Source organism: Microbacterium binotii, assembly GCF_021398715.1.
Taxonomy (GTDB): domain Bacteria; phylum Actinomycetota; class Actinomycetes; order Actinomycetales; family Microbacteriaceae; genus Microbacterium; species Microbacterium binotii_A.
On record NZ_CP090347.1, the window covers coordinates 3,228,477 to 3,281,944 of the forward strand.

Here is a 53,468-nt window from a genome sequence, read left to right on the forward strand (position 1 = left end):
ATGCTTCGTACTCGGCGAGCCAGCGCTTCTGCTCGTCGACGAGCGGATGCGGCTCGCTGTAGACGTGGTCGAACATCATGTCGGTGCCGATGGAGCCGAGGGCCACCGTGCGGGCGCGGACGTCTTCGGCGTAGTCGGCGGCGGCCGCATCCACGTCGGCGAAGAACGCGTCCGACGCACCGCGCGAGCGCAGGTACGCCGCCATCCGGGCGATCGGGTCGCGCTCGGCCCAGGACTGCTCCTCGGCGGAGGTGCGGTACTTGGTCGGGTCGTCGCTGGTCGTGTGCGCGCCCATCCGGTACGTCATCGCCTCGATCGCGCGGGGTCCGCCGCCGGCACGCGCCTCGTCGAGGGCCTGACGCGTGACGGCGAAGCTCGCCAGCACGTCGTTGCCGTCGACCTGGACGCTCGGCATGCCGTAGCCCTCGCCGCGTCGGTAGAGCGGCGCCGAGGCCTGGGTCGCGACGGGGACCGAGATGGCCCACTGGTTGTTCTGGAGGAAGAAGACCTGAGGAGCGCGATAGCTCGCCGCGAAGACCATCGCCTCGTGCACGTCTCCCTGGCTGGACGCGCCGTCGCCGTAGTAGACGATGACGGCCTCGTCCCGATCGAGGTCGCCGGTGCCGGTCTTGCCGTCGAAGACGAGGCTCATGCCGAAGCCCGCGGCGTGCAGCGTCTGCGAGCCGAGCACGAGCGTGTAGATGTGCGTGTTGCCGTTCTTCGGGTCGTACGGGTTCCACCCGCCGTGCGTGAGGCCGCGCATGAGCCGCACGATGTCGATCGGGTCGACGCCGCGGATGGTGCACACGACGTGCTCGCGGTACGAGGGGAAGAGGTGGTCCTGCGCTCTCGCGGCGTGGGCGGACCCGACCTGCGCCGCCTCCTGCCCCCAGCTCGGCGGCCAGAGGGCGAGCTGGCCCTGACGCTGCAGGTTGGTCGCCTGCCGGTCGAAGGCGCGCACGACCACCATGTCGCGGTAGAAGGTCTCGAGCTGGGCGTCGTCGATCGCGGCCACGGCGGCGAGGTAGGGCTCGGCGGCGGGGGTCGGCGCGAACGAACCGTCCGCCGCCAGCACCCGCACCATCCGCGCGTCGTCGTCGGCCGGAGAGAACGTGTCGGGCGAGGTCACGGGCTCTACGCTATCTGCTGGCGGGATGGCCCTCTGGGAGGTCACGTACAACGGATGCGGCAATTCGTAGGATCTGCTCGACAGACTCCTCTTCGCCGATCGAGATCCGCACGCCGTCTCCCGCGAAGGGGCGGACCACCAGGCCGCCCTCGTCGAAGGCCGTCGCGGCGTCGGTCGTGGCCTCTCCCGTGGCGAGCCAGACGAAGTTGCCCTGCGCGTCGGGGACCCGCCATCCTGCGTCGCGGAGTCCCGCGACGACCCGGTCGCGGCGTTCGGCGATCACCCGTACGCGCTCGAGCAGCTCGGCGTCGGCGTCGATGCTCGCGAGGGCAGCCTCTTCAGCGGTGGCGGTGACCGAGAGGGGGATGGCGACGGCGCGCGCCGCATCCAGCACGCGGCGGTGACCGATCGCGTATCCGATGCGGAGCCCCGCAAGCCCGTAGGCCTTCGAGAAGGTGCGCAGCGCCACGACGTTCGGTCGGGTGACGCCCGTGCGGCGCAGCCCGTCGACCGCATCCGGCGCGGTCACGAACTCGGCGTACGCCTCGTCGAGGATGACGAGCACGTCGGCGGGGACCGCCGCGACGAAGGTGTCGAACTCGTCCTGCGTCACGACCGGGCCGGTGGGGTTGTTGGGGCTGCACACGATGACGGCGCGGGTGCGCGGGGTGATCGCCGCGGCCATCGCGACCAGGTCGTGACGACCCTCGGCCGTCAGCGGCACCTCGACGCGGTCGGCGCCGGCGACGGTGACGAAGCTCGGGTAGGCCTCGAAGGACCGCCACGCGTAGACGACCTCGTCGCCGGGGCCCGCGACCGCGAGGATCAGCTGCGAGAGCAGCGATGCACTTCCGGCGCCGATGTGCACCTCGTCGGCGTCGACGCCGTAGCGCTCGGCCAGACGCACGCGGAGCCTCGCCGCGGTCGCGTCCGGGTAGCGGTTCACCGTCTCGGCGGCGCGGAGGGCGGCCAGCACTCGCGGCAGCGGCGCGAAGGGGTTCTCGTTGCTCGAGAGCTTGAACGCGTCGGCACCGGCCGGCTTGCCCTGTCGGTAGACCGGCAGGGCCGCGATCTCGGGGCGCACACGAACGGGAATCGGCTCTGTCACACCGAGAGTCTAGGAGCGCGGATGCGGGGCGCGTGCCACACTTCCGGCATGGGCTTTCTCATCCGCGTCGTGGTGAACGCGTTCTCGATCTGGGTCGTGACCCTCATCCCGGTCCTCGGCGTCAGCGTCATCGCGTTCCCGCCGGGCGGAACGCTCGAGATCGTGCTGTCACTGCTGATCGTGGCGCTCGTCTTCGCGCTCGTGAACACGATCGTCGGATCGGTGGTGAAGGTGATCGCCTTCCCGCTCTACGTGCTCACGCTCGGCCTGTTCTCGCTCATCGTGAACGGGTTCCTGCTGTGGCTGACCAGCTGGATCACCGAGTTCTGGGACTGGGGCCTGCGGGTCGAGAGCTTCTGGTGGGGCGTCGTCGCGGCCCTCGTGATCGCCGTCATCAACGGCATCTTCGGCGTCATCCTGCGCCCGAAGCGACGGGACTGACCGCACCGGCGCGGCGCCGCGGTACGGCGTCGACCTGACGCGCCCCGAACTCCTGCGTCGAGATGAGACGTGCGCCCTCGAGCTCGGCCATGCGCTCGTGCACCACGGCGACGCGCGGATCGGCCGAGGCGTCGACGAGTCCGGCCGTCTCGGCGTAGGCGCTGAGGTGGTGCGCGGGCAGGCCGAGATCCTGCGGACCCGGCGCAGGATCCACGACGCGCGTGGCGACGAAACTCCCCTCCGCCCCCACACGCGTGGCGAATCCTCCGCCGGCGAGCATCGCCACCGGGTCGTCGCCGTGTCGCAGGTCGACGGCCATCGCCTCGGGGCCGGGGTCGGCGGCGGTCGGGGAGCCCGCCGTCCCGACGACGCGCACGTCGTAGTCGCCGGTCGCCGCGACCTGGCCCACCAGCATCCCGCCCTGCGAGTGGCCGTAGAGATAGAGCGTGTCGCCGGGGCGCACACCCGCCTCGGCGAGCATCGCCGTCAGCGCCAGGTAGGCGTCGGACTGCTCGCCGCCGTACCCCTGGACGTTGGAGAGCATGTCCCACACCTCGTCGCCGCCGAGCCCGCTCGTGCCGGCGACGTACACGGCGTACGCGGTTCCGGATGCGGTCGCGTACTTCTCGATGCGCACCCGCGCCTCGCCGCCCTGCGGGATCCGGCCGAGCGCCGGCGCGAGGGCTGCGGGGGCCGCGGCCGAGAGGTCCGCGGGTGGCAGCGGCACGATCTCCGGCACGGGCCGCCCCGTGGGCGCCAGGTGCGTGCCGAACGGGATCCGGCCGCGGACCGCGGTGAGGCGCGCGATGGCCGCCCCCGTGGCCAGACCCGCCCCCGCGAGGAAGGGCATCAGCAGGGTGAACCACGCCCAGCCGTCGCCGAGGCCGGCATCCGCTCGCAGCAGCTCCGTCGCCCCGGGGTAGGCCCGCTCGATCGCGGCGATTCCCTCTCGAGCGCGCGCGACGGCATCCGCGTCTCCTGCGGCGGATGCGAGAGCGGCCTCGGCGCGCATCTCGGCGAGCTCGTACACGGCCGCGCACATCAGCAGGCGGTCCTGCTGCTCCCGCGCGCGATCGGCCAGCGCGCCCACCTCGCGCATGCGGGCGTCCTGGGTGAGCCCCAGCACCGGCAGCATGTGCGCGCTGATCCGCGCATCGGCGCGGGCGATGTCGGCGACGGCTTCGTCCAGACGTGCCGCCGCCCCCACGAGCACCGCGGCCGCATCCCGCAACCGCGCCGTGTCGACGGCGACCGCCCCACCGGAGGAGATGCCCACCTCGCCGGTCACGACGACCACCATCCGAAGAGGTTGCCGCCACCCGTGACCAAGGCCTGACTGCGGATCTCCGCGATCACGTCGTCGAGGGCGAGGAGGCGGCGTCGCTCGTCGGCGAGCGCGGTCGTCCAGGCGTCGTGCGCCAGCTGGAAGGCGCGCATCGCCGGTGACGCCCAGGCCGTCGCCCGGGCGAGGCCCGTGGCGTCGCGGATGACCGTCTCGATGAGCTCGACGGCTGCGAGCACGTCGCGCCGTGCCGCGTCGAAGGAGAAGACGACATCGTCGAGGGTGTCTGTCATCCCCCGATGCTCGCTCCGCATCACAGTGGCGCGGTGCGGCCGCATCCGATCCGAGGATCGCTCGCCGCGAGATCGTGGCTGTGCAGGAGAGGTCGTCAGGACCACAATGGACCCATGCCCGCGTCCTCGCCGTTCCGCGTGGTCTTCGTGTGCACCGGGAACATCTGCCGATCCCCGATGGCCGAGATCGTCTTCCGCTGGTTCGCCGAGTCGGTCGGTCTCGGCGATCGCGTGGTCTCCACGAGCGCCGGCACCGGCGACTGGCACGTCGGCGAGCCCGCCGATCCGCGCACGGTCGAGGCCCTGGAGCGTCACGGGTACGACGGCCGGCATCACCGCGCCCGACAGTTCGACTTCGCGGACTACGAGCGCAACGACCTGGTCATCGCCCTCGACAGATCGCATGAACGCAACCTGCGCGCGTGGGCCCGTTCGGAGAACGATTCCGACAAGGTCGTGCTGCTGCGCGCGTTCGACCCGCAGACCGACGACAACCTGGACGTCCCCGACCCGTACTACGCCGGTCCCGAGGCGTTCGACGAGGTGCTCGCTATGATCGAGAGCGCGTGCCGGGCGCTCTTCCGGCAACTCGAACCCGCCATCCGCTCCGCGGGATGACCCGCGCGGCCCACCGCCCTCGACGGAGTACCGTGTCGAACTTCCCCGCCCAGCCGCTCAGCCCCCTCGACGGTCGTTACCAGGCCGCCGTCTCCGCCCTCGGCGACTTCCTGTCGGAAGCGGGGCTCAACCGCGCCCGCGTCGAGGTCGAGGTGGAGTGGCTCATCACCCTCACCGACCGCGGCCTGTTCGGGCAGTCCCCGCTCTCGGACGCCGAGAAGGACTCCCTCCGCGCCCTCTACCGCGACTTCGGTCAGGCCGAGATCGACTGGCTCGCCGAGCGCGAGGCCGTCACGCGTCACGACGTGAAGGCCGTCGAGTACCTCGTGCGCGATCGTCTGTCCTCGCTCGGACTCGACCGGATCGCCGAGCTCACGCACTTCGCCCTCACCAGCGAGGACGTCAACTCGACCTCGTACGCCCTCACCGTCCAGCGCGCGGTGACGCAGGTGTGGCTGCCGAAACTGCGGCAGGTCATCGAGCGGCTGCGGGCGGTCTCCGTCGAACTGGCGGATGCGGCGATGCTCGCCCGCACCCACGGCCAGCCCGCGACCCCCACCACGATGGGCAAGGAGATCGCCGTCTTCGCGTGGCGCCTGGAGCGGGTGCTCGCACAGCTCGAGTCCTCGGAGTACCTGGCGAAGTTCTCCGGCGCGACGGGAACCTGGTCGGCCCACCTCGCGGCGGATCCGGATGCGGACTGGGTCGAGATCTCCCGCGGGTTCATCGAAGGGCTGGGTCTCGGGTTCAACGAGCTCACCACGCAGATCGAGTCGCACGACTGGCAGGTCGAGCTCTACGACCGCGCGCGGCACGCGGGCGGCATCCTGCACAACCTCGCGACGGATGTCTGGACCTACATCTCCCTCGGCTACTTCGCCCAGATCCCCGTGGCGGGCGCGACCGGTTCGTCGACCATGCCGCACAAGATCAACCCCATCCGCTTCGAGAACGCGGAGGCGAACCTCGAGATCGCGGGAGGCCTGTTCCAGACCCTGGCCGCGACCCTGGTCACGAGCCGCCTGCAGCGCGACCTCACCGACTCCACCACGCAGCGCAACATCGGTGTCGCGTTCGGCCACTCGCTGCTCGCGCTCGACAACCTGCTGCGCGGGCTCGGCGAGATCTCGCTCTCGCGCGAGGTGCTGCTGGCCGACCTCGACACCAACTGGGAGGTTCTCGCCGAGGCGATCCAGACCGTCATCCGCGCCGAGGTCGTCGCGGGTCGCTCGCAGATCACCGACCCGTACGCGCTCTTGAAGGAGCTCACCCGCGGTCACCGCGTCGGCGGCGCCGATCTCGCCGAGTTCGTGCGCGGCCTCGACATCGGCGACGCGGCGAAGGAGCGACTGCTCGCGCTGACGCCCGCGACCTACACGGGCCTCGCCGCCTCCCTCGTCACCGGCGCCTGACCCTCGGGCGGGCTCCCGGCATCCGGGGGGCGGGGCCCATCTCCCACGCGAGACTGCGTTTGCAGCACGAGATCACTGTGTTCACCCGTGATCTCGTCCAGGAGATGCAGTCTCGGGGGACGGTGGGGACACGCGCGAAGGGGCGGGCCCACTCGGGCACCGCACCGCGGGCGCTAGGCGCGGGGCGGGGTGTCGCCGTCGGCGGAGTCGGATGCGGGGCCGTCGCCGGATGCGTCCTCGGACTCCTCCTTGGGCAGCAGCACCGCGCGATCGACCGTACGGTTCACCTGAGCCGGGTCGACCGCGAGCATGAGCAGGGCGATGATCACGAGCGTCGCGATGAAGGTGATCCCGGCGACGATGCCGCCGACCATGAGGGCGTGGCCCGACTGTCCGGCGACGCGGTTCTGGAAGAAGCCCATCGAGATGAGCGTGACGATTCCGGCGAAGAGAGCGGCCGCGAGAGCGAGCCCGATCAGCTGAGCGGGCTTCATGATGTCGCGACGGGTGGGCTTGTCTGTCATGCCGCCTCCTCGGGCGCGGGGGCGGACTCGCGGCGCGGGGAGAAGCCCGCGATCCCCAGGTAGACCGCGACGATCGCCGCGTAGCCGCCGAAGAGTCCGACGGCGATCGTGATGCCGGTGAGTGTGAAGGAGCCGGCCTCTTCGATGCTGTACTGCAATGCGTAGGCGGGCTGCACGGCGAGGGTGCCGAGCGCGAGCAGCACGCCCACGATGCCGACCGTCAATGCATCGCGTGCCTCGGAGCGGGCGACACTGCCGCGCTCTGCGGCGCGCAGGGCCCGCAGGCCCGCGATGCCCTCGATGAGGCCGGTCACGAGCGCCCACGAGATGACGATCACGAAGAAGGCCAGCGTCGTGCGCAGGGTCGGGATGCCGGAGACACCGCCCGCGATGAGGGTGAGAGCACCCAGCACGATCGGCAGCCGGCGCTGACCGGGGCCGTACACGAGCCACGCCGAGAGCAGCCAGACGATCGCCGACGCCATCGCGAAACCGCTGAACACCGACAGACCCACGGCGGCGGAGTGATCAGGCGAGAACGTGATCATGACGGCCGCCACGGCCGCGAAGAGGGCTCGAACCAGCTGGAGGTGGCGCGGCTCGAAGGCGCGCGCGGAAGAACTGCTGGTCATGGCTCGACTCGTGAAGGTGGGTACGGCGGCGGAACGGATACCTCCAGTCTAGGTCGTGCTGATGAGGAGCCTGCCGTGAACGGACGGCGGCGGCCGCTCGCGCGACACAATGAGGTGTGCCGATTCTCAACAAGGACATGACGCTGTGCATCTCGCTCGCCGGGCGACCCTCGAACATCGGGACGCGCTTCCACAACTACCTCTACGACGAGCTCGGACTGAACTTCGTCTACAAGGCGTTCACGACCGATGACATCGCTGGGGCGATCACGGGGGTCCGGGCGCTGGGGATCCGGGGGTGCTCCGTGTCGATGCCCTTCAAGGAGGCCGTGATTCCGCTGCTCGACGAGATCGAGCCGTCCGCGGCCGCGATCGACTCGGTGAACACGATCGTCAACGACGGCGGACGGCTGTCGGGCTCGAACACCGACTACGAGGCGGTCGCGCAGCTGCTCGCCGAGCATGCCGTCGACCCCGCCGCATCCGTGCTCGTGCGCGGGTCGGGCGGAATGGCGAAGGCCGTCGTCGCGGCGTTCCACGGTGCGGGCTTCCGTGATCTCACCGTCGTCGCCCGCAACGCCGAGGCGGGCCGGGCGCTCGCGGAGCGCTACGGCTTCCGTGCGGTCGCGGAGGATCCGGCGCCGGGGCACGCGGTCATCGTGAACGTGACGCCGCTCGGCATGAACGGGGCGGATGCGGACGCGCTCGCCTTCAGCACGGACCACATCGACGCCGCGGAGCGCGTGTTCGACGTGGTCGCCTTCCCGTCCGAGACCCCCCTCATCCGCTCCGCGCGCGAACGGGGCGTCGCCGTCATCACGGGCGCCGAGGTCATCGCGCTTCAAGCGGCACGGCAGTTCGCGCGCTACACGGGCGTGACCCCCACGCCCGAGCAGGTCGCGCGCGCGTCGGAGTTCTCCCGCGCCTGAGCAAGGCAGACGGCCACCCGTTGCCGATTGGACCCGGAGGCGAGAAGCCCTGCGCGGGCAGACTCGGGGGATGACCAGATCGGCCGCATCCGGACTGCTCTGGGGCGCGCTCGGTGTGCTGGCCTTCTCGTTCACGGTCATCTTCACGCGGATCGCCGTCACCTCGCTGTCGCCGCTGTTCGTGGGGGCGGGGCGTGCGGTCGTGGCCGCTGCCCTCGCCGCCGTCGCCCTGGCCGCGACCCGATCGCATCTGCCGCGCGGCGGACAGTGGATGCGGCTCGTCGTGGTGGCCGGCGGGGTGGTCGCGGGCTTCCCGCTGCTCACCTCCTACGCGCTCACGGTGGCGCCGGCCAGCCACGGGGCCGTCGTGATCGCGCTGCTGCCCGCGGCGACCGCGGTCGCCGCGGTGCTGCGCGCCGGCGAGCGCCCCGGACGCACGTTCTGGGTGCTCACCGCCGCGGGCGCCGTCGCGGCGACGGTGTTCGCCGCCATCGGCGGCGGATGGGGCGGCTTCCACTGGTCGGACCTGCTGCTGCTCGGGGCCGTCGCCGCCGCCGCGATCGGATACGCGGAGGGGGCGCTGCTGGCGCGCGAGCTCGGCTCGTGGCAGACGATCTCGTGGGCGCTCGTCGTGGCCGCCCCCGTGATGGCCGCGTTGACGGCGGTCTCGGCGGTCTCGGATCCGCCGACGGCGACGCCGGGCCAGTGGGCCGCGTTCGGCTACCTCGCGGTGGTGAGCATGTTCCTCGGCTTCTTCGCCTGGTACCGCGGGCTCGCGATCGGCCCCATCACTCGGGTCAGCCAGCTGCAACTGGTTCAGCCGGTGCTCTCGATCGTGTGGGCTGCACTGATCCTCGGCGAACCACTGACCTGGGCGACCGTGCTGGGGGGCGCTGCGGTCATTCTGTGCGCATCTGGCGCCGTCCGCAGCCGCGCGCGCTGAGCCGCTGGCATGATCGCCTCGTGGAGGTTCCCGACCTGACGACGATCGCGCAGCTCCGGCGAGCGCGCGACCGCATGGACCGCGACTACGCGAAGCCACTCGACGTGGAAGCGCTGGCGCACAGCATCCCGATGTCGGCCGGTCACTTCAGCCGACAGTTCCGCCGCCTGTTCGGCGAGTCTCCGTACCAGTACCTGATGACGCGGCGGATCGAGAGGTCGATGACACTGCTGCGCCGCGGCGATCTGAGTGTGACCGAGATCTGCTTCGCGGTCGGCTTCTCGTCGCTGGGCACGTTCAGCACGCGCTTCACCGAACTCGTCGGCGTTCCGCCGAGCGTGTACCGCACGCAGGACCCGCCGTTTCGCGAGGGGATGCTGCCGTGCATCGCGAAGCACCTCACGCGTCCGGTCAGGAATCGAGAAGCGTGACGGATGCTCGTCGCCCTAGCGTGAGCGACATGGACATCACGATTCACTCCAGCTTCCTTCCGCACACCGATCCTGAGGCATCGCTCGCCTTCTACCGCGACGTGCTCGAGTTCGAGGTGCGCCTCGACGTCGGATACGAGCAGATGCGCTGGATCACGGTCGGACCCGCCGGCCAGCCCTCCACCGCCATCGTGCTGCACCCGGCGAGCGTCGGGCGCGATCTCTCGGACGAGGAGCAGGAGTTCCTGCTCGCGCTCATCGCCAAGGGCAGCTATTTCGGCGTGAACCTCGCCACCGACGATCTCGACGCCGTCTTCGCACGCGTGGAGGCCTCGGGGGCCGATATCGTGCAGGAACCCATCGAGCAGGACTACGGGCTGCGGGACGCGGCGTTCCGCGATCCCGCGGGCAACCTCATCCGCATCCAGCAGAACAAGGAGCAGCAGGCATGAGCACAGGATTCTCCGCGCAGGAGCGCGAGGCCATGAAGCAACGAGCCGCCGAGCTCAAGGAGATGAAGGGTGTCAAGGGCGCCGCGAAGCGGGCGAAGGAGTACGACGCCTGCCTCGAAGCCATCGACGCCCTCACCGGCAGCGACCGCCAGATCGCCGAGAGGCTGCACGTCATCGTCGCCGAGGAGGCACCGGGGCTCGCACCCAAGACCTGGTACGGATTCCCCTCCTATGCGAAGGACGACAAGGTGGTGGTGTTCTATCAGCCCGCCGCGAAGTTCGAGACCCGCTACGGTTCCATCGGCTTCAACGAGACCGCGGCGCTCGACGACGGCGAGATGTGGCCGACCTCCTTCGCCGTGCTGGAGATGACCCCGGCCGCCGAGAAGACGTTCCGCGAGCTCGTGCGCCGCGCCGCCGGCTGACGTCTCAGCGCCGCCTAACCTTCGTGGTGCCGGTGGGAAGCGGGGAATAGCCTGACGGCGTGAGCGAATCCGCCGAGTACGGGGTGCACCCCGACGAGCCGCACCGTCAAGGCCTGTCCCAGCGCCTGAACTGGTTGCGCGCGGGTGTGCTGGGCGCCAACGACGGGATCGTCTCGACCGCCGCCGTCGTGGTCGGCGTCGCGGGGGCCACCTCCGAGGTCGCCCCCGTCTTCCTCGCCGGCACGGCGGCACTCGTCGGCGGCGCCATCTCGATGGCCCTGGGCGAGTACGTGTCGGTGTCGAGCCAGCGCGACTCCGAGCGCGCGCTCATCGCGAAGGAGACGCGGGAGCTGCGAGAGCAGCCCGAGGAGGAGTTCGAGGAGCTCGTCGGGCTGTACCGGGCGCAGGGGCTCAGCGAGGAGACCGCAACCCGTGTCGCCACTGAGCTCACGGCGAAGGATGCGTTGAAGGCGCATCTCTCGGCCGAACTCAACATCGACGCCGACGACGTGGTGAGCCCGTGGCACGCGGCGCTCGCGTCCGCCATCGCCTTCTTCGTCGGGGCACTGCTGCCGATGGCCACGATCCTGTTCGCACCGCATCCGCTGCGCATCGCGCTGACCTTCGTCGCAGTGCTCATCGCCCTCGCGATCACCGGCTACGTCGCGGCGTGGATCGGCGGGGCGAACCGGGCCCGTGCGATCGCGCGGACGGTGATCGGCGGGGCACTCGCGCTCGTGGCGACCTACGCGGTGGGCAGCCTCTTCGGCACCACGGTCGGCTGACCTTTGCGGGGCCCAGTGCCCTCTCCTTCCTTCCCGCCTTCCTCCCCCGGCTCGCCTGCCTCTCTCCTTCCCGCCTCTCCCGCCTCTCTCCTTCCCGCTTCCCTCCCCGTTCGCCTGTCACAGATCGACGGCTTCGCGTCGATCTGTGACAGGCGAAGCGGGTTCGGTACTGTCGGGACAGTCGACCGAGGGGGAGAAGTGACCGCATCCGATCAGCCGATGCGCCGCCGCAAGCCGAAGCTGGATGCGTGGGGCACGACCGGTGTCGCCATGGCGGCGATCGCCATCCTGCCGACCCTCGGCATCTTTCTGATCGGCTTCATCCCCGACATGAACCCGATCTGGTGGCTGGGGATCCTGCTCATCCCGATGCTCGCCGTCATCGGCGCCGCCGTGCTGGTCCTGGGTGTCGTCGGCGCGGCCGTCGGCGCGCGGCGCGGCACCTCGTACGGGCTGTCGATCGCCTCGATCGTGCTCGGCGTCGTCATGATCGCCCCCATCGCCTGGCTCTGGTTCAGCGGCGCCTGAGCGGGCTCGCGGCCGCATTCGTCGGTCGCCGCTGGTCGGAGGTTCGCGCGAATGTCGGAGGATCCCCGCCGGATCCTCCGACCGGAGCCCGTTTCTCCGACGCCCGACGCGCGCCAGCCGGTCAGCCCGCCGCCAGCGCCGACCCTTGCGCGCGGATGCGGGCGAGCGCGCTGAGGCCGAGGGCGATCGCCGCGATGGCGGTCAGCACGTTGGTGCCCGCCGCCAGCAGCAGCACGATCGCCGCGAGTCCGAGCAGCACGGCATGGGAGATGCGCGCCACGGATGCGGTGGGCCGCGGCATCCGGCGTCGTTCGAGACCCGCCAGCGCCCACGCCACCCCCGCCGTCAACGACAGGGCGACGACGAACCACGGCAGGCGGGTGAGCCACCACGTCGGGCTCGAGGGCTCGGGCAGTTCGAGCCCGGTGGTGAGGGCGACGAGCGCCGACACCCCCGCCATGGCGAGCAGCACCGGCATGTGCCAGAGATAGATGGTCATGGTGCGGGCCGTGACGAATCCGGTGAACGCCGCCACCGCCGGACGGCGGCTCGCCGCGGCGAGCGGTGCGCGCAGCAGCGAGAGCAGCGCGGTCTGAGCCAGCCCGACCAGCAGCAGCGCCGTCGTCGGCGGGTTGAGGTTCTCGTAGAGATCGGCGGAGAAGACGCCTCCGGTCATGCTCACCGCCAGCACGGCGACCGCCGCGACGCCGATCACAACGCGGGTGCGTCGACGCAGCGCGTCGATCGTGCCGTCGGCCATCACGAAGCCGAGCTGCTGCAGCGCCAGCCACACGAACGCGAGGTTGAGCATGCCGATGGCATCGATGCCGGTGACCGCGCGCATCACGTCGACCGCACCGGCGGCCGCGACCAGCAGCACGATCATCCGGAGCGGAGCGCGTTCGTGGGCGGCGAGCAGCGCGGGAAGCAGCGCCTGGCACAGCAGGAACACGGCGAGGAACCACAACGGCTGCCCGTAACGGAAGCCGGCGATCCGCACGAGCTCACCATCGACGCCGGCGGCCAGGAGGGCGGCGAGCGCGACGGCGACGACGGCGAAAGTGAGCAGCGCCGGCACGAGCAGGCGGTGCACGCGCGCGGCCACGAACGCCCCCGGCGTCCCGCCGCTGCGACGCGTCCGTCGATACGCCAGAGCGCCCGCGTAACCGCCGATGACGAAGAACAGGGGCATGATCTGCGCGACCCACGTCAGCGGCGCGAACCAGGCGGCGCCCTCGGCGGCGTTCGCGAAGACCGGGCCCGCGGGGGTGACGGTGACACCGACCATGACGGCGTGGAGGAGCACGACGATGACGACGCAGATCGCGCGTGCGAGATCGATCCCGGTGTCGCGGCCCGCGGCGGGTGCGATCGCGGTCCGCGGTGCGGTGAGCGTGATGACCATGCGTCCTCCTCGAGTGGGTCTCGAGAAGGCTATGGATGCGGCGCGTGCTGCGGCATCACACCCAGGGGTCGTCCGACCCCCTACCTCGGAGTGAGATTCAGGGTGCGGGCTCGGCGAGGCCCGCGTCGTAGGCGAAGATCACGGCCTGCACGCGGTCGCGTGCGCCGATCTTCGCGAGCAGCTTGCCGACGTGCGTCTTCACGGTCTGCTCCGCGATGAACAGCTCGCCCGCGATCTCGGTGTTCGACATGCCTTTCGCGAGCAGCACCAGCACCTCGCGCTCCCGGTCGGTGAGCTCCGCCAGCTGCGCTCCGCCTCGCGGCGCACGCGGTTTCTGCGTGGCGAACTGGGAGATCAGCCGTCGCGTGACGCGGGGCGAGAGCAGGGCGTCCCCGGCGGCGACGACCCGGACGGCCTGCACGAGCTCCTCGGGCAGCGCGTCCTTGAGCAGGAAGCCGCTCGCCCCCGCCTGGAGCGCGTCGTACACGTAGTCGTCGATGTCGAACGTGGTCAGCATGAGGATGCGCGGCACGTGTGCGGCGGGGTACGCGGGCCCCAGGATGCGGCGGGTCGCCGCGATCCCGTCGAGCTGCGGCATCCGCACATCCATGAGGATGACGTCGGGCTCGAGACGCGCCGCGAGCGCGACCGCCTCCTGTCCGTCGGCCGCCTGCCCGACGACGCGGATGCCCTCCTGGGCGTCGAGGAGCGCGGCGAAACCCGCGCGCACCATCGCCTGGTCGTCGGCGATCAGCACGGTGATGCTCATGGGGACTCCTCGCCGGCGGTCGGCAGTGTCGCCGCCACCGTCCATCCTCCCGCGGGATCGGTGCCGACGGTGACCGTTCCGCCCAGCAGGGCGACGCGTTCGCGGATGCCGCGGAGCCCGTGACCGGCGCTGGAGGCGTCGACCGCCTGTTCGGGGGATGCGGTGTTGTGCACGCGGATCGTGACCTGCCCGTCGCGCGCCTCCACCCTGACCTCGAGGGCCGCGCCGGGCGCATGGCGCACCGCGTTGCTCAGCGCTTCTTGGACGATGCGGTACACGGCAATCTGCACACCCGCGGGAGGAGGGGTCGTCATGACGGCGAGCGACAGGCCCACCTGCACACCCGCACGGCGGACGCTGTCGACGAGGTCGGGAATGTCGGCCATCCCCTGCTGCGGCGCGAGCTCGGGCGTCTGCTCCTCGGTGCGGAGCACGCCCAGCAGTCGGCGCATCTCCCCCAGCGACGCGCGCGCCGACGCCGCGATGTCGTCGAACTCCTGCACCGTCTCATCGGAGAGGTCGGCGAGGCGGTACCGAGCGGTGGAGGCCTGCACCTGGATCACCGACATGCTGTGGGCGAGCACGTCGTGCAGTTCGCGGGCGATGCGCGTGCGCTCCTCGACGAGCATGCGCCGGGACTGTTCCGATGCGGTCAGCTCGCGCTCGCGGGTCAGCTGCTCGTTCAACCGGATGCGGCCCGCCAGGAGCACTCCGATGAGCAGCACCGCGGTGGAGATCGACGCGGTCACGATCAGGTTCGCGGTGGCGGCGGGCGCCGCATCCGTGATGATCAGCGGCGCGACGAGCGAACCGAGGTTGCCGACGGCCCACGGCCAGCGGCCGAGTCGCCAGCCGTGCAGCGTCGTGATCACCAGCACGAAGACGACGAAGGCGATCATCGCGGGCACCGACCACGGCCAGGGCCATGCGCCGTCGTGCGGAACGCTCACGACCAGGGGGAGCACGAAGGCCGTGACGCCGAAGACCACGATGGCGGTGCGTGGGCGCGTGAGGGAGATCCACGGCGCCGCACACACGCCCGCGCCGAGGAGCATCGCAAGCGGCAGCGGGGTGCCGTAGAAGACGGCGTGCAGCGGCACGAGGACGCTGAAGAGAGCGACGCCCGTGACGGCGAGCGCGACGAGCCCGAGGATCTGCGAACGCGTGCGCGGGGCGGAGCGCGGGATCTCGGTCATGCTCCCAGTGTGGCCGACACGGGCACCGGCTCGACCGCCGCGGGGGTCTCGCGCCCGCGACGACGAAGCGCGGCGACGCGGTCGATGACGATGCCCACGCCGAGGGCGAGGGCGACGCCGATCACGGCGCTCAGCGCCGGCTGATCGCCGAGCCACTGCCCCGCGAGGGTTCCGATGACGACGCTGTAGAGCGCCCAGCTGACGCCTGCGACGACGCTCAGCGGAGCGAACCGACGCCACGGGTATCTCAGCGCTCCGGCAGACATGTTCACGGCGACCCGACCGACCGGGATGTAGCGGGCGCCCAGGATGAGGGGAGCACCGCGCGTGGTGAGCGCCGCACGAGCGCGCGCGAAGGCTCCCGCGACGCGGGGTCGCCGCATCCAGCCGTACCGGGTCGTGCCGACCCTGCCACCGATCGCGTAGGCGATGTTGTCGCCGACGGCGGCACCGAGCGCGGCCACGAGGCATAGCGCGACGAGGGTGGGCACGTCTCCGGTGGCGGCGGCCACGGCGGCCGCGGCTACCAGCACCGTCTCGCTGGGCATCGGCGGGAAGAACCCGTCGATCACGGCCGCGGCGAACATGACCGGCAGCAGCCACGGCGAGGCGGCGGCCTGGAGGATGAGATCGGTGACGACGTCCACCCCTCGACGCTACGAATCGAGGCGTCTCCCCCACATCCCTCGGAAGTATCTCCCGCGTGATACCTGAGAGGGGTTCGTGTGCCGGTTGTCGCCCCCTCGGCTCCCGTCGGAGATTCGCCCCGATGTCGGAGGATTCTGCCCCGAACCTCCGACCGGAGACCGATTCTCCGACGCCCGAGCGCAGCACCGGACGAGCAGGCGCCGTCGTCAGCCCGCCGCGGCGACCCGCGCCACCTCGCGCGCGAGGTGCGGGTGCCACATCGCCCCCGTGGCGCTCATGACCGCATCCGCTCCCGCTTGTCGGTAGGCCAGATAATCGGCGGGGCTCGTCACGCCGCCGGTGCCCACGATCGCGAAGTCGGCGTCCCGGAGCGCGCGGATGCGGGCGAGTCGGCGGGTCATGTCGAGCCCCGCCCACCGGATGGCGTCGCCGCACACGCCAGCGCTCTCGCGTCCGGCGCCGAGCGCAGGTGCCCCGGATGCGGTCACGAGCCGAGCGGGGATCGTGTTCACCGCGGCGTAGCCTGCCACGAACTCCGCGGTCGCGTCGACGAACCGTTCGAGGGCCGCATCCGTGTCGAAGTACGCAAGCTTGACGAGCAGGGGGACGTCGCCGATCTCGTCCTTCACGACGGCGAGGATGCGGCGCACGCGCGGGGTGTCGAAGCAGAGCAGGGATGCGGCGCCCTCGTTCGGGCACGACAGGTTGAGCTCGAGCACCGGCGCGCCGGTCTCGACGACGAGCCGGGCGGCACGGAGGTGATCGGCCACGAGCGCCAGCTCGCCACCGGAGCCTCGGGTGCCCTGGAAGCTGCCGATGAGCAGCTGCCCGTTCCCCGCGGCGGCGACCGCCGCGGCCATGTCGGGCTGCCAGATGTCGGGGTCACGCGAGGGCACGCCGAACGAGTTGCTGATCGACAGCGGCGGGGTGAAGTCGCCGTCCGCGCACACGGCGTCGGTATCCAGGGTCAGGTCGCCGTCGACGTGCACCGCGAGCACGTTCGGAAACGGGTTGCTCGGGTGTACGCGCGTGCGCACGGTCTTGTAGACGGCGAGGTCGTAGCCGTGCGCGAAGGCGGCCGCAACGAACCGCGCGTTCAGCAACGGCCCCGCGGGGATGCCGAACGGGATGCCGACGGCGCGTCCGAGGAAGCTGTTCCCCCAGGCCGGAGGGGCCGCATCCGCCACGGGCTCGGCGAATGCTCCGAACGGCCCGCGCGCGTAGTTCTGCTCGTAGGTCAGGGTCGGATCGTAGAAGGGGAGCACCGCCGACGAGCGTAGGCATCGGCGTCGGCGCCGCGACCCGGCGCGGGCCGTGAGAAGAGTGCGTTCTCCGTCTCGAGGGGGATCCGCGAGGCGGCGGCGCGCTCGTAGGCTCGCGGCATGAGCGACCAGAAGCAGTCCTGGAACTCGACGTACGTGGCCGTGGCGATCCCGTTCCTCGCGATCGCGGTCACGTTCTGGCTGACGATGGACAACATCGCCGTCGCACTGCCGTTCTTCGTGCTCGCCATGAGCTTCTTCGTCATCGGCATGACATCGAAGGGCGGCGATTCCGGCGAGTCGGTCAAGCCGGTCGACACCGAGAAGGAGTGACGCGCGTTCAGTCCTCCGGTACGACAGTGCCCTGATGGAAGAGCATGCGGGGCGTCCCGTCCGACACGACCCACAGCGACGAGTGCCGGCTGACGGTCGTCGCCGCGCGCAGACGGTACGTCACGAGGACCGTGTTCCGGGCCACGTCGACGAACCGCCACTCGTCGGTCGACGGGGCGTCCCGCCATGGTTCGTCGGCGAGCGCCTCCAGGATCTCGGCACGCGTCCAACGGCGTCCGGAGCGCCCGATCTCGGTGAAGTCGGGATGCAGCAGTCCCGCCACCGCATCCCGATCACCGCGGATCTCGCTCGAGAGCAGGGCCGTCTCGGCAGCTTGGATCGCTGCGAAGCGTTCGTCCGAATCCGCCATGGCGAGAATCTAGCCCGAACTCACGCCCGCCGGGTCGTCCGCGAAGCGTGCGACGAGGTCGTAGGCCTCGCGCGCTTCCCGCGTCCAGTACGCGCCCGGGTACACGTGGAAGCCGTCCGGGGCGACGACCAGCCGCACGGGACTGCCGGCCCGGCTCGCCTTCTCGGCGAAGAGCTGTGCGTCGGCGAGGAAGATGTCGCGTCCGCCCTGGAACAGCAGGGTCGGCGGCAGGTCGGCGAGGCTGTCGAAGATCGGGCTGATCTGCGGGTCGTCTGTCGGCAGGGTCCCCGCCCACGCGACACCCGCCGCGCGTAGGCCATCGCAGCGCAGCGACGGATCGCGGCGCTGCAGGCGCGCCGCCTCGGGATTGCGCATCGTCGGGTCGACCCACGGCGCGAGCAGGATGAGGCCGTCGATCGGGCGACGGCGTTCGTCCCGCACACGCAGCGCCAGGGAGAGAGCCACGTTGCCGCCGGCGGAGTCTCCAGCGACGAACAGTGTCGTCGTGCCCGGGCTGTCGGCGACACGCGCGTAGACCGCATCGACGAAAGCGCGGGCCTGGTCGTACGTGTGCTCGGGGGTGAGCGGATAGTCGGCGATCGTGACGGCAGCGCGCGTGCGCGTCATCAGCCTGCGGATGATCCACCAGTGCGCCGTGACGAGCGGATTCACGAAGCCGCCGCCGGGGAAGTAGATCAGCTCGCGACCCGCGACGTGATCGGCAGGCTGCCACCGTCGGACGACCCGACCCCCGATCGTTCGCTCGGTCATCTCACCCCACCGCGCGGCGTTGCGTGGAGCGGGCTCGGGCGCCCGAGTCGGGTCGAGGCTCTGCAGATAGGCACTGCCGGAGAGGTCGCGCCGGGTCTTGCCCGCCGTCAGCCAGAGCAGGCCGGAGGTGAGGGTCATCAGCAGCGTCACGTGCTCACCTTACGAGCCGGACCGGGTTCACCCCGGGCGCATCGGGCCGTCCTGCGGGACCCCACCGGCCGTCGTCGCTTCCCGCGGAGCTCGCCCGACGACCCCGGCTCTGGTCGTCGAGCGAGCGACGCGAGGAGAAACGCGGCGCGTGTCAGCCGGCGTATGCCGCCTGCACGTCGACGACCCACGTCACGCCGAACCGGTCGGTGAGCATGCCGAAGCCGGGGCTCCACGCGGAGGCGGCGAGCGGCTCGATGATGTCCGCACCCTCGGCGAGACGTGCCCAGATCGCGGTCATGTCCTCCAGCGACTGGCCGCGCACGGACTGGAAGAACGTGCGGTCGGTCAGGGTCACGCCGTTCGCGCGGCTGGTCGTTCCGGCATCCGCGGCGCCCGCATCCTGCCCGGGGATGTCGTAGGCCATGACGCGGAATCCGTCGGCGCTCTCGAGCTGGCCGAAGACGACGCGGTCGGCACCGGGTGCGTCGGCGGGCATGCCCATGTCGGCGTAGGTCGCGACGATGAGGTGGCCGCCGAAGACGGACTGATAGAACTCGAGCGCCTCGCGTGCGGCGCCGCGGAAGTTGAGGTGGGTGGTGGTCGTGATCGTCATGGTGCGTCCTCCGTGGATGGGATGCGGCGAGCGCCGCGATCTCCACGTTCGACGACGTAGAGGACGCGTTCTGTCCGCTACTCGATCGAGAATGGAGGACATGTCCGCGACGTCCTCCCGCATGTTGTCGCTGCTGTCGCTGCTGCAGGCGCGGCGCGACTGGCCCGGCGGAGTGCTCGCCGAGCGCCTGGGCGTGACTCCACGAACCGTGCGGCGCGACATCGAACGGCTGCGGGCGCTCGGGTACGTGATCGACGCCGCGAAGGGTCCGGACGGCGGGTATCGACTCGCCGCGGGGTCGGAGCTGCCGCCGCTGCTCTTCGACGACGACCAGGCGGTCGCCATCGCCGTCGCGCTGCAGAGCGCTCCCGCGACGGGTGTCGATGTGGCCGAGGCCGCCGCGCGCGCCCTCGCCACCGTGCGGCAGGTCATGCCGTCACGGCTGCGGCACCGCGTCGACGGCATCCGTTTCACCGAGGCCGCAGGCTCGGACGCGGTCGCTCCCGCCGTGCTCGAGGCGGTGAGCGCCGCGACCGAGAGCCGCCGCATCCTGCGCTTCGACTACCGCGACGAGCTCTCGCGCCGTGCCGAGCCGCACGCCATCGTCGCCCGCGATCGCCGGTGGTACCTGGTCGCGTGGGATCTCGACGCCGCGGACTGGCGCATCTTCCGGCTCGATCGGATGGTGCCCCGCATCCCGCTCGGGGCGCGGTTCGCGCCGCGGCCGATTCCCCACGGCGATGCCGTGGCGTTCCTCGCAGCGCGGATGAAGGGCTCCGACGACCCGGAAAAGTGGCCCGTCTACGGCGAGGTCCTGCTGGAGCTGCCTCTTCGCGCTGCCGCGCCGTGGCTCGGGGACGCGGAGGGAGTCGCCGTCTCGGACGGCTCGTGCCGCATCCGCGTCGGGTCGTGGTCGTGGGCCGGGGTGCTGTCGTGGGTCCTGCGCTTCGATGCGCCGTTCACCGTGCTCGGACCGCCGGAGTTCGCCGCCGCGGTGCGCTCCCTCTCCGTACGCGTCGCGGATGCGGCGGCGCCCGTCAGCTCGGGGTGACCGGCTGGCGCAGGATGGTCCGCAGCTTCTCGGGCGCGGCGCGCCGCGGATCCCCCAGGTAGATCTCGTGATGACGGCCGTTCCACGTGAAACCGAGCTCCGGCATGAGCTCGTCGTGGAGGTGCGCCAGTATCGGCGCTTCGTTGTCGTAGGAGCCGATGTGGAGGGTCTGCAGACAGAGCCCCTCGGTCATCGTGAGGTGCGTCACCTGCGCGATCGGTGCGGCGGGCTTCTTCGCGGATGCGGCGGCGAGCCCGTTCGCGACGTCCTCCGCGGTCACCGGGGCGGGCAGTGGGATCAGCATCGTCCAGTCCCAGTCGCTCTTCCTGCCCTGCACGAAGGTGGTGGGGTCGTCGCTCGACCACAGCCCCTCGAGAGGTCCGACGACGAAGTCCGAACCGGTGCGCGTCTTCAAGGCGCTGCGGACCTGGTAGCCCGACACGTACAGCGCCTCGACCGCTGCCCGGTACGCCGGGTCGGTGTTCGGGTCGCCGTGCCCGTCGATCGCGAGGTACTGCATCTCGGGCACGTCGACCTGGACGAACCGACCGGTCGGGGGCTTGTACAGCGCCCCGAGATCCCGCTTGAGGTCGTACCGCATCCCCTGCTCCCTCGCTCCGTCTCACCCCGCTCGCTCAACGTACCGACGCCCGCGGACGTCGAGCGAGTGACGCCGGTGCAGGTGCCGGCGGCTCCGGGGTCAGTCGGCGAGTTCCGCGATCACGTACTTCCGCTCGATCCCCGCGGTCGCGCTGCCCCACTCGCTCGCCGCGACGCGCTCCTGGTGCGCGCGGAACGCCTCCTCCGTGGCGAACAGCTCCGCCACATCCCACACCAGCGGGTCGGCCGTGGACATCACATCGAACCGGATGCAGCCCGTCTCCGCCCGCGTGAGCTCGATGTGGCGCGGCAGGTGACTCACGACGATGGCCGCCTGCTCCTCGTTCGCGCAGATCAGGGTCCCGGTGAGCTGGATGCGAGGCATCCGTACATTCTGGCTGCAGGCAGGGATGGCGACGAGTCGAGGTGTCTTGCCGAGTTCCGCTCCCGATCCCGGGCGAGCAGCCGCACAATGGCCTGATGACCCGTCGCGCGAAAAAGCCCACCGCCACCATCCCGTGGACGGTGATGGTTCCGTTCGCGGTGTCGGGCGTCGTCCATCTCGTCCGGCCCAGCGTCTTCACACCGATCATCCCGCGCGCACTTCGGCGCTGGGACAAGGCGCTGGTGCTGGTTTCGGGCGTCGCCGAGCTCGCGTGCGCCGTCGGCCTCGCCGTCCCGACGACTCGTGTGGCCGCAGGCCGCGTGAGCGCGGTGGTGCTCGCCGCCGTCTGGCCCGCGAACGCGCAGATGAGCATCGACCTGGGACGCCGGGCTCGCCGCCGACGCACCCTGAAGGCGTGGGCGGCGTTCGCGGTGTCGCTGGCGCGGCTGCCGCTTCAGGTCACGCTGATTCAGCGGGCACTCGGTCGCTCGCGCTGACGATCCGGTCGGAGCGCCTACCCGAGGTCGCTGAGGATCCCGTCGAGCAGCGTGACCTGACGTTCCGGCGGGTACGCCGACGGATCGAGCACCGCTTGAACCGTCAGTCCGAGCACGAACGAGTGCAGGGTCTCGGTGACGCGGTCGACCCGTTCGTCGTCGCGCTCGCTTTCGGGGAGGAACTCGGCGACGAGGCCGGCGACCTTGGCCCTGCTGGCCCGGTAGCGCTCGGCGTGCTCGGCGGCGTGGCCCTCGTCGGCGAGGGCGGCGTCCCACGAGGAGATCCAGATGCGGTTCGACGTCTGCGAGATGTCGTCGAGCGGGAGCATGTCGAGGAGCGCGGACCGGAGATCCGCGGGCCCTCGGGTGGTGGCGGGACGCTCCCGCGCGCCCGAGCGTTCGGCGAGCAGTTCGAGCGCGAAACTCGTCAGCTCCCGCTTCGACGGGAAGTAGTGCGTCACGATGCCGGTGGTCGCGTCGAGTTCGCGGGCGACCGCGCGCATCGACAGGCCCGCGAAGCCGGCCTGGTCGAGGACACGCCACACCGCCGCCGCAACGTCCTCGCGCCGCTGCCGGTACGCATCCGATCCCGCCACCCGCTCAGTCTGGACGACATAACAGTCGTTATGCAACGCTGGTCCCATGTTCCGACACGAGCTCGATGCGACCGCCTATCTGAGCCCCCTCGAGATCTGGCAGGCCGACGAGTTCGCCGACCATCTCGACCGGGCGCGCGAGTTCATCCGTCCGTGGGTGGGGCCGTCGTTCGTCACGGATTCCGTCGAGGGCGCCGCCGCGACCCTCGCCCGCTATGCGAACTCGGCCGCCGCTGACGGTGGGCGTCTGTACGGGATCTGGGTCGACGGCGTGCTGCGCGGCGGCGTGATGTTCGTGAGCTTCAGCGCTGCCGCCGGAGTCTGCGAGATCGGATGCTGGCTCGAACCGGCCGCCGAGGGCCGAGGACTCGTCACGCGTGCGGTGGCCACACTCCTCGACTGGGCCCTGCTCGAACGCGGACTGAACCGCGCCGAGTGGCGGTGTCGTGCCGACAACGTGCGAAGCGCGGCTGTCGCAGAACGCGTGGGGATGCGGCATGAAGCCACCCTCCGCGGCGCCTGGCGGAACGGTGGCGCCTTCCACGACAAGCAGGTGTGGGCCGTCCTGCGCTCCGAGCATCTCTCGCGCCGCGAGGCGCGAGTCATCGAGTGAGGGAACGGTGCTCCGGCTCTGGTCGATGCGGGACCCCCGGAGTACCGTCATCGCCATGACTCCAGCCGAACTCTTCCTGCACGCCGATGCCGCGCTGCGCGAGGTCATCGATCAGCTCGATCCCGCCGACTTCTCCGCCCCCGTGCCGAAGGAGTGGAGCCAGCTCGAGTCGCCCACATTGCTCGGTATCCTCGGCCGACATGCGTACGACGAAGCCTGGATTCCCGATATCCTCGCCGGCCGCGCAGCCGCGGACGGCGACCCGTACGCCGACGTCGATCTGCTCGGCGACTCCCCCGTCGCCTCCTATGACGCCCTCAACGACACGGCGACGGCTGCGGTGCGATCCGGCGACATCGCCGAGACCTTCCGCTTCACCTACGGGGACTACCCGGCCGACGAAGGCTTCGCGCACCTCGCGACCTACCGCGCCTTCCAGGCGTACTCGATCGCGAAGCACTTCGGCATCCCGTTCCACCTCTCCTCCGAGCTGATCGCCGGGTTGAACGAGCACGTCACCCCGCACGCCGACGAATGGCGGCAGTGGGGCGTTTTCCCACCGCCCATGGAGCCGCCGGCGGACGCCGACGAGGAGACGCGCCTCCTCTGCACCTTGGGCTTCTGGGTTTCCTGAGTCCACCCTCCGCGGCGTGACCCGGGGAGGCAGCGCTAGCGTCGCACGATGCGCGGTGAGCACAGCCAGGCGAGCGCGCACAGTGCCCCCACGACGACGAAGGCGGCCGCGAACGAGCGGGGCGACGCGGCACCTCCGAAGGCGGAGAACACGATCGCGGTGGCAGCGACGGCGACGGCGGAGGCGGTCGCTTCCGCGATGGTCAGCGCGGAGCTGTTGAAGCCCTGGTTCGCTGTCGTCGAGTACTCGAGGGCGAGCACGCCGAGCCGAGGGTAGATCAGCCCGATCCCCGCGCCGGCGAACGCCCACCCGACCACGACAACGATGGGTGAGGCTCGCGTCGCCGCCACGACGAGGAGGGACGCGACGCCGATGGTGAGGCCGAGCGTGCCGAGCCGGGCGGCGACGACGTGACTGATGCTCGGGAGTCGACCCTGCACCCAGGATGCTGCCGACCAGCTCAGGGCAGCGACGGTGAGCGCGAGCCCGGCGACCGCAGCCGAGGTGCCGTACTGCGAGACCAGGAGCAAGGGAACGTAGATCTCCGCCGCGAAGAAGATGGCGGCGACGAGGGCGCGCATGAGCACGACGCTGGGGAGCCCCCGACGGGCGAGCGATGTCCCCACCGGCAGCAGGGGGCGAAGGGCGACGAGCGCGATGGCGGCCGCGATGATCGGCACGAGCCACTGGATCACTCCACGCGACTCGGCCGCGAGGGCGATGACGAGGGCACCCGACGCGACGATCACGGCCAGACCGACCCGCACGGCTTCCGCGCGGCCGAGCACGGCTCGGTCCGCCGGCCCGCGCACGTCGCGCATCGCGGGGATGACGATCAGCAGGGCCAGGAGCACGAGCACCACGACCCCCAGGAACACCCAGCGCCATCCGACCGTCTCGGCGAGCACGCCCGCGATGACGGGCCCGATGAGGGAGGGGATCACCCAGGCGGCCGCGAACCCCGCGAAGACCCTCGGTCTCAGCGCCTCGGGGTAGACCCGGGCGACGATGACGTACAGGGCCACCGTGATCGCCCCGCCCGCCAGGCCGTGCACGAGACGACCGGTGACGAAGGCCCACATGCTCGGCGCCAGCGCCACCACCATGAGCCCGGCGGCGAAGATGATCACGGAGACGATGAGCGCATGACGCGGGTTGCCCCTGTCGGACCAGATGCCGGCGAGCACCATCCCGACGACGCTCACCGCGATCGGCCCGGCGAAGGCGAAGGCGTACAGCCCGGCTCCGTCCAGTTCCTGACTGACCGTCGGCATCATCGTGGTGACGCCGAGCGCGACGAACGCGTCGAGCATCACGATGAGGAACAGGCCGATGCTCACCCACCGGTACGCCGGGTCGAGCACCCCCGCCGTCCGCCGGCTCCCCTCGGATGCGGGTGGAATGGTTGCTGAGACCGCAGCGTCGCGCGGGTCGTCGCGGTGGGGGGAAGTCATGTCGCCAAGCTAGGACCTCAACTAAGGTTGAGGTCAAATGACCGCGCATGCTCCCGTCCTCGGTGTCGGCGACGTCGCCCGGCGGAGCGGCGTCGCGGTCTCGACGCTGCATTTCTACGAGCGGCAGGGTCTCATCACGAGCGAGCGGAGCGCGGGCAACCAGCGTCGCTACCGCCGGGACGTGCTTCGTCGTATCGCCTTCATCCGCGTCTCACAGCGCGTCGGCGTTCCTCTCGCGGACATCCGCACCGCGCTCGACTCGCTTCCGGAAGGCCGCACGCCGACGAAGAAGGACTGGGCCCGCCTGTCCCGGATGTGGCGCGAAGAGCTCGACAGCCGCATCCGCTCACTCGAACGTCTGCGCAACGACCTGACCGGCTGTATGGGCTGCGGCTGCCTGAGTCTGCGGACCTGTGCTCTGCAGAACCCCGCTGACGCCCTCGCGAGCGACGGCGCCGGCCCCCGCCTGTGGGCGGACGAGGACGCGGGGCGCTGATCGGAACGAGAACCGCCCCGCTACATCCCCGCGGCCATGTCGGTGAAGCGCGAGAAGTGACCCTGGAAGGCGATCTCGATCGTCGCGGTCGGGCCGTTACGGTGCTTCGCGATGATGAGGTCGGCCTCGCCGGGACGCACGTCCTTGTCGTACACCGAGTCGCGGTGCAGCAGCATGACCATGTCGGCGTCCTGCTCGATCGAGCCGGACTCACGCAGGTCGCTCACCTGAGGGCGCTTGTCCTGGCGCTGCTCGGATCCACGGTTCAGCTGCGACAGCGCGATGACGGGAACCTGCAGCTCCTTCGCGAGCAGCTTGAGCGCGCGCGAGAACTCGCTGACCTCCTGCTGGCGCGACTCGACCTTCTTGCCGCTGGTCATCAGCTGCAGATAGTCGATGATGACCATCTTGAGCCCGACGCGCTGCTTGAGGCGGCGGCACTTCGCGCGGATCTCGACGAGCGTCATGTTGGGGCTGTCGTCGATGTACAGGGGCGCGTCGTTGATGCGGCCGCGGGTGGCGGCGACCGTCGTCCAGTCGCGCTGGTCGAGCGTTCCCTTGCGCATGTTCTGCAGCGGGATGGCGCCCTCGGCACTCATCAGACGCATCGCGATCTCGCTGCGGCCCATTTCGAGCGAGAAGAAGATCGCGGGCATGTTGTGCTTGATCGCGGCCGCGCGGGCGAAGTCGAGCGCGAGCGTCGACTTACCCATGGCGGGGCGGGCGGCGACGACGATCATCTGACCGCCGTGCAGACCGTTGGTCAGCTCGTCGAGCTGCGCGAAGCCCGTCGGCACACCCGTCATCGAGCCGTCGCGGCCGCGGGCGGCCTCGATCTCCTCGACGGCCGCATCCACCGCCGTCGTGAGGGGCACGTAGTCCTCGGTGGTCTCGGTTCCGGTCACCGAGTAGATCTCGGCCTGCGCCGAGTTCACGATCTCGGTCGCCTCACCCTGACCGGCGTAGCCCATCTGCACGATGCGCGTGCCCGCCTCGACGAGGCGGCGCAGCAGCGCCCGCTCGGAGACGATCGAGGCGTAGTAGCCGGCGTTCGCCGCCGTCGGAACGATCGAGGTGAGCGTGTGGAGGTAGTCGGCGCCGCCCGCGCGCTGCAGGTCGCCGGTCTTGATGAGCTCGTCGGTGACGGCGATGACGTCGGTCGGCTCGCCGTGCGAGTAGAGCGTGAGGATGGCCTCGAAGATCAACTCGTGCTTCGGGACATAGAAGTCCGCGCCGCGCAGGCTCTCGATGACGTCGGCCACCGCATCCTTCGACAGGAGCATGCCGCCCAGGGTGCTCTGCTCGGCGAGCACGTCATGCGGGGGCGTTCGTTCGTACTCGCGTCGGGGCTCGAGGCGGTCCGCTGGGATGTCGGCGATGGACACGAGTGCCCACACTCCCCTCTGGCGCCGGAAGGCGTCGCTGTTCGAACGTGATCGACCCGCGTTCCGCGCGCCCGCGTACGCGAAAACGGACGATGCGTAAGCACATCACCCGCCTCCGACATCGCGTCTCCCCTGACGCACGCGGGCCCTTTTCTCGGGCCGGCTCTGAAGCCTCCCCCACGCTAAAGTCGGCCCATTCTCCATGCAAACGGCCCTGTGGATAACCCTGTGGGGAAATTGCGCGAAACGCCGCGCACCCTGTGGACGGATACTGTGGATAAGTGGATAACAGCCTCCCGAAGATGCCACTTTTAAGTGCCTTGATCTGGGATTTCGCGTTACCCACACCTGCGGAATGTCATGTGGTTGAAGTCCTGCTTTAAGGTTGCGAATCGACCTGAGTTGTGCACAGGTCCGGTCTTGGGATGAGGAGTTCGGCACGCTGGCGCCTGCCACGTTTGCCTCCATTGCGCAAGCCCCCTCACGTCAGACCCGCCTACCAGTAAGTTGCCGGGCACAACTGGCCTGCCGATGACGCACAGGGGGTGACGTGGACGAGTCAGTGAACGGATCACCGCGACGCGTGGGCCGGATTCTCCTGCTCGCCGCCGGCGTCGGCCTGCTCTGGGCGGGCGTCTCCGTGCTGACCTCCACCTCCCCCGCGCACGCGGACGACGACGATCGCGGCGGCCTCATCGGGCTCGTGGGCGGCGTCACAGGCGCGGCGTCAGACCTCGTCGGCGCGACCACGGGCGCGGTCGGCGACATCCTTCCGCCCGTCGCCCCCGTGACGGATGCGGCCTCGCAGACGGTCTCGACCGTGACGACCGCCGTGTCGGACACCGTCGCCTACGTGCCCGAGGTCGTCCCGGAGCTTCAGCCCGTCGTCGAGCCCGTCGTCACGGAGATCGTGCAACCCGTCGTCACAGAGATCGTGCAGCCCGTCGTCACCGACGTCGTGCAGCCGGTCGTCGACGGGGTGGGTGGGATCGTGCAGCCGGTTCCCGTCGTCTCCGACGTCGTCGGCGCGATCGACCTTCCGAGCGTGGTGGGCGTCGTTTCCGACGTGGTCGGCGCTGTTCCCGGTGTGGTCGGTTCGGTGGACGACACGGTCGGCACCGTCATTGGCACGCCCGGTCACCCGACGAGCGGGGGAATCGTCCCGTCCGTTCCCATTCCGGGCACGGATCAGGTGCCCGCGCCCGGTCCGAGTCCTCGCCCGACGCAGGAAGCGGCCACCGCAGCCCTCGTGGCGGCTCTGACAGCAACGGTGGACGCGCGCTATGCGAGCGTCGCGGGAGCCGGCGGAGCCGCGTTCGCCACGCCGAGTGCGGCCGCGCCCGCCCGCAGCCTGGATCTCTTCGGCGCACCGCCGTTGCCCGGACACTCCGCTCCGTGGGAGGGCTCTGCGCCCTCTGGCTCGTCTTCCTCGGGCTCCTCGTCCGGCCCGCTGAGCTTCGCCCTCGGATGGGTGAACGGCTCCGCGTGGCCTGGTGCTGCAGGCTCGGCCGTCGCTCCCCGCGACGGCGACGATGATCTTCCCTCCTCCCCGGTCTTCGACACCGACGTCGCCCCCGACTGACCGATTCGGGTCGCGTCTCGCACGCGACACATCCCTGCACGCTCGCGTGCATCCGCGCTTCCGCGCGGTCCGAATCGATCAATCAGGAGACAGAATCATGCGTACATTCGCAAAGCGAGTGCTCCTCGGAGCGCTCATCGGCGGCGGCATCGCCATCGCCGGAGCAACGGTCGCCAACGCGGCCGAGACAGACGGGCAGGACGGCCTGCTCTCGGGCACCCAGGGCCTGATCAACGTGGCGGTCCCCGTCACGGTCAGCGGCAACGCCATCTCCCTGCTGGGAGACTCCGCGTCGCAGGATGCGGCGACCGAGGTGGCCGCGCCCACGGCCAGCACGGGCTCGAACGAGACGTCAGGCACCGACGGGATCGCCAGCGGCACTCAGGCGCTGGTCGATGTGACGATCCCCGTCACCGTCAGCGGCACGAGCATCTCGCTCACCGGCGACAGCACGTCGTCCGGCGCCGAGACGGCTCCCGCCGCGCCGACATCGGATGCGGGATCGCCCGCCACCACCGACGGAACCGACAGCGTCGCCGGCGGTACCCAGGTGGTCGCACCCGTCACCGCCCCGGTCACGGTCGGCGGCAACGCCATCTCGCTGCTCGGCGACAGCACGAGCAGCGACGCCGCCACGGCACCCGCATCCACCGGCTCGGGTAGCGCGGGCGGCGCGATGACGGACGGCACCGACGGCATCCTCGGCGGCACGCAGGCGGTCGCCCCGATCGCGGCTCCCGTGACCGTGGGCGGCAACGCCATCTCCCTCACCGGGGACAGCACCACCACCGATGCCGCCACGGCACCCGCGTCCACCGGTTCGGGCAGCACCGACGGCGCGATGACCGGCGGCTCCGACGGTGCCGTCAGCGGCACCCAGGTCGTCGCACCCGTCACCGCACCGGTCACGGTCGGCGGCAACGCCATCTCCCTCACCGGAGACAGCACCACGACCGACGCCGCCACGGCGGCCGGCACCACCGGCACCGGCGGCACCGACGGCGCGATGACCGACGGCACCGACGGCATCCTCGGCGGCACGCAGGTGCTCGCACCGATCACCGCTCCCGTCACGGCGGGCGGCAACGCCATCTCGCTGACGGGCGACAGCACCTCCACTGACGCCGAGACGGTCGCTCCGACCGGCAACGGCACGGTCCCGGCGCTCACCTCGGGTGAGGACGGGATCCTCGGCGGGACGCAGCTGGGCCTTCCCATCACGGCGCCGATCACCCTCGGCGGCAACGCCATCTCGGTGACCGGAGACTCGACCACCGAGAACCCGGGAACCACGCCGGGAACCCCCGGCGAGCCCGGCACGCCTGGTGAGCCCGGTACGCCCGGTGAGCCCGGTACGCCTGGTGAGCCCGGAACGCCTGGTGAGCCCGGAACGCCTGGTGAGCCCGGAACTCCTGGTGAGCCCGGAACTCCTGGTGAGCCCGGAACGCCTGGAACGCCTGGTACCCCCGGCACCCCGGGAACGCCCGGTGCGAACGGAAGCCCCGCTGCGGTGACCGGCGTCGTCAGCGCCGGCGCCCGGACGGCTGACGGATCCCTCGCGACGACGGGCGGAGCGGATGTGGCGGGCCTCGCGCTCGGCGCCTTCCTCCTGGCAGGGTTCGGCGCGCTCATCGCGCTGATCGCCCGCCGCCGTCACGCTCAGATCTGAGGGTGGAAACGGCGGATGGCGGGGAGTCTCATCGACTCCCCGCCATCCGGCATGCCCGAAGGCGTTACTTCGCGGCGACCACCTGGAGGGAGATCACGGCGGTCACGTCGTCGCGCAGACGAACCGTGGCCTCGTGCACACCCACCGACTTGATCGGCGACGTGAACTGCACCTTGCGCTTGTCGATCTCGCCGATGCCGGCGGTCTTGACAGCGTTGGCGACGTCCTCGGTCTTGACCGAGCCGAACAGACGACCCTCAGCGCCCGCCTTGACGGTGAGCTTGACCTTGTCGGCCTCGAGAGCGTTCTTCAGTGCGACGGCGTCCTCGTGGTCGTGGATCGCGCGAGCCTCGCGGGCGGCGCGGATCGACGCGACCTGCTTCTCGCCACCACGGGTCCACGCGACAGCGAAGCCCTGGGGGATGAGGTAGTTGCGGGCGTACCCGTTCTTGACCTCGACCACGTCACCGGCGCTACCGAGCCCGGTGACCTCGTTCGTGAGAATCAGCTTTGCCATGTCGGTACCCCTTACCGGCCTGCGCCAGCGTAGGGCAGGAGCGCCATTTCACGGGCGTTCTTGATCGCGCGGGCGATCAGACGCTGCTCCTGCACCGAGACACCGGTGATACGACGGGCGCGGATCTTTCCACGCTCCGAGATGAACTTGCGAAGCGTGGCGACGTCCTTGTAGTCAATGACGCCGACGCGGATCGCCTTCGCGGGAGCAGCGTTCTTCGCGCCCTTCCGCGGCTTGCGGCGGTCGCCGCTCGACTTTCCAGCCATGTTGTTTCCTTAAGAAGAAGTGTGTTGTCAGAACGGGGTGTCGTCGCCGTAGGCGCCGGGGGCGCCCCATGCGTCGGCACCGTTCGCCGTGTTGTTGCCGCCGGCAGGCGAGCCGGGGGTCGCCCACGGCTCGTCGGCGACCTGGGCACGCGACTGTCCGCCGCCACCACCGCTGTTGCCACCGGCCGCGCGCGTCACCTGGGCGGTGGCGTAGCGCAGGCTCGGGCCGATCTCGTCGACCTCGAGCTCGATGGAGGTGCGGTTGTTGCCCTCACGGTCCTGGTAGGAGCGCTGCTTCAGGCGGCCGGTCGCGATGACGCGGCTTCCCTTGGTCAGCGAACCCGCAACGTGCTCGGCGAACTCACGCCACACCGATGCACGAAGGAACAGCGCTTCGCCGTCCTTCCATTCACCCGACGCGCGATCGAAATTGCGCGGCGTGGAGGCGATCGTGAAGTTCGCGACGGGGAGCCCGTTCTGCGTGTAACGCAGTTCGGGATCGGCCGTGAGGTTACCCACGACGGTGATGACGGTTTCGCCGGCCATGAGCCTTAGGCCTTCGCTGCCTTCGCGGGAGCGGCGGCCTTGCGGGCTGCCTTCTCCTCGGAGCGCTTGGCTTCGGCGGCGACCTGAGCGATCGCCTCTTCGGCACGGAGAACCTTGGTGCGAAGGATCGACTCGTTCAGCTTCAGCTGACGGTCGAGCTCCTGCGTGGCCTCGCTGGTGGCGACGAAGTTGACGACGGCGTAGATGCCCTCGGACTTCTTCTGGATCTCGTACGCGAGACGACGACGGCCCCAGACATCGACCTTGTCCACCGAACCGCCATCGTTGGTGATGACCTTCAGGAACTTGTCGAGGTTGGGGGCAACCTGACGCTCGTCGATCTCGGGGTCGAAGATGACCATGAGCTCGTACTGGTGCGAGTGCGTCACTAACCCACCTCCTTCGGACTAGAACGGCTACCGGGCACTTCCCGGTAGCAGGAGGGTGTAATGCACGTGCCGGGACACAGAGGTATCCAGACAACCTCAGAAGTCTAGCGGATGCGGCCCGCCGCCGCATCCGGGCCGCATCGCGGCCGGTAGCGTGGCCGCATGGAGTGGACCCCGGACGTCTCTGTCGGCGATTGGCTGCGCGAGCGGACGGACGATCCCTGGCGGGGAACGATGCACGACGTCGTTCCCCGCGGCTTCGCGGCCTACGCCCGCGTGTTCCACCCGACGACGCGCTCGCGTCCGGTCGGGATGGCGTGGCCGCCGCTCCCGCAGGACGAGCACCGCCGCGCGTGGGACGCCTTCGCCGACGCCCAGCCCGAGATCGAGACCGAGGCCGCCCGGTGGCGCGACGCCGCCGCATCCTTCGGCACCGAACTCCACCCGACCGCGCAGTGGGGCGCGCTGGTCGGCCGCGCACCGGTCGACGGCCCCGTGTACGGCGCGCGCTCGCGCTCCGACGACGGGTGGGAGTACGACGCCCCGCGCGAGGGCGAGCTGGATGCGGCGACCCTCGCCGCGATCGGCCGGCACCTCGCCGCCCGCGGCACCGCCGTCGGCTACGCCGCCGTGTGGGAGGGCTGGGGCGGCCTGGTCGGCCATCTCGGGATTGCGCCGACGCGGGCGTTCCTCTCCTCCTCGTCCGACGAGCCGGACCTCGAGCGGCACCAGGAGATGCTCGCCCACGCGATGCAGGACCCCTTCAACCGCCCGTACGCGAAGGAGAGCTGGCAGCCCGGCATCCTCGACGACGCCGTCTCGCGGGGACCTCGACTGTCCCTGCCCGGCCGCGACTACGTGCTGTTCTGGGGACCCCTGGACGTCTTCGCCGATCCGACGTGGCCGCACGAGGTGCCCTGGCGCGATGCGGAGATGGAGCGCGCCGGATTCGCCCAGTTCGCCGCATCCCCGTCGCTCATGTGGCCCTCGGACAGGTCCTGGGTGCTCGCGACCGAGGTGGACTTCGACTCCACCATCGTCGGCGGCGACGCGGAGCTGATCGAGGCTCTGTGCGCCGACCCCGCGCTCGAAGCCCTCCCGCTGCCTGCGGGCTCGTCGCTGCAGTGGGACGCGGACGCGGTGAACCGATGACCCTCGACACGACGCCGCTCACCGCTCCGGTCAACCCCGCCGAGCTGAAGGAGTTCACCCGCAGGAATCCCACCAGGACGGGGCCCGACGACGGAGCCCTCGGCAACGTGATGATGCTGCTCGGGGTGGGCGGGACCGCCTTCGCGCTCTTCGCAATCTTCCTCGGTCTCGTGGGAGAGTCCCTGGAGTTCACACTGCTGTGGGGAGTGCTGCCGTTGCTCGGCGCCCTGCTGCTCGCTGCCGGCGGATGGAGATTGTCGGGCGAGGCTGTCGAGCGGCATCACGTTTTCAAGTACCGGACCGACATGTTCGCGCGGTCCAACGGTCTCGTCAACGAGTGGAAGGAGATCGACCGCGATCTTCCGGGCGTCATCTTCCACCGCGGGAAGTTCCGCGCGGCCTTCCCCGTCCTGCGCCGCGAAAGCGGCCGCTTCGTCGAGTTCGCGAACTACCGCTACTCGAACCAACGGGGTGCGAAATACCACTGGGGCTACGTGGCGATCAAGCTCGATACCGCGTTGCCGAACATCGTGCTCGACGCTCTGGGCAACAACGGCCTGTGGGGTCAGTCCAACCTGCCCGTCACGCTCGGCCCTGAACAGCGCCTGAGCCTCGAGGGCGCGTTCGACCAGTACTTCGCGCTGTACTGCCCCGAAGGTTATGAACGCGACGCGCTCTACCTCTTCACGCCGGACATCATGGCGCGGCTCATCGATCATGCTGCCCAACTGGACGTCGAGATCGTCGACGACTGGTTCTTCCTGTACGCGAAGCGTCCCCTGGTCACCACGGACCCCGCAACCTGGACGTGGCTCATGACCACCGTCGATGCCGTCACTCAGAAGCTCGACCGATGGACGCGTTGGCGCGACGACAAGCTGCCCGAGACCGCATCCGACGAGCCGCTGCCTCCGCTGATCACCCCACCGCCCGCCGTCGCCGCCGGCGGTCGGCGTCTGCGCCAGAAGCGGGAACTCGTGAAGGGCCTGCTCATCCTGGCGGCTTTCGTCGGCGCCTACGTGCTGGGGCTCGTCTTCCTGTTCTCCCTCCCCCGCTGAGCCCCGCGCTGCACGGGCTCAGGCGAGGGCGCCGCCGCGACGTTCGCGCTCGAGGAACCGGATCGTCTCGGGATGCTGCGGGGCGTCGAACACCTGCGCGGGCGTTCCCTGCTCGATGATCGTGCCGCCCTGCATGAACACGATGCGGTCGGCCACCTCCCGCGCGAACGACATCTCGTGCGTCGCCATCAGGATGGTGGAGCCTCGGGTCTTGAGCTCGCGCACCAGATCGAGCACCTCGCCGACGAGCTGCGGGTCGAGCGCGCTGGTGATCTCGTCCAGCAGCAGGAGTTCGGGATCGGTCATGATCGCGCGCACGATCGCGACGCGCTGCTGCTGACCGCCCGAGAGACGGTCGGGGAACTCGCGCGCCTTCGCCCCGAGCCCCAGCGTCTCGAGCAGTTCCATGCCGCGCGCACGCGCCTGCTCGCGCGGCACGCCGTGCACGCGACGCGCAGCCAGGGTGACGTTGTCGATCACGCGCAGGTGCGGGAAGAGATTGAAGTGCTGGAACACGACACCGATGCGAGCGCGCACCGCATCCTGATCGACCGTGGGGTCGGTGATGTCGTCGCCGCTGAGCAGGATGCGGCCGTCGTCGACCCTCTCGATGAGGTTGATCGTGCGCAGCAGCGTCGACTTGCCCGAACCGGATGCGCCGATGAGCACCACGACCTCATGCTGGGCCAGGCTCAGGTCGATCCCGCGCAGCACCTGGTGGTCGCCGAAGTCCTTGCGTACGCCGATGACGTCGAGAACGCTCACACGACACCCCCGGTCTGCTCGCGGCGGGCGAGGCGGGCCGAGACCCAGTCGGTGAGACGGATCATCGGCAGGCTCATGGCGACGAACAGGAGCCCCGCGACGATGTACGGAGTGAAGTTGTAGGTGGCGGCCACCTGGATCTGGGCGGCGCGCACGGCATCGACGGCACCCAGGACGGAGATGAGTCCCACATCCTTCTGCATCGACACGAAGTCGTTCATGAGAGCGGGCACGACCTTGCGCACGCCCTGCGGGATGACGACGATGCGCAGGGTCTGCGCGTGGCTGAGGCCGAGGGAGCGGGCGGCGATGCGCTGCGAGGGATGCACCGCCTCCATACCCGCGCGCAGCACCTCGGCGACATACGCCGAATAGGTGAGCACGATCGCGATCGTGCCCCAGAGCACCACCGGCACGCGACCGAAGATGCCGAGGGCGGGGATGCCGAACCCGACGAGGTACAGCACGATCAGCAGCGGCATCCCGCGGAAGAGGTCGGTGTAGAGGGTGGCGAGGGCCCGGAGCGGGAAGAACACCGGGCCGCGCAGCGAGCGCATCACGGCGAGCAGCGTGCCGATCACGGCGACGGCGAGGGCGGCCACCAGCAGCACCTGGATGTTGACCCACAGCCCGGCGAGCACAGACGGGAAGGCGGCGAGCGCGATGTCTACGTCGAAGAAGCTGCGGCGCACGTCCTCCCAGCCGGGGCTGGAGACGATCGCGTAGCCGATGACGGCCACGAAGACGACGGTGCTGGCGAGGGCGATCAGCACCGATCTCGTGGACTGCCGGCGCCGCGTGGCGCGCCGGGCGAGCTCGAGCTCGCTCGGCTGCCACGCGGCGTCGGTCGTGGTCATGTTCAGCCGAGGACTGGAACGTCGACGGCTTCGCTGAGCCAGGTCTTCTGCAGTTCGTCGAGCGTGCCGTCCGCGCGGAGCTCGTCGAGCGCCTTCGAGACCGGATCGGTGAGCTCGGACCCCTTCGGCAGCACGTAGGCGAGCTGGTCGCCGCCGGTCGTGTCGGCGAACTGACCGAGGATCTTGCCGCCGTCGAGCTCGGCGTTGGCGAGGTAGAAGGCGGTGGGCAGGTCGATCACGAACGCGTCGATCTGGCCGGACTGGAACGCGAGCACGACGTCGTCGTTGTTGTTGAAGACGCTGAGCTTGTCGGTGCCGAGCTCCTCGGCGGCGACGGTGTAGCTGGTCGTGCCGCTCATGACGCCGACCGTGTACCCCTTGAGCTCGTCGATCGTGGTCGCGTTCGCCGCGGCCGAGCTGTCGGAGGTGACGACGGCCTGCGAGGTCGTGTAGTACGGCGACGAGAAGTCGACGGCCTGCTTGCGCTCGTCGGTCACCGAGAACTGCTGGATGTTGAGATCCCAGTCCTTGGGTCCGGGCGCGATCGCGCTGTCGAACGTGGAACGCACCCACACGACGTCGTCGGCCGAGAAGCCGAGCTTCTCCGCGAGCGCGTAGGAGACGGCCGACTCGAAGCCCTTCTGGTTGGAGGGGTCGTTGTCGACGATCCAGGGGTCGTACGCGGGCTCACCGGTCGCGATGGTGAGCTTGCCCGCGGTGAGGGTGGGAAGCGATCCGTCCTCGGATGCGGCCGGAGCGGACTCCCCCGCGAAGGCACAGGCGGTCAGGGCGAGCGCTGCGACGGCGCCGAGGGCGGCGCCGACGGTCAGGCGCCGGAGGCGGGAGGTCGTGATCACGGGGACTCCAAGCAGGAAGAGGGGGTGTCGGGTCGGGCGTCGGCGGGTTGCTGTGGCCGACGCCGCGCTCAGCCTAGATCACGCGCGAGTCGCCAGTCCTCGAAGCTGAAACCTGGCGAAACGACACAGCTCACGAGCACCTCGGCCTCGCCCCTGAGACGCGCCGACTGCCACACGCCGGCCGGCACCGTCACCTGCGCGAGGTGTCCGGCGGCGAGGTCGGGGCCCAGAATCACGGTGCGCTCGGCGATCGGCTGGTCGCCGTCGCCCCCGAAGCTCAGCTCGAGGGTGCCGGGTCCGTGCCAGAGCCAGATCTCGTCGCTCGTGACGACGTGCCATGCGCTGTGCTCGCCGGGGGTCAGCAGGTAGTGGATGCAGGTCGCCGCCGGCCTCGGACCCGCGGGCGTCCCCACGCCGGCGGTGGCTGTCCACATCCGGCGGAACCAGCCGCCCTCGGGATGCGGGGCGAGATCGAGGGTGACGGCGGTGGCGGGACGGGTGCTCATGCGCTCACTCCGGTGTGCTCTGTGAAGGACGGTGTCGTGTGCCGGAACGCCCCGCTGATCACGGTGGCTGCGGCGCGGCCCGCGCCGTCGGTGGCAAGGTGCTCGATCGTGTCATCGATCGTCGTGACGGGGATGTCGAGGAAGGCCAGGTCGGCGAGGGCTCCGACCGCGAGGTAGCCGGTGCGATCGGGGCCCGTGTCGATGCCCATCGCGTGCGCGCCGCCGAGGGTCGCGGCCCGCAGCAGCTGCGCCGCGAGCCCCCGATCGGAATAACCCTGCGCCCGCGCGATGCGGTGCAGCGCGGCCACATCCGCGAGCAGGTCGAGCGACGGGCTCGAGGAGAGGGAGTCCGTGCCGACCGCGATGCCGTTACCCTCGGCGAGGTAGGCGGCGACGGGCGGCTCATCGAGGCCGATGACGGCGTTCGAGCGGGGGCAGAGCGCCACGGAGGTGCCGCGGGCGCGCAGCAGGGCGCGATCGCGTGCGGTCATGTAGACGCCGTGCGCGATGTGGCAGTCGGGTCCGAGCACGCCGAGCTGATCGACGAACTCGGTCGCCCCCGTACCGAAGCCGTCCCCGCGCAGCTCGCGGAAGCTGCCGGCGCGACGCTCCTGCCAGGGCGTCGGATGCGGAGCGCCCGATTCACGCTCGAACGCGGCCTCACCGAGGTGGAGGTGGATGCGGCCGCCGCGCTCGCGAACGATGTCGGGGATCTCCAGCAGCGGCTCGACGTCGAGCGAGTAGGGCGCGTGGGGCGAGAGCCCGGTGCCGGGCGGAGAGGGCAGCGCGTCCAGCGCCGCCTCGACCTGGGCTCTGCCGGTCGCCGCCCAGTCGGCGTTGGTCCAGCTCATCACCTCCCAGTAGGTGATGCCGTGAAGGCCCGCGTCGTGCAGCACCCCCGCGGCGGGCGCATCGGTGACGATGTCGGCGACAGCGGTGGTGCCCGCCTCGATCACCGCGCGCGCTCCGGCGTCCGCATCCGCCTTCCAGTCGTGTCCGCGCTCGTAGACCGGATCGAACGCCGCCGCCCAGTCCTCGAAGCCGCGGTAGCTGCCACGTCCGACCTCGGCCATGCCCGTGTACTGCAGGTGCGAGTGCGCGTTGACGAACCCCGGCAGGAGGACTCCCGGCCAGTGCACCTCGGTGAAGGTGGCGCCGCGGGCGGTGAGCTCGCGGCGCACCCAGTCGCGGTCGCCGACGTGGCGGATGCGGCCGCCGCTGACCGCGATCGCCCCCTGCGGGATCGGCGGCGCGGTGATGGGCAGCACCAGATCGGCCGAGTACAGCACGACGCTCATCCGCGGGTCTCCTCGTAGCGTGCCGAGCGCCAGTCCCCTTCCGCACCGTCGGGCGCGGTGCGCTCGTCGATCCACACACCGCGGGCGGCGAGCGCCGCACGGCCGACACGGTCGTCGATCTCGGACGGGAGGGCGTGCACGCCGACGCCCGGGCGGGTGCGCAGCAGGTGGTCGAGGGCGGCGAGCTGCACCGCGAACGACAGGTCCATGATCTCGATCGGGTTGCCTTCGGCAGCGGTGATGTTCACCGCTCCGCCGGCACCGAGCACGAGAGAAGCGGATGCGGCGGCCGCCGCCGTCACCTCCCCCGGTACGCCGCCCGCGACGGCGATCGCCGCCGCGCGCTCGGCGACCGCCTCATCGATCGTGCCGGCGACGCCCGTGGCCGAGACGACGAGCGCGCCGTCCGCCAGCGCGGATGCGGGGCCGACCGCATAGCCGTCGTGGCGCGCGGTGAGGGCCCGCACCGGGTCAACCTCGGCCACGGCGACGGTCGCGCCCAGAGCGCGCAGGTAGGCCGCGACGCCCTCGCCGACGGGGCCGTAGCCGATCACGAGCGCGGGTTGGTCGCGCACCGTCAGAGAGTGCTCATCGAGAAGGTCCGCGATCGCCAGAACGCAGGAGAAGCCGGTGCCGTACCGGTTGTCGAACCGGGTCTTGGCGGCGGCGTCGTTGACGGCCATGACCGGCGTGCGCAGCAGCCCCGCCGCATCCATCCGCCGCAGCGGCGTGAGCCCCGACGTCGTCTCCTCGTTCGCACCGATCCAGGATGCGGCGATCGCGGGGTCGATCTCGTGGGCGAGGCGGATGAGGTGCGAGCCGTCGTCGATGAGAATGTCGAAGCCGCGGCGCAGGAAACTCTCGGCCGCCGCGCGCTCCTCGAGACCCGACAGGTCGGCGCCGCCGTCGACGGGAATCCCCCTCTCCGCGAGCGCCGCGGCGACGGCCGCATCCGTCTCGTCGGGGTGACCGTAGACCGCGACGTCGGCGCCGCGAGAGCGCAGCAGGAGCGCCAGCTGGGCCGTCTTCGGCTCGAGCACCATGCACACGCCGATGCGCAGCCCCCGCACGTCGATGTCCTGGGCGACGGTCGCCGAGACCGGCATGTGAGAGGCGGCGAAGGCGATGCGTGCCGCGGCATCGGGCCGCTCGGGAAGCGGGGCGCCGCCGAGGAGGACGGGCACATCCGTGGGATCCGCGTCGGCGAGAAGAGCCGTGAAGTCGAAGCGCAGCATTCCCGCATCCGAGGCCGACCCCGTCGTGAGAACTGCGCCCAGATCGTGCAGCAGAGCCGTGAGTCGCTCGGCGACGACGCGGTGGGCGGGGGAGGCGTCGACCCGCACGGTACGCGAGGCGATCATGAGATTCGTGCGGCGGGCGAAGCGGCGCACGATCGCCTCCGCGATGCGCATCGAATCCACCGCCATAGCCTACGTCGATTCTTAGCACAGAATGAGATCCCTCTCACGGGGGGACGTCGGGCGAGGGCCGCCGCTTAGCGTGAGGAGCGGGGGCGTCTTCCGTGACGGAGGCGGACCCACGTCCGCACACGCAGCACACGGAGGAACCTCATGCGCAAACTCGCCCCCCTCGCCCTTTCGGCCATCGCCCTTCTCGCCCTCGCCGGTTGCGCGGGCGGCGCCAACGGCGGTGGAGACGCCGGCGCCTCGTCCCAGTCCGTCCAGGAGGCGTGCTCCATCGCCCAGGACAAGCTCAGCGACGCCCAGAGCAAGCTGAGCGAGTCGATGTCGGCAGCGGCCTCGGGCGACAGCGAGGCCACGACCGATCTGTTCGAGACGGTCCAGAAGGGTCTCGACGACGCCCTTGCCGAGATCACGAACGCCGACGTGAAGAAGCCGTTGCAGGCGGTCTCGGACGAGTACAAGACGATCGGTGAGTCGATGTCGGCTCTCGCCGCCGCGGGCTCCGACCCCTCCAAGATCGATGAGCTCACCAAGATCAACGACGACGTGCAGGCCTCGAGCGAGCGCCTCAAGACGGCGTCCGACGAGCTCACGAAGCTCTGCGCCTGAGTCTCGCGCTCCACACGACGAAGGGATGCGGCCCACCGGGGTCGCATCCCTTCGTCGTTGTCGTCGGTGACCGTTCGTGCGGCGGAACCGACAGATTCTGCGCCCGTGGACGTCAAAGCCTCCCCCGCCTGATGGACTCCCTGCGGCTTCGTCGCGCGGGACCGGGATGCAGGTGCGCGGCGGAGCCCTCGGAAGGAGTCACGGATGTTCGCAGGAATCCGACGGGGATGGACCCGTTTCGCCGACGCCCGCCCCACGTGGGCGCAGCTGATCGTGTTCTCGCTGCTCAACGTCGGGATGACCGTGCTCCAGCTCGTGCTGATGCCCGTGTTCAAGGCCGTCTTCGCCCTCACGCCGCTCGTCGACACCGGCTTCCAGGCACTGCCCGTCGGCTCGGACTACTTCATCTTCGACTACGCGGCCGGCGCTCTTCCGGCGGGCGGGGGCGGGCTCGCCTACTTCCTTGCGGTGCAGCTCACACTCGCGATCGCGCAGGTCGTGAACTTCTTCGCGCAGCGCAACATCACGTTCAAGTCCAACAGCAACCCGTGGTGGGCGGCGCTCTGGTACACGCTGGCCTACGTCGTGATCACGTTCGGTGCGGCAGCGCTGCAGGGCTTCTACAAGGCGCCCGTGTACGACCTGTTCATCACCGTCTGGGCGATGGGCGCCACGGGCGAGACCCTGGCCGACGTCGTCACTATGCTCATCAACGCGCTCATCTCGTGCGCGGTGTTCTTCCCGATCTTCAAGATCATCTTCCGTCGCGATCCCGACCCGGAGGTCGTCGTCGCTCCCGCCCCCGCGCGCGAGCGCGTCGGCGTCTGATCACCCCGCCGCGAGACCGAAGGCCTCGAGCTCCGCGGGATCCAGCATCCGGGAACGGATGAGGAACCGCATCCCCGTCGGCGCCTCCACACTGAATCCCGCGCCGCGCCCCGGTACCGCGTCGATCGTCAGGTGCGTGTACTTCCAGTACTCGAACTGCGACTCGGACATGAACACCTCGATGGGCGCGAGATCGGCGACGCGCAGCGCGCCGAGCCGCACATCGCTCGGCCCGATGAGGAACATGCCGACGGGGTAGCACATGGGTGCGGAGCCGTCGCAGCATCCACCCGACTGGTGGAACATGAGCGGCCCGTGCTGCGCGGTCAGCTCCACGAGCAGGGATGCGGCCGCATCCGTCACCGCGACGCGGTCGTAGGTGACCGTCATGATCGCTCCTCTCTGTAGGTGTCGCGTCTCGTCTCGCTCCGCTCGCTCAACGACCGGCCCGTCACCGATCGTTGAGCGAGGAGCGGAGCGACGAGACGAAACGCGGCGGGTCCGACTCAGAAGAAGCCCATCGGCCCGTCGGCGTAGGAGACGAGCAGGTTCTTCGTCTGCTGGTAGTGATCGAGCATCTTCAGGTGGTTCTCGCGGCCGATGCCCGACTGCTTATAGCCGCCGAAGGCCGCGTGCGCCGGGTACTGGTGGTAGGTGTTCGTCCACACGCGCCCGGCTTCGATGCCGCGACCGGCGCGGTACATCGTGTCGGCCGAGCGGCTCCACACTCCGGCGCCGAGGCCGTAGAGGGTGTCGTTCGCGGTGTGGATGGCGTCGTCGAAGCCCTCGAAGCTCGTGACCGAGACGACCGGACCGAAGATCTCCTCCTGGAAGATGCGCATGCTGTTCTGACCCTCGAACACCGTGGGCGCCACGTAGTAGCCCTCCGACAGGTCGCCGCCGAGGTCGACACGCTCCCCTCCCGCGAGCAGCTTCGCGCCCTCCGCCTTGCCGATCTCGATGTACGACAGGATCTTCTCCAGCTGGTCGTTCGAGGCCTGCGCGCCGATCATGGTCGCGGGATCCAGCGGGTTGCCCTGCACGATCTTGCCGACCCGCTCCAGCCCGTCGCCGAGGAATTCCTCGTAGATCGAGCGCTGGATGAGCGCGCGGCTCGGACACGTGCAGACCTCGCCCTGGTTCAGCGCGAAGAACGTGAAGCCCTCCAACGCCTTGTCGTAGTAGGCGTCGCGGTCTCGGGCCACATCCTCGAAGAAGATGTTCGCGCTCTTGCCGCCGAGCTCCAGCGTGACCGGGATCAGGTTCTGCGAGGCGTACTGCATGATGAGCCGGCCGGTCGTGGTCTCGCCCGTGAAGGCGACCTTGCGGATGCGCTTGTGCTGCGCCAGCGGCGCCCCCGCCTCGATGCCGAAGCCGTTGACGATGTTCACGACGCCGGCCGGGAGCAGATCGCCGATCAGATCGAAGAGGAAGAGGATGGATGCCGGCGTCTGCTCGGCGGGCTTGAGCACGACGCAGTTGCCGGCGGCGAGGGCGGGAGCGAGCTTCCAGGTGGCCATGAGGATGGGGAAGTTCCACGGGATGATCTGGCCCACCACGCCCAGAGGCTCGTGGAAGTGGTACGCGACGGTGTCCTCGTCGATCTGGCTGAGCGAGCCCTCCTGCGCCCGCAGGACCCCCGCGAAGTACCGGAAGTGGTCGACCGCCAGCGGGATGTCGGCGGCGAGCGTCTCGCGCACCGGCTTGCCGTTCTCCCACGTCTCGGCGACGGCGATCTTCTCGAGGTTCGCCTCGATGCGGTCGGCGATCTTGTTGAGGATGTTCGCGCGGTCGGCGGGTGTCGTCTTCTTCCAGCTCTCGAACGCCCGCCACGCCGCATCCACGGCGCGATCGATGTCCTCGCTCGTGCCGCGACCGACCTCGCAGAACGGCTTGCCCGTGACGGGGGTGATGTTCTCGAAGTACTGGCCCTTGATCGGCTCGACGAACTCGCCGCCGATGTAGTGGCCGTAGCGGCTGCGGTACTCGGCGACCGATCCGCGGGATCCGGGGGCGGCGTAGACGCTCGAGACGCCGTCTTCAACGATGGTCATGTCATCTCCTTCGACGATCAGGACGGGGCGGCATCAGCGCCGCGCTCGTTGCCCGACACCGTAGGCACCCCCGGGTTGCATCGGGTTGCGCGTCGAGACGACTAGGCGCCGAGCTGCTCCAGGCGCGCGACGATCGACCCGCGACGCGGCGAACGCGGGGCGAGCATCTCGAGGCAGAGGCGCAGCGCATCCACATCCTCGCGTCCCTCATCCGTGTCGATATAGGCCAGCAGCACGTCGAGCCCCGCCCCGGCGAGGAGCGACTCGCGCAGGGCCGCCTGCACGCTCTGCCTCAGCTCCTCCACCCCCGGCGCGCGGGAGTCCGGCAGGACGGGGCCGCGATACGCCGTGAGGGCCACGCGGTGCGCGCCCCGATCGAGCAGCGAGACGACGTGATCGGCGTCGGTCTGAAGCGGGCTCGTCAGCCGATAGGGACGGGATGCGGGGATCAATGCAGGGGCGACGGCATCGAGCACCCGGCGCAGTCTCACCATCTCGGGGCGCAGGGTCTCCACCGGCGCGGCCTCGCCGTACACGAGGGCGGCCAGTCTCTCCGCGGAGAGGCCCTGCTGGTGCACCGCCAGCATGAGCAGGATCTCCGCGTGACGCGCGCTCAGCTCGGTGACGGTGGCGCCTCGGTCGTCGACGACGTCGAGCACCGCGAGGTCGCGTCCGAGCACGCGGAGGGTGGCGTGCTCGGTGGCGCCACGCGTGCGCCTCGGGGGATGGCTCTTCACGGGCGGCGCAGCGCGCGCCCGCAGCCTGGCAACGAGCAGCTCCCCCTCGATCGCCCGCGCCGTCGCGTCGACGAGCAGCTGTGCCTGCGGCGTGGTGACCTCGGCGCCGCCGGTCACATCGATGACACCGAGCACGCGCCGACTCTCGGGGTCGCGCACCGGCGCCGCCGTGCACGACCACGGTTGGACGAGCCGGTTGAAGTGCTCGGCTCCGCGGATCTGGACGGACGCGTCGAGCGCGAGGGCCGTGCCCGGCGCGGACGTGCCCACGGCCTGCTCCGACCAGTTCGCCCCCGCGACGAAGCCCATGTCGCCCGTGAGGTCGCGGATGCGGCGGTCGCCCTCGACCCACAGCAGGCGGCCCGCCGCATCCCCCACCGCGACGACGCCGCCCGACTCGTCCTCGTCGCCGGGCAGCAACAGCTGGCGGATCATGTCCATGACGCTCGCGAGGGGATGCGTGCGCCGGTACGCGTCGAGTTCGTCCGAGATGAGATCCAGGGGCGGCACGGCCTCCACGCCGACGAGGCTCCGGGCCGAGCGCTGCCAGCTCTCACGAACGAGACCGCGCACGGCGGTGACCCGCGGATCCTGCGCGTTTCCGCCGACGAACTCCTCATGCGCGCGCTCGATCAGCAGGCGCGAGCTCTCGGCCGACGCCTCGCGACGCAGAGACCAGGGCGAGGGCACAACGACTCCGATCGACGGTGATCAGGTGGCTTCAGTGTAGGCACGCGGCACGCGCGACGACAGGGTCGTTGTGCGACACACGGTACTGCACCGCTCGCACTACTGTGTACTGCGTGGTAGCTTGCTTTGCAGAGGAGAGAGGAGCGCGGATGGATACCACGCAGCTGTTGAAGGGGGTGCTGGACGCCGCCGTGCTCGCGGTCGTGCAGCACGAGGACGCCTACGGGTACGACATCGTGCGTCGGCTGCGCGAGGCCGGCCTCGGAGAGGTGGGCGACGCATCCGTCTACGGAACGCTTCGCCGGCTCTACAGCGCCGGGTCGCTCTCGAGCTACGTGGTGCCTTCGGACGGCGGTCCGCACCGCAAGTACTACGCCATCAACCCGCAGGGGCGTGCGGCGCTCGACGCGCAGCGCGAGGACTGGGCCTCGTTCTCGCTCGCGCTGAGCACACTGCTCGACGCCTCTCGCAAACCCGCCGCGCTGCGCACGATCGGAGAAGGACGATGAACGCCACGACTCAGCCTCGAACCGATATCTCGGCCTTCGCCGCCGCCGTCCGCGCGGAACTGAACGATCTGCCCGCCGATGAGGTCGACGACCTGCTCGACGGGCTCGAAGCCGACCTGTCCGAACAGGCCGAAGACAGCGGCGAGGCCTTCTCCCTCCCGGATGCGGCGACCTACGCCGCGGAACTCCGTGCCGCCGCGGGTCTCCCCGAGCGCAACGGGCGTGCTGCGAAGGTGCCGGTACGCGAGCAGCTGGAGCGCGCCCGCCGGGCGGCGGCCACCCGCATCCGCTCATCCCGGTTCGGATCCGCGACGCTGGACCTGCTCGTGTCGCTGCGCCCGGTCTGGTGGATCGCGCGCGGGGTGGCGTTCTTCCTCATCCTGATGTTCCTCACCGTGCCGCTCACCGGCCGCGTCGACTACGCGCCCACGAACGTCGTGGCGTGGGCGATCCTCGCGACGCTGGTGCTCCTCAGCATCCAGTGGGGGCGCGGGAAGTGGCTGCCTCATCGTTGGATGCGGGGGCTCCGCACCGCGCTCAACGCCGTGGCGAGCATCGTCGCGGCGATCGCTCTCATCGCGGCGCCGACCGTGCTGCCGCAGTACTTCGCGGCACAGGCGGCGTACGCCTACACGTACCCGACCGATACGACCCAGCCGGGTCTCGTGCTGGACGGCGAGCGCGTTCGCAACGTGTTCGCCTATGACGCCGAGGGCAACCCGCTCGAGAACGTGCAGCTGTACACCGAACAGGGAACCCCGCTGACGACCGTCGGCGCCGAGGGTCGCACGAACGGATGGTGGTGGGACGAGTACTTCCTGGGCGGTGGAGGCCCGGTCACCACGGCCTACGAGGGCACGGGGCGCTCCCCGCTGTGGAACGTGTTCCCGCTGCGCGAGGCGACGGACGTGAGCACCTGGGATGTGGACACCGCCGTTCCGACCCTCCCGCAGCCGCCGTTCGCGCAGGTGCCCGCCGTCCCGTCACAGTCGGAGGCGGGTGTGGAGCCGACACCGAGTCCGACGCCCGGGGCCAGCACCAGGACGGACACGGCGCCTCTGCCTGAGCCCGCCCCCGAGACGGAGGTGACGCCGTGAGCATGATCGGTCAGGGTCGTCCGGATGCGTCCGCCAACGGCGACGCGCCCGCCGCTCCGCCGCCCGCATCCGCCGGGCCCACGCGGATCGTGAGCATCGACATCAGCCACCTGGTGCGCGAGGCGCTCGAGTCCGACCCTCTCGACTGAGGGGCTGCCCTCCCGAGACCCTGAGGCCCTTCCTCGCCCCCCCTGTTCCCCTGTCACAGATCGACGTTCGGACGTCGATCTGTGACAGGGGAACGTTGGTCTGTGCGGGGTCACGGGCGGAGGCCGGGCGGGCGGGGCAGGGCCGGAACCGGCGGGCGGCGGCCGGGCCGCGGGAATCAGCGGGTGGCGGAGAGGTTGCCGTCTGCCCAGGCACCCAGCTGGGTGAGGATCGGCATGAGGCGGGCGCCCGCATCCGTCAGTGTGTAGGACACCGCGACCGGGGGGCCCGCATCCACCTCGCGCACGACCAGGCCGGCGTCGGCGAGCTCGACGAGGCGATCCGAGAGCACGGCGTCGCTGATGCCGGTGACGGCCCGGCGGAGCCCGACGAACGACAGAGCCCCCTCACCGAGCACGTCGAGGATCATGCCGTTCCAGCGCTTGCCCAGAACGGAGAAGGCGCGCGACACGGCGGCGTCGCACTGACGCTCGTCGTGCTGCTCTGCGGCCATACCTCCGAGTCTAGCCGTGCTAGCGTTCACGTAGCCACTCTCTTTTTCATAGCCGCTAGGTCGATTGGAGCACCATGTCCCTCTTCCGTCTGGATGCGAGCATCCTTCCCCCCACCTCCGCCAGCCGCGCCCTCGGCGACATCGTCGAAACCGAGTGGCTCGCCACCCACGCCGACCAGACCGTCGTCCGCCGCGACCTCGCCGCCGAGCCGGTCCCCGCCACCGCGTGGGCGGCCGCCGTCACCGGGAGGAACCTGCCCGACGCCGACCGCACCGCCGAGCAGCGCGAGGCGCTCGCCCTGGCGACACGTCTCGCCGACGAGCTCATCGACGCCGACGCCCTCCTGCTCACGATCCCCCTCTACAACTACGGCGTCTCGCAGCACGCGAAGACGTGGTTCGACCTGGCATACACCGACCCGCGCATCGACCCGCAGGGCACGGCACTGCGCGGCAAGCCCGCCGTGCTGGTCACGGTGCTCGGCGGCAACTACGACGCCGGAACGCCCAAGGAGGGCTGGGACCACTCGACCGCCTGGCTGCGCCGCGTGCTCGAGGATGTGTGGGGCCTCGACCTGCGCGTCGTGCAGCGCTCGTTCACGCTCGTGGGAGTGAACCCCGCGCTGGATCAGTTCTCCGAGATCGCCGCCGACATCAGATCCGCCGCCGAGGTCGCCGCGCGCGAGGGCGGTCGCTCCATCGCCGAAGCCGCGTCCGCCAAGGTCTGAGCCGGCACCGCATCCCTCCCGCAGGAGATATCCGCCCATCAGGACGATTCACGTCAGATCGTCCTGATGGGCGGATCTTTCCTGTTGAGCGGATGCGGCCACGCACCGGATGCGGCCACGTACCGGCCGGCGGGGATCAGCCCCGCGCCGCCCACCACTCGCGCAGGCGGCGCTCGCTCTCCTCGGGCCCCAGCACGCCCTCATCCAGACGCAGATCGAGGAGGAACCGGTACGCCTCGCCCACCTCTCGGCCGGGCGGGATGCCGAGGATCTGCTGGATCTCGTTGCCGTTCAGCTCAGGACGGATGGCGTCCAGCTCCTCCTGCGCGCGCAGCTCGTCGATGCGCCGCTCGATGTCGTCGTACGCCAGACGCAGTCGCGTCGCCTTGCGCTTGTTGCGCGTGGTCACGTCGGCGCGGGTCAGGATGTGCAGGCGCTCCAGCTCGTCCCCGGCATCGCGCACGTAGCGGCGCACGGCCGCATCCGTCCACGCGCCCTCGGCGTAGCCGAAGAAGCGCAGATGCAGCTCGATCAGCAGCGCGACGGACTCGATCGTCGCCGAGTCGAACCGCAACTCGCGCAGGCGCTTGCGCGCCATCCGCGATCCCTTCACGTCGTGGTGGTGGAAGGTGACCGCGCCGCCCGGCTCGAGCCGGCGCGTGGCAGGCTTTCCGATGTCGTGGAGGAGCGCCGCGAGACGCAGCGGCACGTCGGGTGCGGCATCCGGGTGGCGGCTGCCCTCGAGCTCGATCGCCTGCCGCAGCACGGTGAGTGAGTGCTCGTAGACGTCCTTGTGGTGGTGGTGCTCGTCGACCTCGAGGCGCAGCGCCGGCACCTCGGGAAGGAACTGATCGATCAGCCCCGTCTCCACCAGCAGCCGCAGGCCGCGCACGGGATCGTCGGTCTGCAGCAGACGCACGAGCTCGCCCTGGATGCGCTCCGGGCTCACGATCCCGAGCGTCTCGCGCAGCTCGGTGATCGCCGCGACCGCATCGGCGTCGACCGTGAAGCCCAGCTGGGACGAGAAGCGCGCCGCGCGGAGCATCCGCAGCGGGTCGTCGCCGAAGCTGATGCGCGCATCGGTGGGGGTGCGCAGTACGCCCGCGACGAGATCCTCGATGCCGCCGTGCGGATCGACGAGCTGCGGACCGGGCACACGGAGCGCCATCGCGTTGACGGTGAAGTCGCGGCGCACGAGGTCGGACTCGAGCGAATCGCCGAACGCGACGACGGGCTTGCGGGTCTCGCCGTCGTAGGCGTCCGCGCGGTACGTGGTGATCTCGACCTGCTCGCCGCGGATGCGGGCGCCGATCGTGCCGAACGCCCGCCCGATGTCCCACTGCGCGGTCGAGATCGGCGTGACGATGCGCAGGATCTCGTCGGGATCCGCATCCGTCGTGAAGTCCAGATCGTGCGTGGTCCGCCCCAGCAGCGCATCGCGCACCGGACCTCCGACGACCGCCAGTTCGTGTCCCGCGGCCGCGAAGGCGTCCGCGAGAACGACGACGACGGGCGAGGAGGCGAGGGTGCCCAGGCGCGCGAGACCGTCGGCCATGTTGAGCATGCAACGAGCCTAATCGGCCGCGCCGTGCGGCACCTCCAGCATCCCGGTCAGCACCAGCTCCCTGACCCTCGGGAACAGGTCGGATCGGAGAGATGCGGCATCGACCTCGAGCAGATCGGCGATGGCGTCGATGAGCACGCCCACGGGCAGCTCTCCGTCGCTCGCGCCGACGAGTGCGGCCAGCGCCGGGTCCGCGGACACCGTGCGGGCGAGCCCGCCTCCCTGTCGCAGCTCGATCACGCTGGGCGCTTCCGCACCGGGAAGGTGATGCCGCGCCTCGGTGACGTCGGCGGCGACGCGCAGCACGGATGCGGCGAGCACCATGTCGTCGGTTCGATCCAGCCATGCCGCGGCCCGCCACACAGCGGCGGTGTGCGCGGCGAGCACGGCGGTGTCGACCGCCTGCGCCACCCGTTCGAAGCGGCGCAGTCCCGAGCCGCGCATGAGCTGCACCCAGCCGAGACCCACGCCCGTGACGCCGCGGGTCTCGAAATCGTCGAGCCAGGCGCCGATCAGCGCCTCATGCTCGTCACTTCCCGGCCTCGTGCCGCCGTCGCGCACCCACAGCTCCGCGTAGCGGGCCGGATCGAGCTGCTCGCGCTCGATGACCCAGGCGCCGATGCCCTCCGTCCACGCGCGCACCCGCTCCAGCCCCGCCAGATCCTCGCGGTCCTCCCAGTTGCCGAGCATGATCGCTCGTCCACCCTCGTCGAGATGGGGTCCGACACCGGCGACGACCTCGCGCATGAGCTCGTCCCCCGCCCGCCCGCCGTCGCGGTACTCGTAGGCGGGCACGCCGGCCACCCGCGGCGTGATGACGAACGGCGGGTTCGAGGCGATCAGCTCGAAACGCTCGTCGCCGACGGGCTCGTACAGACTGCCCTCGCGGACGTCGATGCCCTCCAGATTGTTGAGCGCCGCGCCCAGCCGTGTGAACCACAGTGCGCGCGGCGAGATGTCGGTCGCGACGACCTCGAATCCCCTCCGGTGCAACTCGAACGCCACCAGACCGCATCCGCATCCGAGGTCGAGGCCACGGCCGTTCCCGGATGCGGGAAGCAGAGAGACCAGCGTCCTACCGGCGCCGCCGACACCGAGCACGTGGTCCGGACGCAACGGGAAGACGCCGGCCAGCTCGTCCAGATCGCTCGCGATCCATCCCTCGCCACCGTCGGCGAAGACGTGCGGGCGCACAGCCACCGCGGGCGCCACGCTGTCGCCGCGGCGTTCGATCACGCCGAGTCGCTCGGCATCCGCGAGTCCGGTGGCGGGCAGTGCCGCGGCTACGGATGAGGCATCGACGACGTCCCCCAGCACGAACAGGCGGGCGAGCACGGCGACGACGTTCTGCGGATGCCGAGCGAGGGCCCGTCGGGCCGGAACCGCGACAGCCCGCGCGAGCGCCGCCTCCGCGGCGTCGCCGATGAGCGGGTGAAGAGCCGCAGTCGTGAAGCCCGCGGCGCGCAGATCATCGGCGAAGCGGTGGGCGATGGCGGTGTGCATGAGTCCATTCAACCCGGGCGCGCGCTCGGTGAATCCCAGGCACGGGCCCGTAGACTCGCTCCCGACCCTGCGGATTCTCCGCACAGGAGCCTGCTCAGCTACGAATGATTCCGACTTCGGCCCGCACGGGCACCCCCGCATTCCGGCGGCGACGACTTCTGCTCGCGCCGCTCATCACCGTCGCGATCGTGCTGGGGATCGTCGCCCCCGCAGCCGCCGCCACGCCGACGCCCTCGCCGTCCGCGACGGGAACGATCGACGTCTCGGTGGCACCCTTGTCCGGCGGAGTGCTGGCCGCAGGCGAGGCGCTCACAGCGCTCGTCTCCCTCGAGAACGGCACGAGCTCGCGAGCCGCCGGCTCGACGGCCGAACTGCTGCTCGCAGATGCACCGCTGGACGGCTCCGCCGCTCTCGACGCGTGGCTGTCCGGATCGGCCGATGCCCCGGCCGGGCGCGTCATCGGATCCAGCGCGGTCGAAGAGACCGCACCCGGGCAGTCGAGCTCGGCGAGCGTGATCGTCGCGGCCGACGACCCCGCCCTCGCGGGCCGCGGCGCGGGCGTCTACCCACTGTGGGTCACCCTCGCCGGCGAGACGGCGCGCTCCGTGGTGACGATCGGCACCGGCCCCACGGGCACCGTCGCCGTCATCGTCCCCATCACCGCGCCGGCGCTGACGGCGGGGATGTTGTCGACCGACCAGCTGGCCACCCTCACCGCCTCCGACGGCGCGCTGACCGCCGCGCTCGACGCCGTCACGGGAACCTCCGCGATCCTCGCCGTGGATCCGGCGATCGTGGCCTCCATCCGGGCGCGTGGAACCGCTGCGCCGGAGTCCGCTCAGGCGTGGCTGCAGCGGCTCATGGACCTGCCCAACCCGCGGTTCGCGCTGCAGTACGGCGACGCCGACGTGAGCACGCAGTTCGCGGCGGGGATCGACGCACCGCTCACGCCGACATCGTTGAACGCGTACGTGGATGTGAAGGCGCAGCCGGCCGCGCCCACGCCCGCTCCGACGGACACGCAGCAGTCCGACCCCGCACCGCCGACCCTCGACGCGCTCCTCGACGTGCGCGCCGCCGGAGAGCCGACGATCTACTGGCCGCCGTCGGGCACCGCTTCCCCGGAGCTCATCGGGTGGCTCACCGCGGCGACACCGGGCGCGATCACGATCGTCGACAGCACGCAGGTGTCCGCCGCATCCGCCGCGCACGCGCGGACCGGCGGCGGTGAGCTGCTCGTCGCGTCGGCGGGCGCATCCGCTGCGCTTCAGGCCGCATCCACCGCGACACAGCCCACCTCCCGCGCGGCGGATGCGGCGGCCGCGGCCGCGCATCTGACCTTCGCGTCCTCGTCGGCACAGGGGTCCCCGATTCTCGTCACCCTGGGCAGGTCGTCCGTCCGCGACCCGCAGGGCCTGCGCGGGGCGATCTCCGCGGCGACGACGGGCATGACCGCCGTGGGACTGTCGAGCATGCTCGGCACCTCCCCGACAGAGGTCCAGGTCTCGGCGGGCACGGTCGACCCCTCGCGTCCGGCGGCGCTGACGAGCATGCTGGCCGGAGCCGCACAGATCGACAGCTTCGCCACGATCCTCGACGACCCATCGCTGCTCACCGGACGCGAGCGCGCCGCCATCCTCCAGGTTCTGGGCGGCGGGTGGATCGGCGATCCGTCGGGCTGGCAGAGCGCCGTCGCGGCACACGCGGAAGCCACCACGACGACGCTCGACTCGGTGTCGATCGTTCCCTCGACAGCGCTGAACCTGCTGACCGCGGGCACCAATCTGCGCTTCTGGGTGCGCAACGACCTCCCCTACCCCGTGAACGTCGTGCTCGTGGCCTCGCCGGATGATCTGCGCGTGGACGTCGAGCGTGAGAACGCCGTGGTCGCCGCCGCATCCGCCAACACGCTCGTCGAGGTCCCCGTGAACGCGCGGATCGGAAACGGCGACGTCAAGATCGATCTCAGCCTGCGCAGCCCCGCATACGTGCCCATCGGCCAGACGCAGACGGTGGATGTCAACGTGCGAGCCGACTGGGAGGGAATCGGCCTTGCCGCGCTCGTCGTGCTCGCGGCCGCGTTCCTCACGATCGGCGCCGTCCGCACCGTCCGACGCCGTAGGCGCGACAAGGCGGATGCGGTCCGCACCGATGATGAGGAGAACGCGTGAGCGGATTGGGCCGGGCAAGCGTGCTGCTGGGAGCGGGAACGCTCGTCTCCCGCGTCACGGGCCTCATCCGCACCATCGTGCTGGTGGCGGTTCTCGGCACCATGTCCTCGCGAGCGGGCGATGCCTTCGCGCAGGCCAACCAGCTGCCGAACAACGTCTATGCGATCATCTCGGCGGGCGTGCTCACCGCGGTGATCGTGCCGCAGATCGTGCGCGCGAGCGCGAGGGAGGACAGGGGCCAGCGTTTCATCTCCGCCCTGTTCACCGCGGG

General features: G+C 70.6%; 63 protein-coding genes (2 of these 63 cut by a window edge). 28 read left to right on the top strand and 35 right to left on the bottom strand.

Annotated elements, in window-relative coordinates; translation table 11 throughout:
• Positions 1-1,084, bottom strand: partial view of a thiamine pyrophosphate-dependent enzyme gene (locus LXM64_RS15655; protein ID WP_234075496.1) — the 5' portion only. 23 nt of this gene lie to the left of the window's left edge; the window shows 1,084 of its 1,107 coding nt (coding positions 1-1,084); its start codon is at positions 1,082-1,084; the stop codon falls past the left edge of the window.
• Between the two features lie 55 nt (positions 1,085-1,139).
• Positions 1,140-2,237: a histidinol-phosphate transaminase gene (locus LXM64_RS15660; RefSeq protein ID WP_234074024.1), complete on the bottom strand. Its 1,098-nt coding sequence runs from the start codon at positions 2,235-2,237 to the stop codon at positions 1,140-1,142.
• A 48-nt stretch (positions 2,238-2,285) separates the two neighbouring features.
• On the opposite strand from LXM64_RS15660, the gene LXM64_RS15665 reads away from it, so the two are divergent.
• Positions 2,286-2,678, top strand: a complete 393-nt coding sequence (locus LXM64_RS15665) for a phage holin family protein (protein WP_234074025.1) — start codon at positions 2,286-2,288, stop codon at positions 2,676-2,678.
• Here LXM64_RS15665 and LXM64_RS15670 read toward each other — a convergent pair.
• Both LXM64_RS15670 and LXM64_RS15675 read right to left on the bottom strand, forming a co-directional pair.
• Positions 2,650-3,978, bottom strand: a complete 1,329-nt coding sequence (locus LXM64_RS15670) for a hypothetical protein (RefSeq protein WP_234074026.1) — start codon at positions 3,976-3,978, stop codon at positions 2,650-2,652. The two genes, LXM64_RS15665 and LXM64_RS15670, sit on opposite strands and share 29 nt — an antisense overlap.
• Positions 3,963-4,253, bottom strand: coding sequence for a hypothetical protein (locus LXM64_RS15675; RefSeq protein WP_137418572.1), 291 nt, complete (start codon positions 4,251-4,253; stop codon positions 3,963-3,965). Before LXM64_RS15675 ends, LXM64_RS15670 begins: the two co-directional genes overlap by 16 nt.
• Before the next feature lie 114 nt (positions 4,254-4,367).
• Between LXM64_RS15675 and LXM64_RS15680 the strand changes: the two genes are divergently transcribed.
• Both LXM64_RS15680 and purB read left to right on the top strand, forming a co-directional pair.
• Entirely contained in the window at positions 4,368-4,871 is a 504-nt protein-coding gene (locus LXM64_RS15680) for a low molecular weight protein-tyrosine-phosphatase (RefSeq protein WP_192900646.1), read from the top strand.
• On the top strand, positions 4,868-6,283 hold the full coding sequence (gene purB / locus LXM64_RS15685; protein WP_419144844.1) for an adenylosuccinate lyase: 1,416 nt from the start codon (positions 4,868-4,870) through the stop codon (positions 6,281-6,283). The genes LXM64_RS15680 and purB overlap by 4 nt, the downstream gene beginning before the upstream one ends.
• Before the next feature lie 173 nt (positions 6,284-6,456).
• Here the strand turns inward: purB and LXM64_RS15690 are convergent, their stop codons facing one another.
• Entirely contained in the window at positions 6,457-6,807 is a 351-nt protein-coding gene (locus tag LXM64_RS15690) for an amino acid transporter (protein ID WP_234074028.1), read from the bottom strand.
• Positions 6,804-7,439, bottom strand: a complete 636-nt coding sequence (locus LXM64_RS15695) for an acyl-CoA synthetase (RefSeq protein ID WP_137418569.1) — start codon at positions 7,437-7,439, stop codon at positions 6,804-6,806. The genes LXM64_RS15690 and LXM64_RS15695 overlap by 4 nt, the downstream gene beginning before the upstream one ends.
• Positions 7,440-7,555: 116 nt before the next feature.
• Between LXM64_RS15695 and LXM64_RS15700 the strand changes: the two genes are divergently transcribed.
• From LXM64_RS15700 to LXM64_RS15730, 7 genes are all read left to right on the top strand, one after another.
• Positions 7,556-8,368: a shikimate 5-dehydrogenase gene (locus LXM64_RS15700; protein WP_234074029.1), complete on the top strand. Its 813-nt coding sequence runs from the start codon at positions 7,556-7,558 to the stop codon at positions 8,366-8,368.
• A 70-nt stretch (positions 8,369-8,438) separates the two neighbouring features.
• Positions 8,439-9,311 carry a DMT family transporter gene (locus tag LXM64_RS15705; protein WP_234074030.1) on the top strand — a complete coding sequence of 291 codons (873 nt, stop codon included), beginning with the start codon at positions 8,439-8,441 and terminating at the stop codon, positions 9,309-9,311.
• Positions 9,312-9,385: 74 nt separating this feature from the next.
• Positions 9,386-9,742, top strand: a complete 357-nt coding sequence (locus tag LXM64_RS15710) for a helix-turn-helix transcriptional regulator (RefSeq protein WP_234075497.1) — start codon at positions 9,386-9,388, stop codon at positions 9,740-9,742.
• A gap of 29 nt (positions 9,743-9,771) precedes the next feature.
• Positions 9,772-10,194 carry a VOC family protein gene (locus LXM64_RS15715; RefSeq protein WP_234074031.1) on the top strand — a complete coding sequence of 141 codons (423 nt, stop codon included), beginning with the start codon at positions 9,772-9,774 and terminating at the stop codon, positions 10,192-10,194.
• On the top strand, positions 10,191-10,619 hold the full coding sequence (locus LXM64_RS15720; protein WP_234074032.1) for a hypothetical protein: 429 nt from the start codon (positions 10,191-10,193) through the stop codon (positions 10,617-10,619). The genes LXM64_RS15715 and LXM64_RS15720 overlap by 4 nt, the downstream gene beginning before the upstream one ends.
• 59 nt (positions 10,620-10,678) lie before the next feature.
• Positions 10,679-11,404 (top strand): VIT1/CCC1 transporter family protein, encoded by a 726-nt coding sequence (locus LXM64_RS15725; protein WP_234074033.1) that lies wholly within the window; start codon positions 10,679-10,681, stop codon positions 11,402-11,404.
• Positions 11,405-11,602: 198 nt separating this feature from the next.
• A complete protein-coding gene (locus tag LXM64_RS15730) occupies positions 11,603-11,932 on the top strand; it encodes a hypothetical protein (RefSeq protein ID WP_234074034.1) in 330 nt (109 codons plus the stop codon).
• A 121-nt stretch (positions 11,933-12,053) separates the two neighbouring features.
• Here LXM64_RS15730 and LXM64_RS15735 read toward each other — a convergent pair whose 3' ends face one another.
• From LXM64_RS15735 to LXM64_RS15755, 5 genes are all read right to left on the bottom strand, one after another.
• Complete coding sequence (locus LXM64_RS15735; protein ID WP_234074035.1) at positions 12,054-13,337, bottom strand: acyltransferase family protein; 1,284 nt, start codon at positions 13,335-13,337, stop codon at positions 12,054-12,056.
• 97 nt (positions 13,338-13,434) lie between these two features.
• Positions 13,435-14,106 (bottom strand): response regulator, encoded by a 672-nt coding sequence (locus LXM64_RS15740; protein ID WP_234074036.1) that lies wholly within the window; start codon positions 14,104-14,106, stop codon positions 13,435-13,437.
• On the bottom strand, positions 14,103-15,302 hold the full coding sequence (locus LXM64_RS15745; protein ID WP_234074037.1) for a sensor histidine kinase: 1,200 nt from the start codon (positions 15,300-15,302) through the stop codon (positions 14,103-14,105). The genes LXM64_RS15740 and LXM64_RS15745 overlap by 4 nt, the downstream gene beginning before the upstream one ends.
• A complete protein-coding gene (locus LXM64_RS15750) occupies positions 15,299-15,949 on the bottom strand; it encodes a DedA family protein (protein ID WP_234074038.1) in 651 nt (216 codons plus the stop codon). The genes LXM64_RS15745 and LXM64_RS15750 overlap by 4 nt, the downstream gene beginning before the upstream one ends.
• A gap of 207 nt (positions 15,950-16,156) precedes the next feature.
• Positions 16,157-17,215, bottom strand: a complete 1,059-nt coding sequence (locus LXM64_RS15755) for a tRNA-dihydrouridine synthase (RefSeq protein ID WP_234074039.1) — start codon at positions 17,213-17,215, stop codon at positions 16,157-16,159.
• Between the two features lie 117 nt (positions 17,216-17,332).
• Between LXM64_RS15755 and LXM64_RS15760 the strand changes: the two genes are divergently transcribed.
• Entirely contained in the window at positions 17,333-17,545 is a 213-nt protein-coding gene (locus LXM64_RS15760) for a hypothetical protein (RefSeq protein WP_234074040.1), read from the top strand.
• Between the two features lie 7 nt (positions 17,546-17,552).
• Here LXM64_RS15760 and LXM64_RS15765 read toward each other — a convergent pair whose 3' ends face one another.
• From LXM64_RS15765 to LXM64_RS15775, 3 genes are all read right to left on the bottom strand, one after another.
• A complete protein-coding gene (locus LXM64_RS15765) occupies positions 17,553-17,915 on the bottom strand; it encodes a DUF4440 domain-containing protein (protein WP_234074041.1) in 363 nt (120 codons plus the stop codon).
• A gap of 9 nt (positions 17,916-17,924) precedes the next feature.
• Positions 17,925-18,836, bottom strand: coding sequence for an alpha/beta hydrolase (locus LXM64_RS15770; protein ID WP_234074042.1), 912 nt, complete (start codon positions 18,834-18,836; stop codon positions 17,925-17,927).
• Between the two features lie 151 nt (positions 18,837-18,987).
• A complete protein-coding gene (locus tag LXM64_RS15775; RefSeq protein ID WP_234074043.1) occupies positions 18,988-19,449 on the bottom strand; it encodes a VOC family protein in 462 nt (153 codons plus the stop codon).
• Positions 19,450-19,549: 100 nt separating this feature from the next.
• Here LXM64_RS15775 and LXM64_RS15780 point away from each other — a divergent pair, with 100 nt between their 5' ends.
• Entirely contained in the window at positions 19,550-20,500 is a 951-nt protein-coding gene (locus LXM64_RS15780; protein WP_234074044.1) for a helix-turn-helix transcriptional regulator, read from the top strand.
• Here the strand turns inward: LXM64_RS15780 and LXM64_RS15785 are convergent.
• Positions 20,487-21,101 (bottom strand): GyrI-like domain-containing protein, encoded by a 615-nt coding sequence (locus LXM64_RS15785; RefSeq protein ID WP_234074045.1) that lies wholly within the window; start codon positions 21,099-21,101, stop codon positions 20,487-20,489. The two genes, LXM64_RS15780 and LXM64_RS15785, sit on opposite strands and share 14 nt — an antisense overlap.
• Positions 21,102-21,200: 99 nt before the next feature.
• Positions 21,201-21,485 (bottom strand): putative quinol monooxygenase, encoded by a 285-nt coding sequence (locus LXM64_RS15790; RefSeq protein ID WP_234074046.1) that lies wholly within the window; start codon positions 21,483-21,485, stop codon positions 21,201-21,203.
• Positions 21,486-21,580: 95 nt separating this feature from the next.
• Here LXM64_RS15790 and LXM64_RS15795 point away from each other — a divergent pair, with 95 nt between their 5' ends.
• Positions 21,581-21,982, top strand: coding sequence for a DoxX family protein (locus tag LXM64_RS15795; RefSeq protein WP_234074047.1), 402 nt, complete (start codon positions 21,581-21,583; stop codon positions 21,980-21,982).
• 17 nt (positions 21,983-21,999) lie between these two features.
• Here the strand turns inward: LXM64_RS15795 and LXM64_RS15800 are convergent, their stop codons facing one another.
• Positions 22,000-22,578: a TetR/AcrR family transcriptional regulator gene (locus LXM64_RS15800; RefSeq protein WP_234074048.1), complete on the bottom strand. Its 579-nt coding sequence runs from the start codon at positions 22,576-22,578 to the stop codon at positions 22,000-22,002.
• 46 nt (positions 22,579-22,624) lie between these two features.
• Here LXM64_RS15800 and LXM64_RS15805 point away from each other — a divergent pair, with 46 nt between their 5' ends.
• Both LXM64_RS15805 and LXM64_RS15810 read left to right on the top strand, forming a co-directional pair.
• Positions 22,625-23,191 carry a GNAT family N-acetyltransferase gene (locus LXM64_RS15805; RefSeq protein ID WP_234074049.1) on the top strand — a complete coding sequence of 189 codons (567 nt, stop codon included), beginning with the start codon at positions 22,625-22,627 and terminating at the stop codon, positions 23,189-23,191.
• Positions 23,192-23,246: 55 nt separating this feature from the next.
• Positions 23,247-23,825 (top strand): hypothetical protein, encoded by a 579-nt coding sequence (locus tag LXM64_RS15810; protein ID WP_234074050.1) that lies wholly within the window; start codon positions 23,247-23,249, stop codon positions 23,823-23,825.
• Positions 23,826-23,860: 35 nt separating this feature from the next.
• On the opposite strand, the gene LXM64_RS15815 is transcribed toward LXM64_RS15810, so the two are convergent.
• Entirely contained in the window at positions 23,861-25,279 is a 1,419-nt protein-coding gene (locus LXM64_RS15815; protein ID WP_234074051.1) for an MFS transporter, read from the bottom strand.
• Between the two features lie 37 nt (positions 25,280-25,316).
• Here LXM64_RS15815 and soxR point away from each other — a divergent pair, with 37 nt between their 5' ends.
• Positions 25,317-25,775, top strand: a complete 459-nt coding sequence (soxR, locus tag LXM64_RS15820) for a redox-sensitive transcriptional activator SoxR (RefSeq protein WP_234074052.1) — start codon at positions 25,317-25,319, stop codon at positions 25,773-25,775.
• A 20-nt stretch (positions 25,776-25,795) separates the two neighbouring features.
• Here the strand turns inward: soxR and dnaB are convergent, their stop codons facing one another.
• Positions 25,796-27,160, bottom strand: a complete 1,365-nt coding sequence (gene dnaB / locus LXM64_RS15825; RefSeq protein ID WP_137418539.1) for a replicative DNA helicase — start codon at positions 27,158-27,160, stop codon at positions 25,796-25,798.
• 550 nt (positions 27,161-27,710) lie between these two features.
• On the opposite strand from dnaB, the gene LXM64_RS15830 reads away from it, so the two are divergent.
• Both LXM64_RS15830 and LXM64_RS15835 read left to right on the top strand, forming a co-directional pair.
• Positions 27,711-28,742, top strand: coding sequence for a hypothetical protein (locus LXM64_RS15830; RefSeq protein WP_234074053.1), 1,032 nt, complete (start codon positions 27,711-27,713; stop codon positions 28,740-28,742).
• A 97-nt stretch (positions 28,743-28,839) separates the two neighbouring features.
• The gene (locus LXM64_RS15835; RefSeq protein ID WP_234074054.1) at positions 28,840-30,411 is read left to right on the top strand and encodes a beta strand repeat-containing protein; all 1,572 of its coding nucleotides are present in this window, start codon (positions 28,840-28,842) and stop codon (positions 30,409-30,411) included.
• A gap of 64 nt (positions 30,412-30,475) precedes the next feature.
• Here the strand turns inward: LXM64_RS15835 and rplI are convergent, their stop codons facing one another.
• Genes rplI through rpsF form a run of 4 tightly spaced genes read right to left on the bottom strand, consistent with a single transcriptional unit; the run spans position 30,476 to position 32,102 of the window.
• Entirely contained in the window at positions 30,476-30,928 is a 453-nt protein-coding gene (gene rplI / locus LXM64_RS15840; RefSeq protein ID WP_137418537.1) for a 50S ribosomal protein L9, read from the bottom strand.
• 11 nt (positions 30,929-30,939) lie between these two features.
• A complete protein-coding gene (gene rpsR, locus LXM64_RS15845) occupies positions 30,940-31,194 on the bottom strand; it encodes a 30S ribosomal protein S18 (RefSeq protein ID WP_137418536.1) in 255 nt (84 codons plus the stop codon).
• A gap of 27 nt (positions 31,195-31,221) precedes the next feature.
• Complete coding sequence (locus LXM64_RS15850) at positions 31,222-31,740, bottom strand: single-stranded DNA-binding protein (protein ID WP_234074055.1); 519 nt, start codon at positions 31,738-31,740, stop codon at positions 31,222-31,224.
• A gap of 5 nt (positions 31,741-31,745) precedes the next feature.
• Positions 31,746-32,102, bottom strand: a complete 357-nt coding sequence (gene rpsF / locus LXM64_RS15855; RefSeq protein ID WP_137419238.1) for a 30S ribosomal protein S6 — start codon at positions 32,100-32,102, stop codon at positions 31,746-31,748.
• A gap of 189 nt (positions 32,103-32,291) precedes the next feature.
• Between rpsF and LXM64_RS15860 the strand changes: the two genes are divergently transcribed.
• Both LXM64_RS15860 and LXM64_RS15865 read left to right on the top strand, forming a co-directional pair.
• Positions 32,292-33,281: a hypothetical protein gene (locus LXM64_RS15860; RefSeq protein ID WP_234074056.1), complete on the top strand. Its 990-nt coding sequence runs from the start codon at positions 32,292-32,294 to the stop codon at positions 33,279-33,281.
• Entirely contained in the window at positions 33,278-34,339 is a 1,062-nt protein-coding gene (locus tag LXM64_RS15865; RefSeq protein WP_234074057.1) for a hypothetical protein, read from the top strand. Before LXM64_RS15860 ends, LXM64_RS15865 begins: the two co-directional genes overlap by 4 nt.
• An 18-nt stretch (positions 34,340-34,357) precedes the next feature.
• Here LXM64_RS15865 and LXM64_RS15870 read toward each other — a convergent pair whose 3' ends face one another.
• The 6 genes from LXM64_RS15870 to LXM64_RS15895 form a co-directional block, all read right to left on the bottom strand.
• Positions 34,358-35,104: an amino acid ABC transporter ATP-binding protein gene (locus LXM64_RS15870; protein WP_234074058.1), complete on the bottom strand. Its 747-nt coding sequence runs from the start codon at positions 35,102-35,104 to the stop codon at positions 34,358-34,360.
• Positions 35,101-35,961, bottom strand: coding sequence for an amino acid ABC transporter permease (locus LXM64_RS15875; RefSeq protein ID WP_234074059.1), 861 nt, complete (start codon positions 35,959-35,961; stop codon positions 35,101-35,103). The genes LXM64_RS15870 and LXM64_RS15875 overlap by 4 nt, the downstream gene beginning before the upstream one ends.
• A gap of 2 nt (positions 35,962-35,963) precedes the next feature.
• Positions 35,964-36,818, bottom strand: a complete 855-nt coding sequence (locus LXM64_RS15880) for an ABC transporter substrate-binding protein (protein WP_234074060.1) — start codon at positions 36,816-36,818, stop codon at positions 35,964-35,966.
• A gap of 68 nt (positions 36,819-36,886) precedes the next feature.
• Positions 36,887-37,324, bottom strand: coding sequence for a cupin domain-containing protein (locus tag LXM64_RS15885; RefSeq protein ID WP_234074061.1), 438 nt, complete (start codon positions 37,322-37,324; stop codon positions 36,887-36,889).
• Positions 37,321-38,622 (bottom strand): amidohydrolase family protein, encoded by a 1,302-nt coding sequence (locus LXM64_RS15890; protein WP_234074062.1) that lies wholly within the window; start codon positions 38,620-38,622, stop codon positions 37,321-37,323. The genes LXM64_RS15885 and LXM64_RS15890 overlap by 4 nt, the downstream gene beginning before the upstream one ends.
• Entirely contained in the window at positions 38,619-40,034 is a 1,416-nt protein-coding gene (locus LXM64_RS15895) for an adenosylhomocysteinase (RefSeq protein ID WP_234075499.1), read from the bottom strand. The genes LXM64_RS15890 and LXM64_RS15895 overlap by 4 nt, the downstream gene beginning before the upstream one ends.
• A gap of 159 nt (positions 40,035-40,193) precedes the next feature.
• On the opposite strand from LXM64_RS15895, the gene LXM64_RS15900 reads away from it, so the two are divergent.
• Both LXM64_RS15900 and LXM64_RS15905 read left to right on the top strand, forming a co-directional pair.
• Positions 40,194-40,655, top strand: coding sequence for a hypothetical protein (locus tag LXM64_RS15900; protein WP_137418529.1), 462 nt, complete (start codon positions 40,194-40,196; stop codon positions 40,653-40,655).
• 204 nt (positions 40,656-40,859) lie between these two features.
• Positions 40,860-41,483 carry a hypothetical protein gene (locus LXM64_RS15905; protein WP_234074063.1) on the top strand — a complete coding sequence of 208 codons (624 nt, stop codon included), beginning with the start codon at positions 40,860-40,862 and terminating at the stop codon, positions 41,481-41,483.
• Here LXM64_RS15905 and LXM64_RS15910 read toward each other — a convergent pair whose 3' ends face one another.
• From LXM64_RS15910 to LXM64_RS15920, 3 genes are all read right to left on the bottom strand, one after another.
• Positions 41,484-41,873, bottom strand: coding sequence for a DUF779 domain-containing protein (locus tag LXM64_RS15910; RefSeq protein ID WP_234074064.1), 390 nt, complete (start codon positions 41,871-41,873; stop codon positions 41,484-41,486).
• 116 nt (positions 41,874-41,989) lie between these two features.
• Positions 41,990-43,537, bottom strand: a complete 1,548-nt coding sequence (locus tag LXM64_RS15915; protein ID WP_234074065.1) for an aldehyde dehydrogenase family protein — start codon at positions 43,535-43,537, stop codon at positions 41,990-41,992.
• 101 nt (positions 43,538-43,638) lie between these two features.
• Positions 43,639-44,964, bottom strand: a complete 1,326-nt coding sequence (locus LXM64_RS15920; RefSeq protein ID WP_234074066.1) for a transcriptional regulator — start codon at positions 44,962-44,964, stop codon at positions 43,639-43,641.
• Between the two features lie 149 nt (positions 44,965-45,113).
• Here LXM64_RS15920 and LXM64_RS15925 point away from each other — a divergent pair, with 149 nt between their 5' ends.
• From LXM64_RS15925 to LXM64_RS15935, 3 genes are read left to right on the top strand one after another with little or no spacing between them, the layout of a single operon-like run.
• Complete coding sequence (locus tag LXM64_RS15925; RefSeq protein WP_234074067.1) at positions 45,114-45,473, top strand: PadR family transcriptional regulator; 360 nt, start codon at positions 45,114-45,116, stop codon at positions 45,471-45,473.
• Positions 45,470-46,570: a hypothetical protein gene (locus LXM64_RS15930; protein ID WP_234074068.1), complete on the top strand. Its 1,101-nt coding sequence runs from the start codon at positions 45,470-45,472 to the stop codon at positions 46,568-46,570. The genes LXM64_RS15925 and LXM64_RS15930 overlap by 4 nt, the downstream gene beginning before the upstream one ends.
• On the top strand, positions 46,567-46,719 hold the full coding sequence (locus LXM64_RS15935) for a hypothetical protein (RefSeq protein ID WP_234074069.1): 153 nt from the start codon (positions 46,567-46,569) through the stop codon (positions 46,717-46,719). The genes LXM64_RS15930 and LXM64_RS15935 overlap by 4 nt, the downstream gene beginning before the upstream one ends.
• A gap of 176 nt (positions 46,720-46,895) precedes the next feature.
• Here the strand turns inward: LXM64_RS15935 and LXM64_RS15940 are convergent, their stop codons facing one another.
• Positions 46,896-47,231: a winged helix-turn-helix transcriptional regulator gene (locus tag LXM64_RS15940; protein WP_234074070.1), complete on the bottom strand. Its 336-nt coding sequence runs from the start codon at positions 47,229-47,231 to the stop codon at positions 46,896-46,898.
• 74 nt (positions 47,232-47,305) lie between these two features.
• On the opposite strand from LXM64_RS15940, the gene LXM64_RS15945 reads away from it, so the two are divergent.
• Positions 47,306-47,959: an FMN-dependent NADH-azoreductase gene (locus tag LXM64_RS15945; RefSeq protein WP_234074071.1), complete on the top strand. Its 654-nt coding sequence runs from the start codon at positions 47,306-47,308 to the stop codon at positions 47,957-47,959.
• A 136-nt stretch (positions 47,960-48,095) separates the two neighbouring features.
• On the opposite strand, the gene LXM64_RS15950 is transcribed toward LXM64_RS15945, so the two are convergent.
• Positions 48,096-49,523 carry a CCA tRNA nucleotidyltransferase gene (locus LXM64_RS15950; RefSeq protein WP_234074072.1) on the bottom strand — a complete coding sequence of 476 codons (1,428 nt, stop codon included), beginning with the start codon at positions 49,521-49,523 and terminating at the stop codon, positions 48,096-48,098.
• Positions 49,524-49,532: 9 nt separating this feature from the next.
• Positions 49,533-51,026 carry a DUF7059 domain-containing protein gene (locus LXM64_RS15955; protein ID WP_234074073.1) on the bottom strand — a complete coding sequence of 498 codons (1,494 nt, stop codon included), beginning with the start codon at positions 51,024-51,026 and terminating at the stop codon, positions 49,533-49,535.
• A gap of 104 nt (positions 51,027-51,130) precedes the next feature.
• On the opposite strand from LXM64_RS15955, the gene LXM64_RS15960 reads away from it, so the two are divergent.
• A complete protein-coding gene (locus tag LXM64_RS15960) occupies positions 51,131-53,197 on the top strand; it encodes a DUF6049 family protein (RefSeq protein ID WP_234074074.1) in 2,067 nt (688 codons plus the stop codon).
• Positions 53,194-53,468: the 5' portion of a murein biosynthesis integral membrane protein MurJ gene (murJ, locus tag LXM64_RS15965; protein ID WP_234074075.1), read on the top strand. It continues 1,327 nt past the right edge of the window; only the first 275 of its 1,602 coding nucleotides appear in the window; it begins with the start codon at positions 53,194-53,196; its stop codon lies off the right edge, out of view. The genes LXM64_RS15960 and murJ overlap by 4 nt, the downstream gene beginning before the upstream one ends.

Bases quoted from the DNA above. Each gene is read 5' to 3' on its own strand.
- LXM64_RS15665 (WP_234074025.1), top strand. From the start codon at position 2,286: ATGGGCTTTCTCATCCGCGTCGTGGTGAACGCGTTCTCGATCTGGGTC.
- LXM64_RS15905 (WP_234074063.1), top strand. From the start codon at position 40,860: ATGTTCGCAGGAATCCGACGGGGATGGACCCGTTTCGCCGACGCCCGC.
- LXM64_RS15705 (WP_234074030.1), top strand. From the start codon at position 8,439: ATGACCAGATCGGCCGCATCCGGACTGCTCTGGGGCGCGCTCGGTGTG.
- LXM64_RS15790 (WP_234074046.1), bottom strand. From the start codon at position 21,485: ATGCCTCGCATCCAGCTCACCGGGACCCTGATCTGCGCGAACGAGGAG.
- LXM64_RS15675 (WP_137418572.1), bottom strand. From the start codon at position 4,253: ATGACAGACACCCTCGACGATGTCGTCTTCTCCTTCGACGCGGCACGG.
- LXM64_RS15810 (WP_234074050.1), top strand. From the start codon at position 23,247: ATGACTCCAGCCGAACTCTTCCTGCACGCCGATGCCGCGCTGCGCGAG.
- LXM64_RS15795 (WP_234074047.1), top strand. From the start codon at position 21,581: ATGACCCGTCGCGCGAAAAAGCCCACCGCCACCATCCCGTGGACGGTG.
- LXM64_RS15910 (WP_234074064.1), bottom strand. From the start codon at position 41,873: ATGACGGTCACCTACGACCGCGTCGCGGTGACGGATGCGGCCGCATCC.
- LXM64_RS15900 (WP_137418529.1), top strand. From the start codon at position 40,194: ATGCGCAAACTCGCCCCCCTCGCCCTTTCGGCCATCGCCCTTCTCGCC.
- LXM64_RS15895 (WP_234075499.1), bottom strand. From the start codon at position 40,034: ATGCGCATCGCGGAGGCGATCGTGCGCCGCTTCGCCCGCCGCACGAAT.
- LXM64_RS15680 (WP_192900646.1), top strand. From the start codon at position 4,368: ATGCCCGCGTCCTCGCCGTTCCGCGTGGTCTTCGTGTGCACCGGGAAC.
- LXM64_RS15940 (WP_234074070.1), bottom strand. From the start codon at position 47,231: ATGGCCGCAGAGCAGCACGACGAGCGTCAGTGCGACGCCGCCGTGTCG.
- LXM64_RS15885 (WP_234074061.1), bottom strand. From the start codon at position 37,324: ATGAGCACCCGTCCCGCCACCGCCGTCACCCTCGATCTCGCCCCGCAT.
- LXM64_RS15695 (WP_137418569.1), bottom strand. From the start codon at position 7,439: ATGACCAGCAGTTCTTCCGCGCGCGCCTTCGAGCCGCGCCACCTCCAG.
- LXM64_RS15915 (WP_234074065.1), bottom strand. From the start codon at position 43,537: ATGACCATCGTTGAAGACGGCGTCTCGAGCGTCTACGCCGCCCCCGGA.
- LXM64_RS15805 (WP_234074049.1), top strand. From the start codon at position 22,625: ATGTTCCGACACGAGCTCGATGCGACCGCCTATCTGAGCCCCCTCGAG.
- LXM64_RS15670 (WP_234074026.1), bottom strand. From the start codon at position 3,978: ATGGTGGTCGTCGTGACCGGCGAGGTGGGCATCTCCTCCGGTGGGGCG.
- LXM64_RS15815 (WP_234074051.1), bottom strand. From the start codon at position 25,279: ATGACTTCCCCCCACCGCGACGACCCGCGCGACGCTGCGGTCTCAGCA.
- LXM64_RS15950 (WP_234074072.1), bottom strand. From the start codon at position 49,523: ATGCTCAACATGGCCGACGGTCTCGCGCGCCTGGGCACCCTCGCCTCC.
- LXM64_RS15960 (WP_234074074.1), top strand. From the start codon at position 51,131: ATGATTCCGACTTCGGCCCGCACGGGCACCCCCGCATTCCGGCGGCGA.
- LXM64_RS15715 (WP_234074031.1), top strand. From the start codon at position 9,772: ATGGACATCACGATTCACTCCAGCTTCCTTCCGCACACCGATCCTGAG.
- LXM64_RS15850 (WP_234074055.1), bottom strand. From the start codon at position 31,740: ATGGCCGGCGAAACCGTCATCACCGTCGTGGGTAACCTCACGGCCGAT.
- LXM64_RS15785 (WP_234074045.1), bottom strand. From the start codon at position 21,101: ATGCGGTACGACCTCAAGCGGGATCTCGGGGCGCTGTACAAGCCCCCG.
- rplI (WP_137418537.1), bottom strand. From the start codon at position 30,928: ATGGCAAAGCTGATTCTCACGAACGAGGTCACCGGGCTCGGTAGCGCC.
- LXM64_RS15945 (WP_234074071.1), top strand. From the start codon at position 47,306: ATGTCCCTCTTCCGTCTGGATGCGAGCATCCTTCCCCCCACCTCCGCC.
- LXM64_RS15745 (WP_234074037.1), bottom strand. From the start codon at position 15,302: ATGACCGAGATCCCGCGCTCCGCCCCGCGCACGCGTTCGCAGATCCTC.
- soxR (WP_234074052.1), top strand. From the start codon at position 25,317: ATGACCGCGCATGCTCCCGTCCTCGGTGTCGGCGACGTCGCCCGGCGG.
- purB (WP_419144844.1), top strand. From the start codon at position 4,868: ATGACCCGCGCGGCCCACCGCCCTCGACGGAGTACCGTGTCGAACTTC.
- LXM64_RS15765 (WP_234074041.1), bottom strand. From the start codon at position 17,915: ATGGCGGATTCGGACGAACGCTTCGCAGCGATCCAAGCTGCCGAGACG.
- LXM64_RS15835 (WP_234074054.1), top strand. From the start codon at position 28,840: ATGCGTACATTCGCAAAGCGAGTGCTCCTCGGAGCGCTCATCGGCGGC.
- LXM64_RS15760 (WP_234074040.1), top strand. From the start codon at position 17,333: ATGAGCGACCAGAAGCAGTCCTGGAACTCGACGTACGTGGCCGTGGCG.
- rpsF (WP_137419238.1), bottom strand. From the start codon at position 32,102: ATGGTCATCTTCGACCCCGAGATCGACGAGCGTCAGGTTGCCCCCAAC.
- LXM64_RS15955 (WP_234074073.1), bottom strand. From the start codon at position 51,026: ATGCACACCGCCATCGCCCACCGCTTCGCCGATGATCTGCGCGCCGCG.
- LXM64_RS15735 (WP_234074035.1), bottom strand. From the start codon at position 13,337: ATGGTCATCACGCTCACCGCACCGCGGACCGCGATCGCACCCGCCGCG.
- rpsR (WP_137418536.1), bottom strand. From the start codon at position 31,194: ATGGCTGGAAAGTCGAGCGGCGACCGCCGCAAGCCGCGGAAGGGCGCG.
- LXM64_RS15925 (WP_234074067.1), top strand. From the start codon at position 45,114: ATGGATACCACGCAGCTGTTGAAGGGGGTGCTGGACGCCGCCGTGCTC.
- LXM64_RS15720 (WP_234074032.1), top strand. From the start codon at position 10,191: ATGAGCACAGGATTCTCCGCGCAGGAGCGCGAGGCCATGAAGCAACGA.
- LXM64_RS15775 (WP_234074043.1), bottom strand. From the start codon at position 19,449: ATGACGATCACGACCACCACCCACCTCAACTTCCGCGGCGCCGCACGC.
- LXM64_RS15875 (WP_234074059.1), bottom strand. From the start codon at position 35,961: ATGACCACGACCGACGCCGCGTGGCAGCCGAGCGAGCTCGAGCTCGCC.
- LXM64_RS15890 (WP_234074062.1), bottom strand. From the start codon at position 38,622: ATGAGCGTCGTGCTGTACTCGGCCGATCTGGTGCTGCCCATCACCGCG.
- LXM64_RS15710 (WP_234075497.1), top strand. From the start codon at position 9,386: ATGGACCGCGACTACGCGAAGCCACTCGACGTGGAAGCGCTGGCGCAC.
- LXM64_RS15780 (WP_234074044.1), top strand. From the start codon at position 19,550: ATGTCCGCGACGTCCTCCCGCATGTTGTCGCTGCTGTCGCTGCTGCAG.
- LXM64_RS15865 (WP_234074057.1), top strand. From the start codon at position 33,278: ATGACCCTCGACACGACGCCGCTCACCGCTCCGGTCAACCCCGCCGAG.
- LXM64_RS15860 (WP_234074056.1), top strand. From the start codon at position 32,292: ATGGAGTGGACCCCGGACGTCTCTGTCGGCGATTGGCTGCGCGAGCGG.
- LXM64_RS15740 (WP_234074036.1), bottom strand. From the start codon at position 14,106: ATGAGCATCACCGTGCTGATCGCCGACGACCAGGCGATGGTGCGCGCG.
- LXM64_RS15690 (WP_234074028.1), bottom strand. From the start codon at position 6,807: ATGACAGACAAGCCCACCCGTCGCGACATCATGAAGCCCGCTCAGCTG.
- LXM64_RS15930 (WP_234074068.1), top strand. From the start codon at position 45,470: ATGAACGCCACGACTCAGCCTCGAACCGATATCTCGGCCTTCGCCGCC.